Raw genomic sequence first — 57,671 nt, forward strand, 5'->3', positions numbered from 1 at the left:
AAAGTTATGTATACATCATATCCCGATATTTTTTAAGGAACTACGGTCGGGGGAAACAGGAAGCATGTATACAGGCGAGAGGATAAACGGTCTGCACATTAAGACACTTTGAAATAACTTGGGAAGCACTGAATAAAAAGGCTTAAATTGGTTAAAAGTCTGTTGTATTTTTTCAGTGTGGGAGCGATGGTGAGTAGCGCATATAAAACAATTAAACTTGAGGTACTTTAGTTCAAGATGAATTGTGGAAATTGTAATTCCCGACCTAAATAATATTTAATTATTAGTGATGTTTTAAACATTAGTAATTTTTAAAAACACTCTGTTTTTTAGGTCGGTTGGATAAAATGAGATAGCTAGCTTAAAGCGAATCCTAAAACATTTCGATTTTTTTTCAGTCGGGATGCTCATTGCGAAAACTTGAGTCGGCACATGCGTGAGCATGTTGGACAATATGTAGAAAAGAAAGGTTAATGAAACACTGGTCATGTTTCTCAGTCGGGGATTGGTCTCTCTGACTAGGCCGAGATTGGTACAGTGTAAGTATTCTGAAGTTTGGTCACTGATGAAAATATATTTATACGGGTTTGCCTGAGACCTAAATCGGGATAATGCTACACCAGCATGAAAAAATCGTGGCTTGTCCTTCCAGATTAGACAAGCATAAAACTATTGCCTAGCAGTAGAAATATGAAATGGAATATGGCCTCAGTCGGCATGAAAAAATTGAACCGCCAGTACAGGCGTAATCATCTGCTCAACAAAGAGTGTTAACAAATGAAATTAGGCTCGATCCCTTAGGGACGAGCCTTGTCTTTGAAAGAAGCTAATAATTTAAATTCGCTGTTCTTTGTGTTAATGATATTTTAATCGAAGAAGCTATATCAGCTTGTTAAGTTATTCATAAAATTATTTTTATTTTTTAGTTTGTTAGTAGTATGTTGTAAAATAGGCTAATCGCTTAATTAAAACCTAAATGTGAATAAATCATAAAAAAGGAAAATAAATGTCTAGATGTACAGCTCCTGTTCGAGGCCATAGTTCTGCTGCAGCTGCTGCGGCTTGCCCAGCATGTCGTAACAGATATGGTTCTCGTTCTCGTAGTTATTCTTACTCATCATCATATAGTTCTGGTAGTTCTTATAATGGGTCTAGTAGCACCTATAGTGATTCTAGTAGAGCTGGGGGCAGTGGGAGTTCAAAAAGTGTTTCAAAACCTCGCTGGGCTAAAACAGGCTCCTCTCTTGTATATACGACAAATGAAGTAACATCCCTAACACCTGTCAGAGAGGTAATCGAGAAAAAAGCTTCTGAGCAGCCTGACCTTCGTGATGTGTTTTTATGCCATGCATGGGATGATCGTAAGGAATCTGCTAAACAACTACACGATTTTCTAGAGGCTGCTGGTGTAAAAGTTTGGTTTAGTGAAAAAGACCTTGGTTTGGGTGTTCCAATGATGAGAGCAATTGATAAAGGTTTGGCTAATTCTAAAGTTGGACTCGTTTTGGTAACACCAGCTTTGTTGTCGCGCTTACCTAAAGAAGGTGTAGCAGATAAAGAGCTTTCAACTCTTCTAGCTGGTAACCGTTTGATTCCAATTGTACATAATACAACGTACGAGGCACTTAGAGATGTCAGTCCAATGTTAGCTTCAAGAAGTGGTCTTGATACATCTGAAGATACGTTGGAGATAGTTGCGGAAAAAATAGCTGAACTTGTTGCACTCTAGTCAATAATTTATCGATAAATTCATTTTTTTGTATGGTGTTTTGTATGGTTTAATTTTTTTATTTAATTAAACTTATATTAATCAATATTTTAAATGTTTGGTTCAATTGACGCCACCCCACCAAATACCTAGCTTAATATGACTGAATATGAAGTTATATAAAGCGGAAAGGCTTAAATCTAAAGGGTTTAAGCCTTTTTTTATGCCTATAGATAACCCAATAGAACCACAGAATAGGGTGTCTTTAGATTGAGTGTTTTTTATGCGCTAGGTAAATGTATTCTCTTAAACAATGCTATTAGTCTTAATGAAGTTAATGGTTAAGCGAGAGGAATGCATACGGTTACATCTGACATTATAAAAACAGAGTAGGATTGACTTTAGTGTAATTAGCATCCTACTGCGTAGTTCAATTTTGGAGTGCTAAAAATTCCATTGATCTGCGGTTATGCCATAGTATATGGTATTAATTAGAATAAATTTTAATCTAAAAAATTGCGAGATCCGCCATAACACTTAGCCATAACGTAGCGGGCATGAATATAAAAGCCGAGAGACTGTACTTGGTGAAGTAAAACATTTTCTGCGACCAGACATAAGGACAACAACTATGAAGTCGAGTCAGGATGTCCTCATCAAGTGTTCTGCTGTCACCAAAGAATATGGGGTCGGTGAAGCCAAAGTGACCGCATTGCGAGGGATCAATCTTGAGGTCTATCGAGGGGAGTTACTGATTTTGGCTGGTCCTTCAGGTTGTGGAAAAACAACCCTGATTTCAATTATCGGGGGGATTTTGAAACGTGATGCAGGCACATGCAGCATACTCGGCAAAGACATGGAAGAGATGAACACGGCTGAGCGCGCACGTTTTCGCGGTACTTCTATTGGTTTTGTTTTTCAGACTTTTAACTTACTTCACTCATTGAGCATTGCTGAAAATGTTGCTGTGCCGCTATTAATCAGCGGAGAAGAGCGTAAGGTTGCCTTGCAACGTGCTCAGGTCGTGCTGGATCAGGTGGGACTTTCGGGACGCGAAGATGCACTTCCCAGTCAACTCAGTGGTGGACAGCAGCAGCGTGTCGCCATCGCGCGTGCACTTGTGCATGAGCCTAAAATTATTATTTGTGACGAACCAACGAGTAGTCTGGATCATGCCACGGGACATGCCATGATGCAGATCTTGCGCAATGTGGCGCAAGCGCCAGATCGTGCGTTGGTCGTCGTGACACATGACACGCGTATTTATGAGTTTGCTGACCGAATCGCACACATGGATGATGGCAAGATTGCTGATATAAGCATTCAAACCGAGGAGGCATAAGTACAATGATACGTAAATACTTGCTCCCCATACTCGCACTGATTGGTTTACTGCTTGCCGTGACGATGGTACTGATTGGCAATAGGCAATCCCCATCATCCGAACCAATCGTTCAGTCGCCAAAATCACCTTTCCCGAGCTATGTGGCTGGAGCAGGGATTATCGAGGCGAGTACTGGAAATATCGTTGTTGGCACGCCTGTGTCTGGTGTTGTGGTCGAGCTGTATGTGCATGAAGGCAGCCCAGTGCAGATTGGCGATAAGTTATTTAAGATTGATGATCGTGAACAGCAAGCACAACTGATACCAGCCTTAGCAAAAGTCTCAGAAATTGCAGCACGTTTGGCACAAGCCAAGAGCCAATTCGAGCTCGCGAACAGCTTATCGGATAAACGCGCGATCAGCGTCGAGGAGTTAAATAATCGGCGCTTTGCAGTCCAGCTTGCCGAAGCTGAACACTGGCATCAGCCCAAGCGCAGGTCAAGCAAATACAGATGGATATTGAACGCTATACTGTACGTGCATTAGTTCGCGGTCGGGTATTACAAAACAAGATTCGTATCGGTGCATTCTTAGAAGGTGGTGCGCCCATTGACTCTTCGATGTTGCTAGGCAATGATGATCGGCTATTTGTACGTGCAGATATTGATGAAAATGATGCATGGCGCATTCAGCCAGGTGCACAAGCCGTGGCATTTGTACGGGGTAATCCAGACTTACACACTGCTCTGAAATTTGAACGCGTGGATCCCTATGTGCTGCCCAAAACTTCATTGACGGGCGATAGCACCGAGCGGGTCGATACCCGTGCCTTGCAGGTCCTTTATAGCTTTGATCACACTACCTTGCCCATTTACGTTGGGCAGAGTCGATGTGTTTATTGAAACCCCAGCGAGTCCATCCTCAAATGGCAAACAGCCTCAAGCCGCATTAGCTGCAACTTCCACGAAGGTCTTGTGAGGATCCAGACCGTCTGCATGCATTAAAGGATTACCCAAATGTTACGTATAGCCTTAAAAATGCTGCTGGGTGATCGTGCCAAATATGTGGGTTTAATCTTTGGTATTACCTTTACCTCATTCTTGGTGACATTCGCGGCTTCCTACTTCGCTGGAATCATGACGCGCGGTTATGCCCCCATTTTTGAGAATGGCTCTGTAGATGTATGGGTGATGGATCCTGCTGTCACTTCAGTGGAGCAAACCACCAATATGTCCCTACAAGCATTGGCTAGAGTGCGCAGTGTAGCAGGGGTACAGTCAGCCGTACCGCTGATGTTTGCCACGGCAGATGTCCGCTTCCCAGATGGGCGCTATCAGCCTTTTCAAGTGATTGGTGTCGATGATGCAACATTGCTCGGCATGCCGAGCATCCAAAATAAAGTAATGCCTAGCTTGCTGAGAGTTCCTGATGCTGTGGTGATTGATGCTGGGGGGACCAGTGGGAAGTTGGAAACCGCAATGCAAATTTCTGAGCAACTGCCACAAGGTAAAATAGATTTTGATGCACCAACCCGTGAACTGACCACAGGCGATGAATTACTCCTGAATGATCATAGCGTACGGATTCTGGGGCAATCGCAAGGGCTGCCACGATTCCCACCGCGTCCGTTGCTCTATACGACATTTTCGAATGCAATTCGCATTTTGCCGCCAGAACGACGTCAACTGACCTTCGTACTGGTGACTGCAGTACCGAAAGTGCTTCCTGAGGACTTGGCAGTGCGCATTGAGTCGGCAACGGGGCTGCGTGCACGCACATCGACTGCGTTTAAATCCGATACGGTGCATTGTGTTTCTGCTGAATTCTGAGGATGTGGGGGACATCGGAGCAATGCTGACCTTGGCTATGTCTGTCGGCTTCGGTGTAACAGGCGTCATGCTCTATATGTTTACCAACGAAAACTTGCGGAATTATGCAGTACTCAGTGCGATGGGAGCCACACCGAAACTGCTTTTAAGCATGGTATTCGCTCAGGCGGGGCTGTGTGGACTTTTTGGAACGGGTCTTGGGCTGGGACTCTGTGCCATTATTGGGCAAATGGCAATAATGGCTGGTTATCCGTTTCGAATGATGTGGTTTACGCCAGTGCTGGGTGCCGTGACGGTTGTACTGGTTTGTGTGGTTGCCGCTGCACTGAGCATACGTCCTGTATTGAAGATGGAACCAAGCCAAGTATTTTCGGGACGTTGAGTTAGATTGTTAGGCTTCGTTAACTTGATAGATAGGGTAACAAAGATGATTGGATGGGATCTTTCGGATTAGATCAAGAAGAACTTTTAAACTCCTCAAACCATTTGCTAAGGCTGCAATCTATCCAGTACAGCATAAGCAATTAATTGAATAAAAGGTTTAGCCTTTCCTAAAATGAGCCATTGATCAAGAACTACGTAATAAGGTAAACGGTTTTGACGTAACTGACGTAACTGACGTAACTGACGTAACTGACGTAACTGACGTAAGTTATGTAACTTATATCAGATGTATGGTTTTCATAAGTTCTCAGTTGATGAATATCCGTGAAATCAGACCGTTACCATTAGTTAAAGCTTGAATGCTCATAAAAACATGTACTTTTACCAAACGCTCAATCGGATGTGATGCACGTGGGTGAATTCTGTCCTTTCTTTACTCAAAATATAATGTTCAGCAATCAAAGCTTCATTAAAAAATGGAGGAGATGCGCTTTCATATTAATTAAATTTATTAAATAGTTTTTTTTAAATTAACTTGATTTATTGCGAGTTGAGGAGGCTTATTTAAATGGGTATCGAGTCACGGCAAGCTTATTTAAGCTTGAATAATCATGTAAATTTAGAATAAAAATTTTATTTTTTGGCGAATGTCAATTTTTTTTACAAGCCTAAGGAACAGCATTATTGGCGATGAATCTTGGATTTTAGATCGTCACTATAAAGTTGAGTGTGTTTTTAAAAATAAATATAAATCAAGTGTGTAAGATGTTTAATTTGAATTTTGATGTTGCTTGGAATGAAGCATTTTCGTCAATTTATCTCACCCTAAAGAGACATTATTTCCTGAAAAAATGTTGGCTATCACTATTGTTTATTTAAAATATTTAGGATACATTTTGAAACATCTGGAAGGATGCTCATTCCTTAGGCAATTATTTGATGGCTATGCGTCGTATGTTTCATAACCATCAAACAATTGGAGAAACAGCCATGCTGCTGAAAAATAGTGAAAACAAAAAGTGTAAAATGCGGATCGTGATTGTTGGTGGTGGAGCGGGTGGACTAGAACTTGCGACACGCCTAGGGAATCGTTTAGGCAAAAAAAATAAAGCCGAGATTATCTTGGTGGATGCCACGCTCACACATATCTGGAAACCACTGTTACATGAAGTCGCTTCAGGTACCTTAAATTCACATGATGATGAATTGAACTACTTTGCACATGCCAAGAAGAATCATTTTGAGTTTTATTTGGGGAAAATGATCAATATTGATCGGACCCATAAAACCATTCAACTGGAAGAATTAAGTTCGCATCAGGGGGAAACAATCGCACCTAGTCGTGCGCTTGCCTATGATGTTTTGGTGGTTTCAGTCGGTTCAACCTCCAATGATTTTAATACCGAAGGCGCGAAAGAGCATTGCGTGTGTTTAGATTCACGTGCACAAGCCGATTACTTGCAAAAAGAATTTTTAAATCTCTATCTGCAAGCACAAGCCAATAGCTTAATTGAAAATGAAAAGCCGAGTCTGCTGAATATCGCCATTATTGGGGCAGGTGCTACGGGAGTGGAGTTAGCCGCTGAGTTGGATTTTGCCGCACATCAATTCTGCAAATATGGTTTGGATAGCATCAAACCCGACAACGTGCAGATTACCTTAATTGAGGCGGCGGATCGTGTCTTGCCCGCATTGAACGCCAAAATTTCCAGTCTGGCTGAGGAAGAGTTGCTCAACATGGGCATCCATGTACGCACCAACAGTCGAGTGAAGAAAATTGATGAAGCTCATATTTATTTTGATGATGGCACTCAGTTACCCGCGGACTTAAAGGTCTCGTCTGCGGGTATTAAAGCACCTGATTTCTTAAAGAATATTGCCGACTTGGAAACCAATCGCATCAATCAGCTGGTGGTGAAATCGACGTTGCAAACAACGCGTGATGAGTGCATTTTTGCGATGGGCGATTGTGCAAGCTATACCCCAGAGGGGAAGGAGCGTCCTTTGGCACCACGTGCGCAAGTAGCAAATCAACAGGCCATTTTTTTAGAAAAGGCATTATCGGCTTATGTCATGGGGCAAGCTTTGCCACAGTTCATTTTTAAAGACAAAGGATCCTTGGTGTCTTTAAGTGATCGCAACAGTGTGGGGCATGTCATGGGCAATATTAATATTGAAGGCTTTGTCGCGCGCATGATGTATATGTCACTGTATCGGTTTCATCAAATTGCTTTGCATGGGTTATTTAAAACAGGCATTTTGATGTTAAAAGATGTCTTGGCCAAGTCTTCTCGACCACAATTAAAAATGCACTGATTTCGATTAATGAAGTGTATTTTATTTGAAGAAGTAAAGTGTTTTAAAAACAGACTCAATCGCTAAGCAATTGGCGGTTGAGAGTCAAGAGAGGCTTAAACTGCAAGGGTTTAAGCTTTTTAGAGCTATTGTTATTCTAATTGATCCAACTGAATATCGACTATGAAAAGTATCGAAACGGATCAGAGGCTCAGGTTCCGCTAATAAACATGCAATCTTCCTTTCATTCAATTTTGACATTAAAAGCCTAAATTAGAGTTTTAGTGTCAAGTCAGAAAAAACAGAGCTGTGCAATATAAAAGCCATTCAAACGAACGAATAAAGAATTTGTGACAGAGGAATTGCTGATGAATACACGATCTACCATTATGGATACCAACAGTTTTCGTGCCGAACATGCGCATGCTCTAGATCCAGCAACCAGACAATTAACTGATCGACGCAGTAAAAATTTAGGTGAATCCTATCGACTGTTTTACCGAAATCCAGTGCATTTGGTCAAAGGTGAAGGGCAGTATTTATGGGATGCCGAGGGCAATAAATATCTTGATGCCTACAACAATGTTGCCAGTATAGGGCATTGCCATCCTGCTGTAATTGAAGCCGTGAATCAGCAAATGCAAATGTTGAATACGCATACCCGTTACTTACATGAACGCATTTTGGATTATACCGATGAGCTTTTGGCAACCGTGCCATCAGAAATCAATAAAGCCATGTATATGTGTACAGGTTCTGAAGCCAATGATTTGGCCATTCGGATTGCCCGCGAGTACACAGGCGGCACGGGTATTATTGTGTCGCAAGAAGCCTATCACGGTACCAGTGATTTAACCTCGGGCTGTTCGCCAGCGCTAGGGACAGGACAAACCTTGGCCGCGACCACGCGTTTGGTGGCTGCACCCGATCAATACCGTTTTACAGGGGAAGACTTGGGCGATTGGTTTGCACAAAAAATTCAGGAACAGATTGATGATCTGCGCGCCAACGGCATTCAGTTTGCAGGTTTCTTGGCAGATTCGATTTTTTCATCGGATGGGGTAATGCCAAATCCAGTCGGCTTTTTACAAAAAGCAGTCGATGTGGTGCATGCCAATGGCGGAATTTTTATTGCCGATGAAGTCCAGCCAGGCTTTGCCCGTACAGGCGATTCCTTCTGGGGCTTTGGTCGTCACGGTGTCGTGCCTGATATCATCACCACGGGTAAACCGATGGGCAATGGTATTCCGGTGTCGGGCTTGTTGGCTAAAGATGAAGTGTTGTCGGCATTCAGTCATAAAATTCCGTACTTCAATACCTTTGGGGGGAATCCCGTGGCTATGGCTGCGGCACAAGCCGTGCTGAAAACCATTCAGGAAGAAAACTTACAAGCGCATAGCCAGCGTTTAGGCGGTATGCTGTTGGCGGAACTGCGTAAGTTGATGGATCGACATGAATGTGTGGGAGATGTCCGCGGTGCAGGTTTATTTATTGGCTTTGAACTGGTACAAGACCGTGACAGTAAAAGCCCAGATAAAGCTTTGGCATTAGATTTAATTGAAGAATTGCGTAATACGCATCGAGTACTGACCTCGGTTGCAGGACCATATGGCAATGTCTTGAAACTCAGACCACCGTTGGTGTTCCAAGAGCAAGATATCGACTGGTTGGTGGGGGCGCTGGATCAGGCACTAAGCAAGTTGAAAAAGTAAAAGTACTTATTTCCCAAGCCAAATAAAAACCCACGATATTGTGGGTTTTTTACATCAGTTGTTTTAGTGCCGCAATTGGCGTGGGGTACAGCCAAACCAACGCTTGAAGGCACGCGAAAAGGCACTGACCTCGGAATAGCCCAATAAAAAAGCCACCTCTGAAATCGGTAAGTTCTTTTGTTTAATATAGTTATTTGCCAGCTCATAGCGGACTTGGTCAATCAGTTGGGTAAAGGTGATGTCATACGATTTAAGGCGTCGCGACAGGGTACAAGGACTGAGATTCAGCGCATAAGCAATTTTTTCTAGATTTGGTTCGCCTTGAATAAGATCTTGCTGAATGTGCGAACGTACTTGATTAATCAGGCTTTGCGAATGCGATTGGGTATTTAGAATTTTCAGGGTATCCAGCATCATGGTCAGCAACAGTGGATCGGACTGTGGCATGCGGGTTTTTAAGTCTGACTTGGCAAACAGAATGGAATTATACGGCTGATCAAAAAACACAGGCGCATTAAATAATTTACTGTGTTCTTGCCAAAATTCAGGACGTGGATGTTCAAAGTGAATTTCACGTGGTGAATAATGTGCACCCAGTACTTCACGAATCACATTCATAAACATGCCGATGGTCAGCTCGGCATCTTGTCGGCGCGACAGAATCGCACCATGCTGAACCTGATAATCAAAACGATAGGCATCATGAACTTCAACCACACGGCATAAGGTGTCTTTTTGATGCAAATGAAAATGCGAGGTCATGTTTTTCAGCGCATCTTCCAAAGAGGCTGAACATAAACCGATATAACCAATCAACCCCAAGGCTTTGGGATGAAATTGCTGTCCATAATGCAATCCAAAATTATCACAGTGCGACAGTTTGGCGGATTGCTCCAGCACTTCACAATAATTGGTGAGTTGTAGGCTTAAGGTGGGGCTAAGCAGCAATTCGGGGTTAATACCGCTGATCCCAAAAATACGATCAACATCGGCACCTTTGTGCAGAATAAAGTCACTCAGTCCAGATGCGGCGGCAGACAAAATGCCTTGATTGCTGATTTCATGTTGTTGGGCAGAGAGAGGATTAAATTGAATCACGCATAGCCTCTTTGAATTAGGCGGAGAACATTCCTGAATTAAGCAAGAGCTATGCCATGCGTGGTTAGATTGTACGATGATTGCAAGACAGCTTACGTTTTCTATACACCTGCGGGTAATTGATGATTTAAGTACTTTTTACATAGTCTGACGGTTTCATTCGACCATTGATTGCCCAAGCTTTTTGTCATATCGGTCGAAGCATGTGAGCCAACCCATGCCATTAACTGGATGCGGCGTTGCATAATGAAGGTCGGAATAAGCGCATATTCTTCCGCGCTGATGTGCCCGACTTTTTCATAACCATTCAACCATTTTTCGACCCAAGCGGGTGCAGCCGCATAGTGCTCATTAAAACTGATGGCTGCCGCCAAATCATGCATAAACCAGCTCATGCCGCAGTCATCAAAATCAATCACCCCAACTTTCTGATCGTTCAGCAACAGATTAGTCAAACGGAGGTCGGCATGAATCAAACCATAACGATCGGGTGTTTTTCCAAACTGCGCCAATTCTGTGGCAATACGCTCAATCGCCTCATCAATAATCACATGATCTTGGCGGTTTAAATGTGTGGCATGCCGCCAGTCGCCCCAATGTCCATTAGCATGCAGCATGCTTTCATGATCCCAAACAATGCGCTGGAAATGCTCGGGTTTTTGCCAGCGTTTACTCTGCGCATGGAGTTGTGCGGTAATTTCTCCCAACTGCTTAAAGTCGTGCGGATCGACATTGTCTGCAGTGGGCATCATTCCTTGCACCCAATGAAATAAAACCGCATGTCGGCAAATTTCAGGCGTTAAATATAAACTTTGTACCTTTTGTCCTTGCAGATCGGGAATTGCTATTGGTACGGCGATGCCAGAAGTATGCAGTGCATTCAGCCATGCCAGTTCACTTTCAATCTGTTGTTTAGAATGATAATTGGGACGATGAATACGCAGCGCATATTGTTGTTGAGCTGTTTTCACCACAAAAGTGGCATTTTCGGATTGGCACAGTAATTTGATTTCTCCGTGATATTCCGAAGGGTAGGCTTGCATCGCTTTTTGGGCAATGAGGTAGAGTTGTTGAATGCTTAAATATTCGTTTTGTTCAGCGGTCATCATGTACTCCTTCAGTTCTCATATCTCGTTCTTGAACCATGACTTTGAGCTGATCTTATAAAAGAAAAAAAAGGGCAACTTGACTTCAAGCGACTTTGCTCATGATTTATTGTCAAGTTTAAAGCCGATATTTCACCGATATTAAGGCAACAGAATTGGTGAATAGGTGATCGGAAATCATGAAAGAAGAACTGACATTAACTGCGGATGGTGTGGCAGAGAACACCGAATATTTTGCACAACGACAATTAAAAAAAGGTGCCGTGGGCTGGTTGCTTTTGGTTGGATTGGGCGTGTCTTATGTTATTTCAGGCGATTTTGCAGGCTGGAATTTTGGTATTGCACAAGGCGGCTGGGGTGGACTGTTTATAGCCACGCTGGTGGTGGCCTTCATGTATTTGTGCATGAGTTTATCCATGTCGGAAATGTCGACCATGTTACCCACGGCAGGTGGGGGCTACAGCTTTGCTCGGGTTGCCTTCGGCCCGTTTGGGGGCTATTTAACAGGTACCGCAATTTTAATTGAATACGCCGTGGCACCTGCTGCAATTGCGGTGTTTATTGGCAACTATTGCGAAGCGCTGTTCGGCATAGGCGGTTGGGTGGTGTATTTGCTCTGTTACATTTTCTTTATGGGTATTCATTTAAAAGGTGCAGGTGAAGCCCTGAAAATCATGTTCGGAATTACTGCAATTGCCAGTGTGGCATTGCTGGTATTTATTGTGGCGATGCTACCGCATTTTAATGCGAGCAATTTATTTAATATTCCAGTCGCCCATCAAGCTGCGGGTGCCAGTGCATTTTTACCCTTTGGCTATATGGGAATTTGGGCGGCTGTACCCTTTGCAATCTGGTTTTTTCTGGCCGTAGAAGGGGTGCCTTTGGCAGCAGAAGAAGCCAAGGATCCTGTAAAGTCCTTGCCTCGAGGTTTAATCGGTTCCATGCTGATTCTGGCTGCCTTTGCCTTGCTGATTCTATTCTTAAGTGCAGGGGCGATGGGTGCAGATCAAATTAAAGATTCAGGCGCACCGCTGGTGGATGCACTGGTAGCGGTATATGGTCAAAATGCTTGGGTGGCAGGTTTTGTCAATTTTGTCGGATTGGCAGGCTTGGTTGCCAGTTTCTTTTCGATTATTTATGCCTATTCGCGCCAAGTATTTGCCTTGTCTCGGGCGGGTTATCTGCCTTCAGCCTTATCACTGACCAATAAAAATCATGCACCGACATGGGCAATTGTGATTCCTGGGGTGATTGGTTTTATTCTGTCTTTGACAGGTGAAGGGGATTTACTGATTTTGATGGCGGTGTTTGGTGCGACCATTTCCTATGTGTTGATGATGTTGTCACATATTAAATTGCGGATTTCACGTCCTGAATTACCACGTCCTTATAAAACCCCTGGTGGAATGATTACTTCGAGTATTGCGCTAGTGTTGGCGTGTATTGCAGTTGTGGCAGGCTTAATGGTCGATCCAAAAGTCTGGCTGATGGCTGCACTGATTTATGCCATATTTATTGTTTATTATCTGGTCTATAGCCGTCATCATTTGATTGCAGGAACACCTGAGCAAGAGTTTGCATCAATTCAGCAACAGGACTAATGCAGCATCCTTTTATCTAAATGCAAAAAAAAGAGCAAGGATTTGCTCTCTTTATTTTTAAAGCTTATTTACAACTGAAATTTTCAGCCAATTCACTATCGCCCTGACCGTTATAGCGGGCAATCAGCGGGTATGGACAAAGCGGGCGAGTACGGGTTGCCGACCAGTCTGTCGGCAGTTCAGTATTTTGACCACCTAGGTTGCCTTCACCGCGTGCGGCCGCAATAATTTGGTCAGGGGCTTGACCATATTCCACCCAATTCACCAAGGCCGTTAGGGCATCAAACTGGTCGGTGGCAATCCCTCCGCGAGAGTGATTCATACCCGGCACACGGAAGAAACGGGCAAAACTCGGGGCATTGCCTGAAGCATTATTTTGATATTTTTGCAGTAATTTATCGTACCAGTTTTGGGTATCATCGACTGAAAAGACGCCATCAGCTGTGCCTTGAACCACAATCATTTTGCCGCCATGTTGCTGCAGTTTGTCCAGATTCAATTCATCAGGTGGAATCATGAAGGACATGGCACTTTCGGTATAGGTTTCATTGGTGGCGGACAATTTTGCATAGTCCGTGTCGAAATTAAAATTAAAGGCAAATTGACGGGAATTCAGCATCATGTCTGGATTGGGTGGAACCTGAAAAATAATCCCGACCGCGACAGGATCACGTGCCGTACCAACGGAAGATTCAAATTTCCAACTGGCCCAGTTACTGCCGATCAGCCCCGGATCAAACGGTTGCGTGGCATATAATGCTTCGCCTGTTGAATTGACTGGACCACGATAGATATTGGCCAGCACATCAATTTGCGCTGAAGATAAACAACTGCCATCCCGTGTGCCAGTACAGATCGGAACATCGCTATGAATATCAAATGCTGTACGACAGGCTTCGACATCTTGGACTAAACCATCTGCCACACCATCCAGCCCATCACATTGATCCAGAATGGCTTGAGCAAGCACTTTTCGTTCAGGCAATGTCAGCGCAGTGCTTAAATCATTTTCATCGGTCGCAACGCGACGTAATTGTTGTGCGGTATACAGTTGTGCTGCCGCCGCGTGTGGCAAGTGAAACCCGGGGGTACTGGCAAGAATACCATCGTACTGATCTCCCAAACGGGTGGCTGCCATCATGGCATGCCGTCCACCATTTGAGGTTCCACCCGCATAAGAACGGTCGGGCAGTTTGCCATATGCGGCTTGAATCAGACTTTTCGCCATTGGTGTGAGTTTGGTGATAGCACCATAACCATAGTCTATGCGAGCTTGAGGATCTAAACCAAACAATGGATTCTGTGCCGAATTGTGTCCCGCATCTGAGGAAATCACCGCAAAACCATCATGCAGTGCATTGGTGAGTGGTCCGCCACTGCCGACCTGACCTGTTGCGGTCACAATATTGCCATCGGTTCCGCCATTGCCCTGATACAGGAAGCGCCCATTCCAATCGATCGGGAGTCGCATTTCAAAGCCAATTTGATAGGTTTGTCCATCTACAGGGCTAACCCGTTGATGCATATAACCCGTAATCAGACAGTGTGCCGCAATGTCTTGCCCTGCCACTTTAAACGTACCCGCGGCTTGTAAGCTTGCAGAAGTAATCGTGGTTTGCTCATATTGGAAACCGGTTAAATCTGTGCAGGCACCTTTTAAATTGGTACCCACAGCAGGTGTGAGTTGCGGAACACTGACCGTGGTTTGGCTTGTGGCAGTGTTGTCATTTTCCCCATCGCCACAGGCAGCAAGGGTGGTACATAACATCAGATAGCTGAGTTGTTTCAGCCATTTTTTTTGTTTTAAGATTGTTTGCATTATTGAAGTTCCATATCAATGCATGTTGGATATTAAGGATGGAGCACCATGAAATTTGCAGTGCTTCGTGCAATCATTTTTTGGTTTTGCCATGCTTCACTCTCTAGGCAAAGTATGGCTTTGCCTTGTTTGGTAAAACGGCATTTGGTGAGTACCGTGCCGACTTGGCAGGGGCGTAGGAAATCCATGGTCAGGTTAATGGTGGTTGCAGGGGTTTCATGATTTGCAAGATACGCAAACAGTCCCATCACATCATCCAGCATGGCGCAGACCATGCCACCTTCTACGCTGCCGCGCGGATTGGTAAAGCTATCTAGCGCCACATAACTGATTTCCAGTTCAGTCTGGTCGGCATTCCATTGAATATTGTGTCCGCCCAGCAGATGATGGATGGGAGGTAAGTTGACTAAAGGGCTGAGGGTCATAAAGAAAGATCCGTTTTTCAAACAATGACTAAAAGATGGGTGCGGCAAAGTGGCTTATTGCAGCGTATAAGCATCGTAAATCACGGCTTTGCCTAGACGCATGGCACTTCCAACGGCAACGGTTTGATTCAGCCACGCATATTTCGGTGCGCTGGTTTCAAATTGCATGGTGATTTTGAAATAGTATGTGTTCGGGTCGACATCTTTGCCTTGCGCCAGTTGCTTTAAAACCTCGCTGGAACCATGTCGATAGCCCTTGGTTTGTAAATAAATTAATGCACCATCGTCAGTTTCGAGCAGGTAGCGGGTGTCAATAATCGCAAGTCCCTGACTATCCACAATTTGCCAATCGGCACCATTATTTAAAATACGACCCTTAAGCTGTTTGCCTTGGAAAGTGCCTCCTGTAATCGGAATAATTCGGCGTTTTCCCCCATCGCTGGTGGTGCCCAGTTCCCAAACAGGTGCATTTAAATCCACACTAAATTGCGCCAGCGGTTCCAGATGCGGTGCTGGTGGATGGTATTGCGTTTCAGCATAACTCTGGCTGAATAGGCTCAAGCCAAAGCAAAGTCCAAGTATTTTTTTCATTAGAATGTTCTCGCAATAAAAAGAGGTTCTGACAGCAGCAGAACCTCGCTAGGCATTATTTAAATTTCCACATGTAGTCGATATTGATGCGGGTTTCGTTGGATGGTTTGATGTTGGCGGTCGAGAGCATGTTGTTGTCATACATCGCGTAGCGGGCGCGCAAACCGAGATTTTTTAAAGGTCCATTTTGTACGGTATAACCAATGTCAAAATCGGTTTCATGTTCTTTTAAATTTGTTCCACCCAAATTTGGTGCATAAATATTATCGCCTGTGGTGTAACGGGTCATGAAACGTAAACCCGGCACATAATTTTTAAAATCATATTCATAGCGGAAGCTGTAAACATGCTCTTTGGGATTTAAAAATTCCGCTGGCCACGTGTCAATCAGTAGCCCTGTTTCACCACCGGTTAAATAGGGAAATGCGGTATCGCCGTTATGATGGAAGGTTGCCAAAATAAATTTATGATTTTGATGCTTCAGTTCAAAATACCCATGAATCAGGTCGTTATCCACTAAACCTGCTTTGGCTTGCCCATCTTCACGGCTACGGTAATAGCGTAGTTGTGAGCTAAAGTTGTTGCTGTCATTAAATTTGTGATTATAGGTTATCCCAAACATGGACTGGTTATATAGGTCTTCTACATCCATATAAAAACTGGTCAGCTTGGTGCTTGGAATGAGCTGGTAATTGCCCCCGAGATAATAAAGTTGATCGGTATCGGCACTTTTAAAGCGTCCATTGACCGCTGAAATGCGCATATTTTCCCAGTTGGTCGAATCGCGTTGATTGACCTGATCGATATACGCCGATTGGAAATCTAGATTCGTAATATCTTTCGACTCTAAGGAAATACCCCGATAGGTTTGCGGTAACAGGCGCGCGGGCGATGCGACCAAAACAGGATTCATGGGACGGAGCGTACCGACTTTTAACTCGGTTTTACTGATTTTAGATTTGCCTGTCCCTCCAATCTGTCCATAACTATCCGCCGGTTCGTTGGTGACAGGATCACGCGGTAAGTTGCCCGTGCCAGCATAATCGGCACTGGCATCCAGTTTAAAGCCTGCGGTGGCTAAAATGTCCAGACCAAAACCGATCGTTCCTTCGGTATAGCCTGAATTGGCTCTGAAAATAAGACCCTGTGTCCAATCTTTCATGGCTGGATATTTGGAGACTTCCTGATAGTCACGATCAAAATAAAAATTTCGCGTGGTTAAGTCGACCGTACTGTTATCAATAAAGCTGCCCGCAAATACTGAACTGGAAAGCATAAGGGTAGAGTACATCCATAATTTAGACTGCATTGCATTTCTTCCTGAAATATCATTGTTGTTTTACATGCAGACCTCGCACTGAGGTCTGTTCTTGATTTCTTGCTAAAAGAATTATTTTCCGAGCATTTCCCGCGCCACGATTTCTTTCATAATTTCATTGGTGCCGCCGTAAATTTTCTGCACGCGAGCATCGACAAAGAAACGAGAAATCGGATATTCCTGCATGTAACCGTAGCCGCCAAACAGTTGCAGTAATTGATCAATCACTTCACATTGGGTATCGGTGATGAAGCATTTCAAGGCAGCAACATGAGTCACGGTGAGTTCATCTCGGCTATATTGCTCGGCACATTGATCGACAAAAGCCTGTGCAGCTTTGGCTTTAATTTGGGTATTGGCAAGTACAAAGCGCGTGTTCTGCATTTGGCTTAAGGGTTGTCCAAAGGCTTTGCGTTCCTGCACATAATCTTTGGTTAGTTCGATAGCACCCAAAATAGAACCCAGTGCCATCATGGAAATACTTAAACGCTCACGTGGCAGTTCCTGCATCAGGTAGGCAAAGCCTTTGCCTTCTTCCCCGAGTCGTTGCGTTTTCGGCACTTTGACCTGATCAAAAAATAATTCGGCAGTGTCTTGGGCATGTAAGCCAATCTTTTTCAGTGATCTGCCTTTTTCGACCCCAGCTAAAGTAGCATCGATCAGTAACAGGGAAATGCCTTTGGCGCGCGCTTCAGGATCGGTTTTGGTGACCAGTACAATCAGGTCGGCATGAATACCGTTGGAAATAAAGGTTTTAGAACCATCCACCAGATAATGGTCATCGTTCAAAATGGCTTGGGTGCGTATGGCTTGTAAGTCTGAACCAGCATTGGCTTCAGTCATGGCAATTGCAGTCACCACTTCGCCAGACACCATTTTCGGCAACCAATGTTTTTTCTGCTCTTCACTGCCGATGTTTTGAATATACGGGGAGACCAGTTCATTTTGCCCGCCAATGGCAACCGCTAAAGAGGTAAAACCGGCTTGTGCGGTTTCTTGTACCAGCATCAGAGAATAGTGTACAGGGGCACCATAGCCGCCATATTCCTCAGGCACATCTACACATAAAAAGCCGTTTTCGCCTAGCTGATTCCACAGTTTTCTAGGGATCAGACCATCTTCTTCCCATTGCTCATAATGCGGTGCGACAAATTCTTTCAGGAAGCGGCGATAGTTATCGCGAAACAGTTCAAATTCAGTATCTTGCTGCATACTTAACCTTTTTTTGGCAAAAGTAGGGGTAAAGCCCAAAATAAATTGAGCTTTTTTACTGTTATTTCAGTGGTTTAGTTATTTAAGGTCGGAATCCGAATAATCAGGGAATTCTCGGTTTGCTTTTGATATAACTCGGCAATTTTCTCCGCGCGTCGCTTTAGAATATTGCTTTGATTGAGATTACCTTTATCGGTCACTTCACCTGCATCCAATTGCGGTGGTTCAGTTTGCAGATACAGCATCGAAACACGATTGGAACTTCCTGTCGCATCCTTGTTGTAGTGCATCAAAAATTGACGGAACCATTGCTGAACTTTTGGATGTTTCAAGATTTCTGCAGCACTATGCTCGGATAAAGCAAGTCCTGCATAATCGGCGCAGGCATCCAGTTTTGGAAAAATCAGGAAGCCAATCGCATTCAGGTTGGAACCGGTAATGCACACATCCTGAATCAGTAAATTGCCTTGAATCAGCACTTTATTGCGTAAAGTCCCGACATTGACGAAGGTGCCTGTATTGAGCTTAAAGTCTTCGGCAATACGCCCGTCATACATCAGCCCTTGAGTAGGATCCTGATCATCCACCAAACGCACGGCATCGCCCGTGTGGATAAAGCCTTCTTCATCAAACACAGAACTGTGTTGGTCCGCATTTAAACGCCAGTAGCCTTTCATGACGTGTTTGCCACGGACACAGAATTCCAGTTTGTCGCCATATGGCACCAGCTTGATTTCACAACCGGGTGCTGGGTAACCAATAAAGCCTGCCATCACGCGTGGACCTGTGGTAAACGCGCAAGAAGGTGCCGTTTCGGTCATGCCGAGACCGCTCATAATGCGAATTTTTTCACCACAATGTTGCTGCGCGATACGGTCTAAACGGTTCCAGCCTGCTTCGGACAAGGCGGCTCCTGCAAAAAACAGCACTTTGACTTTTGCAAAGAAACGATCACGCAGTTCGGCATCTTTTTCGAGGGCGTCGGTGAGTTCTTCCCAACCTTTCGGTACATTCAAATACACCGTCGGTGAAATTTCTTTTAAGTTGCGAATGGTTTCATCAAACTTACCAGCGACAGGTTTGCCATCATCAATGTAAATGGTGCCACCGTTATATAGAGCAATCCCGACATTGTGACTGCCACCAAAGGTATGATGCCAAGATAACCAATCCAGCAAGACTGGCGGTGTTTCTTCAAACTCAGGGAAAGTTTGGAGCAACATCTGCTGATTTACAGTCAACATTAAATGGGTAGTGGGAACTGCTTTTGGTAGTTTGGTTGAACCCGAAGTAAATAAAAACTTGGCAATCTGGTGTTCATCTAAACTTTGATAATGCTCCTGCACATTGCTCACAGGCGTATCTAAAAGTTCTTGAAAGGCAGTACAACTATGATCGCCAATAATGCCTTTATTGGTCACAATTTCAATGTGAGCAGGGGCACAAGCTGCAACGGCTTTGGCAAAAGCACGACCGTCATTGGCATAGACCATGCCCGGGGTCAGCACATCAAAAACATGCTTTAACTTGCCGAAATCTTGTGAAATCAGTGAATAGGCAGGGGAAATGGCCGAGAAAGGAACCCCTGCCAACATTGCGCCCATGGATAAGGTTAAATGTTCCAGATCATTGCCCGATAAAATCACTAAAGGGTGTTGTTCACTGAGATTGCGATTATGCAAGGCTTGGGCAATATGCCAAGCCCGCTGCAGCACTTCAGCATAATTGAGCTTGACCCATTCACCTTGCGTATTTCGTTTTGCTGCAAAAATATGCTCAGGTTTGGTTTGTGCAAAATGAATTAGGCGGTCAGTCAATTTTTGCGGATAGCTGTTTAGTTGTTCTTTCGGATGCAGATACAAAACCTGATCTTTGTAGACGTAATCAATATCATGACGCCCAAGTTTTACCAGTCGTTCGCGATCTTGTGATTGAGTGGCATTCATTTGCATTGTTTTTCACTCCATGGAAAGCGCATCACTGCGCTTTTATATTTTTTGCATCATGCAATTTATATTTTATTTCTACGCCAGTCCAAGCCTTAAATTGGATAATGGCGAGGCTGGGTCTGTATGGTAATCCAACGTAATTCGGTAAACTCTGCAATCGAAGCTTTGCTACCAAAGCGACCATAACCACTGGCTTTGGTTCCGCCAAATGGCATTTGCGCCTCATCATGCACCGTGGCACCGTTAATATGGCAAATACCCGAATCAATCTGTTTGGCAACATCCAGCGCTTGCGCGATATTTTGACTAAATACAGCGGCAGATAAGCCATATTCACTGTCATTGGCAAGAGCAACGCCTTCTTCAAGGCTGCCAAAACGTTGCACCGTACACACAGGACCAAAAGATTCTTCACGATACAATGCCATGTCAGGTTGAATATTCAGCACCAAAGTCGGCTGCATGGTGGTTGCTTCAATGTGAATTCCCAAAGGCAAGTCGGCACCTTTGCTTTGCGCATCTTCCAGTAAATGTTGAATACGCTGTGCAGCACGAGCACTTTCTAAAAACCCAAGCGCATATTGTTGTGTGCTTGGATTGCCCGCACGAATCGTACGGGTTTTTTCAATCAGTTTCTGAATGAATTGATCGGCAATGCCATCCTGTACCAACACACGTTCGGTCGACATACAGATTTGACCTTGGTTAAAGAAGGCACCGAAGGCAACGGCATTCACTGCTTCATCCACATCGGCTTCATTCAACACCACCACAGGGGCTTTACCACCGAGTTCCAACAGCACAGGTTTTAAATACTTTGACGCGGTTTCGGCAATAATTTTTCCGACTTTGGTGGAACCAGTAAAATTAATGCGTTTTACGGCAGGATGGGAAATTAAACGTTCGACAATTTGTGGAGCATCTTCAGCGGCATGGGTAATTACATTCACCACGCCATCCCCCAAGCCAGCTTCATGCAGCACTTGCCCAATTAAGCGCTGCGTTGCAGGACAGGCTTCAGAGGCTTTCAGTACTACGGTATTGCCGCAAGCCAGTGGCATGGCTAAGGCACGTGTAGGCAAAATAATCGGGGCATTCCATGGAGCAATACCAACCACGACCCCGCAAGGGACGCGAATGCCCATCGCCATATTACCCGGCACATCGGAAGGTATCAGGCTACCATCCATTTGTGTGGTCATGGCTGCTGCTTCACGCAACATATTGGCTGCCAAATGGACATTGAACCCATACCATGTTGCAGTCGAACCCGTTTCACGCATACCAATTTGAATAAATTGCTCAGTTTTCTGATCCATCAAGTCCGCGGCTTTAAGCAGACGTAAGCGGCGTTCAGTCGGAGATAGCTTCGACCAAACTTGAAATGCCTGAGCCGCAGATTCAATGGCACGATCGACATCTTCCAGCGTTGCCGCAGCAGCAATACTGGCAACTTGACCATCAATCGGGCTGATCCGTTCAAAAGTAGCCTGATTGGATGCAGCAACAGCTTGACCGTGGATCAGTAACGGTGTCAGTTCCAGTTTTTTAATCGCGCTGGTGGCACTGCCAAATGTAGATTCATTGCTCTGATCTACAGATTCATCATGTCTAAGTGACTGTACATTGTGCATGGGTTGTATCCTTACATAACCATTTAGAAAAGAGAAAGTTAACCAGTACGCTTGTAGCTTTGTAAACCAGGTTTAATCGATTTCTCATCTAAAAATTGTTTCAGACCTTCTTGGCGTCCACCTTCAGTATCACGATGGATACATTGATCTAGCTTGGCATATAAATAGTCTTCGTTCTGATCCCAAGTCAGTTCGCGGCAACGTTTGAACCCATTTTTCGCAGTACGTAACACCACTGGGTTTTTCTCAAGCAGAATATTTGCCAGTTCTGTCACTTCAGCTTTCAATTCTGCTAAAGGCACACTTTTGTTGACCAAGCCCATGTTTTCGGCTTCTTTACCACCGAAGGTTTTACCGGTCATGATGTAATACAGCGACGTGCGATGACCAACGGTATCTGCCATGGCTTTGCTGACCAAGTTGCCCGGCGGAATGCCCCAGTTAATTTCTGAGAGACCAAAGGTTGCTTCATCTGCGGCAATCGCCAAATCACATGCCACTAAAGGTGAGAAGCCGCCACCAAAACACCAGCCGTTGACCATGGCAATGGTCGGTTTGGAATACATGCGCAGCAATTGCCACTGCCAACGGCATGAATCACGACGAATACGTTCTTGGAAAATTTCAGGTTGAGTATCCACTTCACGGAAATACTCTTTTAAATCCATGCCCGCAGTCCATGAATCACCAGCACCCGTCAGCACCACTACGCGCGCATCTTGATCCAGTTCGATGGTTTCCAGTACATCAATCATTTCACGATTCAATGTCGGGCTCATGGCATTTTTCTTTTCTGGGCGGTTGAATGTTACCCATGCAATTCCATTTTCAACTTTAACATCAACAGTTTCCCAACGTTTTTCATATGTCATGTGCTTACTCCTTGAATGACAGTTTGTTTGTTCTGTATTCAACATAATATCAGTTAAACTTATATTCAAGTGTTTTTTGAAAAATTTCTAATAAATTTTATAAAGTAATGAAAAAATATATAAATTAAATATTTTTTAAAATTATATTGAAAATTACTATTGATTTTTTAATCAGTCTAACTGATATTTTATTGGGTGTTCAGTGAACAGCACAAAACAACAAAATCGAATGGAAATAACTGTGAAAAAAGGATTGAACTATGGAAAAAGTGTTACATCCGTCAGGAAAGGCGAAAATCACTTTATTGCTGTGTTTTGCCATCGCCATCTTTGAGGGTTTCGATCTTCAATCCATGGGGGTTGCAGCACCACGCATGCGCGCAGAGTTTATGTTGGATAATGCACAAATGGCCTTGGCGTTTAGTGCGGCAATTTTAGGTACCTTGCCGGGTGCCATTATTGGAGGAAGACTGGCAGATATCATTGGTCGTAAAAAAGTTTTAATTTTTAGCATCTTATTGTTCGGTGTCATGTCGCTCATGACGGCCTACGCTGGAAACTATGACTTGCTGCTGTTCATTCGCTTCCTGACCGGTCTGGGAATGGGCGGTGCCTTGCCCATGATGATTACTTTGGCATCGGAAGCGGTTTCCTCTGACCGTAAAGGTACTGCGGTGAGTGTGATGTATAGCGGTATTCCATTTGGAGGGTTATTAACTTCGGTGGTGGCCATGATGTTGGCAGGCGATGCAGAGTGGCGTCATATTTTTTATGTCGGCGGTATTGCACCGATTTTATTAATTCCGTTGTTGTTAAAATTCTTGCCTGAATCTAGCGATTATTTACATGGGAAAACCCAAGGTCAACAAACTACACCTTTTATGGAAGTACTGTTTGCCAAAGACCGTCGTATGTCGACCATTCAGATTTGGATCAGCTTTTTCTGTACCCTTGTGGTGCTGTATTTCTTGTTGAACTGGTTGCCGCTGTTGATGGGGGCTCAAGGGCTTTCCAAACTAGAGGCGAACTATATTCAAATGGGTTACAACGTGGGCGGCATGTTTGGTTCAATCTTGATGGGCATGATGCTCGATAAAATGCGCATGAGTTTCGTAATTAAATTTATCTATTTGGGTATTTTGGTTTCACTGTGCTGTTTGTCGTTTTCACCGACGGTGGCGTTACTGGCTTTATCTGCAGTGGGTTGTGGCTTGTTTATTGTGGGTGGACAGTCGGCATTGTATGGTCTGGCAGCGATGTACTATCCAACCGAAATGCGCGGCACGGGTGTAGGTGCAGCGGTGGCGATTGGACGTATCGGCTCATTTGCAGGTCCACTTTTGGCAGGTTTTTTACTGTCGATTGGTAAAAGTGCCACGATTGTGATTGGCTCAAGTATTCCTGTAATTTTGATTGCGGCAATTTCTGCCTTACTGCTTGTCAGAAAACCTAAACAGCCTGTACAGTTAATGCAAAGTTCCACAGCACCTTAAACGGTCTAGACCGAAAGAAGTATGAGATTTTACGCTCATGCTTCTTTCATTTTTTGATTTTGATAATGAAAGATGAGTGCATATAAGTTCAATGGCTAAACTAGAAGATGGACCACGATTAAGCTATACCATTGCCCGTTTGGATCGCGTGGTGAGTCAATATTTAACTGAACATTTAAAAGATTATGAGATTACTTTGCCACAATTTACCGCGCTGTCGGTATTGGCATCCAAAAGTAATTTATCCAATGCTAAATTGGCAGAACGCTCATTTATCAAGCCGCAGTCTGCCAATAAAATTTTGCAAGATTTACTCAGCAACGGCTGGATTGAGAAAAAGCCAGATCCCACTCATGGACGTCGTATTCTCGTGACCGTGACCGAAAGCGGTTTAGTCAAATTGGCGGAATGCAATAAAATTGTAGAAGCTTTGGAGCAGAAAATGTTGCAGGGCATAGATATGAATTTGGCTTATCTGATTCGTAACAACCTCGACATCATGGTCAATAATCTTAAATAAACACTCGCTAGATAATGTTGAATTGTGAGGAAAGATCACGATTAGCAATAAATGCAGCGGCGGGTACACATTCGTGACCAGAAAGCTATTGTCACCAGCGGAATGAAGTTGTTAGCATGGCTTGAAAGTTTTGCATAAAGTGTGGCTAGGATGTCTTCAGGACAACAAGTTTTAATTAAACTAAGAAAAATGATTATTGCTGGGGAACTTGAAGGTGGTAGTCGTATCGCTGAAATTCCGACAGCAGAATTACTGGGGGTCTCGCGCCAGCCTGTGCGTATGGCTTTTCGCCTGTTAGAACAAGAAGGGCTGTTGATTAAGAACCCAACCCGTGGTTATACCGTTCGTGAAATTTCAAATGAACTGGTGAATGATGCGCTGGAAGTACGCGGAGTACTGGAAGGCTTAGCGGCAAAAACTTTGGCAGAACAAGGTTTATCGGCAGAGCAGCAGCAAACCTTAAAAAACTGTATCGAACAAATTGAACAGCTTTTTGCGGAACATACCGAATTTGGTGATGAAGAATTAGAACGTTATCATGAGTTTAATGTGATTTTTCATGACACCATCATTCAGGGTGCTCAAAACATCGCCTTAATTCAGGCTTTGGCAAAAAACAATCAATTGCCTATGGCTTCTGTGCAAGCCATCACCTATGACCAGTCTCGTGCCTTATCGGAATATCGACGTTTGCATTATGCGCATATGCAACATTGCTCAATTTATGAAGCATTGCTGCAACGCCAATCGGGGCGTGCTGAAACCTTAATGCGCGAACACAGTAGTGTCGCGTTGTTGGGTGAAACCGTTAAAAATATATTGACCGCTACAGCTTAAAATTTTCCCACCCTATATATTTCGGGTGGGGATCTACTTTTATAACTCAATCACCAGATGTTTGGACTTCGAGCGTGAGCAGCACGGAGTGAATTGATTATTCAAAGCACGTTCTGCATCAGTCATAAACATATCGCGATGATCTGGGGTGCCTGAAACCACACGGGTAATACAGGTGCCGCAAATGCCTTGTTCACAAGATACAGGCACATCAAAACCATGGGCTAACAGGGCTTGCGTCACGCTCTGTTCAGTGTGAACGTCAATTCGACGTCCTGTACCTGCAATTTCAACGGTAAAGGCTTCATCATTTTCCTGCTTGCTTTGCTGTGCCACAAAATGCTCTTGATGCAGTTGCTCTGGCTGCCAAGCTGCAGTTTCCGCAGACTGCATCACAAATTGCATAAAGCCTGTAGGGCCGCAGACATAAAGATGCTTTTTCTCATGTGGATGCTGTAAAACAGTTTGCATATCACATTGCGTTGCGTCTTGATCCTGAATATGGAAATGCACTTGCTCGGCAAAATGCGTGGTCAAATTGCCATAAAAAGCGATCATTTCATGGGTGCGCACAAAATAATGCAATTCAAAAGGAATATTCTGCGCCTTTAAGCGATATGCCATGGCAAGAATAGGGGTAACGCCAATCCCACCTGCAAATAACAGGGCTGTTTTCGTGTTTTCATGCAGGGTAAATAAATTACGTGGTTGCCCAATACTTAACACATCACCTTCACGATAGTCCGTATGCATGCAACGGGAACCACCGCGTGAATTTTCATCGTGGAGTACCCCAATCACATAACGATGTTGTTCACTGGAACAATTGGACAGCGAGTATTGACGGGTTAATCCATTTTTTAAATGCACATCAATATGCGACCCAGCCTCAAAGCGCGGCAAAGCCGAGCCTGAGCTGGAAACCAGTTCAAATGCACGAATGGAAGGGGTGAGTTGATGAATCTTATTTATAATCACGTCCATGTTTTTATCCTTAAATCACATGAATATTTGGAAATTTGACCACTTCAATTGGGGTTGCAGCCAGTCTTTCTTCACTCAGTAAGCGATCAATAATTTTGCGTGATTGCACACCGCCAGCATCAATATTCAGCATTAACAATTTGCGCTGTGGATTATTCAGAATGTTTTGTTGCTGTTGCTCCAGCATTTCCAAATCTTCAGTAAAGATTTTGCCTTGTCCTTCACGAATTTGATCGGTAAGTTCGCTGTTTTCAGGTTGGAAGTTACGTGCCATGCCCCAGAAATACCAATGGGATGTTTCTGTTTCGGGAGTGATGAAATCCACCACGATTGAAGAGACTTTCTTTTCCTTGGGTGCGTCATAGCCTCCATGTCCAGCATGAGCAACACCCACTTCAATATGTACATTACTTGGTGCAAAGAAATGACAACGCTGCCAACGGTCTACAGGCACATCATCCGCTAAGTGATTGCCACGCAGTGCCATTTGCCAAAACGGAGGAGCGATGACATTTTCCATATAACGTTCGGTAATGACATGATCGCCATCGACTTTGGTGGTCGGTAAGGCTTCATCAATTTCTTTTTGACCGATACTGCTGGAATGCACATAGGTCTCATGAGTCAAGTCCATGAGATTATCAATCATCAGGCGATAATCACAATGAATGTGGAATAAGCCACCGCCATAACTCCACTCAGGGTGATCTGCCCATTCTAATACAGGAAGTTTAGATTCATCTGCTTGATCTTTTTCACCTGGCCAGACCCAAATAAAGCCAAATTTTTCCACTACAGCATAGGCTTTATTACATGGGAATCCCTGCACACGTTGTGCTGGCATAGAAATGGTTTTTCCTTCACAGCCCATCACCAGTCCGTGATAACCACAGACTAAATTGCCATCTTCAACATAACCGAGAGAAAGAGGTGCACCACGATGTGGACAAAAGTCTTCCACAGCGGCAACTTTATTTTCTTTGCCACGATAAAAAACAATTTTTTCACCGCAGATGGTACGACCGAGGGGTTTATCTTGGACTTCTTCTGGACGACATGCTACATACCAAGCATTTTTGATGAACATTGTGATGACTCCTTGTCAATTATTGGATCCAATTTATGTCTATTTATTCAATTTGTCAAATGCGATGAGGATGCTTTTATATGATTTATATATGTGAAATAGTAGTTTTTAATTGGTTGATATTGTTCTGTAGGATTTTAATTGTGGATCCATTTATAAAGAAATTAAAACGTTTTATGAGTAATTTAGTGGATCCAAATTTAATTTTAAATAATTTTTTTATTGGATGTTTTATGTTAAGTATATGATATTAAATAGTATATATGGCTTTATTTATTGTTGAAATAAAAATCAGAGCAAATTAGTTGATTTTATGGATCCAATTATGCAGTATAGAAAAAGAGCAGGATGCTTCACAAAAATGATCTGTGTACAGGGTCACTTTAATTCTTAATTATCCCTTCTAGGCAATTATGGATATGGATATGCATAATCACCCAATGATGTGTTCTCACATGGTCGTGTGTATTTCCGTTCCTAATTGGGAGATACACAATGGAAAGAAATGTTTTAGACGAAATTAACAATAATAAAATGAGCCGTTACCAATGGTTCGTCATTTTGATTTGTATATTTCTGAATGTGATTGATGGCTTTGATGTCATGGTGATGGCATTTACTGCACCCTCTGTCTCTGCTGAATGGGCGTTATCGGGTGCACAAATCGGAATACTTCTCAGTGCTGGACTCTTTGGTATGGCAGCAGGTTCCATTTTTTTAGCACCTTTAGCAGATAAAATTGGTCGCCGTTTCTTAATTCTGATTTGTTTAATTATTGCAGGATTGAGCATGTCAGCCTGTGGAATTGTACAAAATCATACGATGCTGGCTGCGCTACGTTTTATTACTGGCATTGGGGTTGGCGGAATCTTGGCGAGTAGTAATGTACTGGCGAGTGAATATGCCAATGCACGTTGGAGAAGTCTGGCAGTCAGTTTGATGTCAACAGGTTATGGTATTGGAGCAACTTTAGGTGGCGTGCTTACCTTTGTTTTAATTGAACATCTTGGCTGGCGTTCTGTCTTTTTAGCAGGTGGTATCACTACGCTCATCATGTTTGCTTTTGCATTATGGTTACTCCCAGAGTCATTGGATTATTTGCTGGCAAAAAAGCCAGTACGAGCGCTGGAAAATACCAATATTATTCTGCAACGTATGCAGTTGAAGCATTTACAAACGCTGCCGCAGTATATGCAAGTTGAACAGCATAAGAGCAGTGATGTTGCGAAACTGTTCCGTGGTCATCAAGGTTTTCAAACTTTGTGTTTATGGTTTGCGTTTTTCTTGGTGATGTTTGGTTTTTACTTTGTGATGAGCTGGACTCCTAAAATTTTAATTGCGATGGGTATGTCGCGAGATCAAGGCGTCAGTACAGGCATTTTAATCAGTATTGGTGGAATTTTTGGTGCTGCAATTATTGGGCTTCTTGCTTCACGGATTAAGATTTTTCATGCCCTTAGTTTGTTCTTGGGCTTAACAGCACTCTGTATTTTCCTGTTTGTAGCGGTTTCATCTCAAGTGAGCATTGCGCTGATGGTTGGTTTGCTACTGGGTACACTCATTAACGGCTGCGTTGCAGGTCTTTATTCAATTTCACCGACCATTTACGAGGCGGATATCAGAAGTCGCGGTGTAGGTTATGCGATTGGATTTGGCCGTATTGGTGCCATTTTATCTCCAACGATTGCAGGTTTATTTTTAGATCAAGGAATGACACCTCAGCATCTTTATGCGTACTACGGCATTGTCTTTATCTTGGCAATTTTCCTGATATTAATCTTGGGTAAAGCGGTGTATCGACATCAACAAGCTCAAAATTATTCACTGAATACATCGATCTAACCATCTGTTTTAAAATTAAAAGTTGAGATAAAAATGAAAAAGACATCTTTATGGATGGGGATCTGCTTGTGCCCAATTTTTGTGAACATGGCACATGCGCAGTTCATTGCAGATAGTCAGGCTGAAATTACATTGCGCAACTTCTATTTTGATCGGGATTATAAAAATGATCCTTATCCCTATACTGCTGCTCGAGACTGGGCTCAGGGTCTGATATTTAAGGGACAATCAGGTTATACCGATGGGGCTATTGGATTTGGTGTAGATGTGCTTGCGATGGCTGGTTTTAATTTATTGGGCAGCACGGCAGATGATTATGCGCGGACTGGTCTTTTGCCTGTCAATACCGATAATTCTAGGGATGATTATTATGGAAAAATTGGTGTAACGGGCAAAGCTCGCTTAAGTAAAAATGAACTTTTTGTTGGAGATCTGGTTCCTCAGTTACCCACCATTTTCTCTTCACCAGCACGATTATTCCCACAAACTTATCGTGGTGTAAGATTGGTTTCGACTGAAATTCCAAAACTGCAATTGGAAGGATTTTATATGGATAAAGTCCGCCAACGTGATTCGATTCGCTATACCGACGTTGGTATTGATAATATCAACCGTCGTTTTGAACGTGCTGCAACAACCGATGATTTCTATACACTGGGGGGAGCATATCAGTTCAATAATGCCTATCGCGTGCGGTTGTACCATGCCGAACTACAAGATATTTACCAACAGCAATTTCTAGGAATAAATGGCAAACAGCCTATTTCAGATCAGTATAATTTCTTAACGGATGTACGTTTTTTTAATAGCTATGATTCGGGAAGTGAGAAAATTGGTACTGTAGATAATCGTCATTTAAGTGGGTTATTGGGTCTCAATACGCAAGGGCATACACTCTCTATTGGTTATATGCAGTCCTTTGGTGATACCGGCCTACCATTTTTATCGGGTGCTGAAAGTCCTGTCGTTCTCGATTTTATGAGTTCGGATTACTCCAATAAAGATGAAAAAGTGATTTCTTTACGTTATGACTATGACTTTAAAAATGTCCGTTTAGGTGAAACATCTTTATATGGTTTACGCTTTATGACGCGTTATGCCAAAGGCGATGATATTGATTTATTAACATATGGTGATCGACGCTTTGAAGAGGAATCTTTAGAGTTTGAATTGGGTTATCGTGTACCTGAAGGTAGTTTAAAGGGCTTGGGACTTCGAACCCGTTTTTCTCATTATCGCAATGATATGCCAACCAATATGACCTTCCATTCAGCGAATGAAACACGGATTAATGTGGATTATAGTTTTAAATTTTAAAGAAGTACTTTGAAGCATTCAGCCATCAACTTTGATGGCTGAATTGCGTGATAACTCAAGATTAAAGTAGATGAAAATTCAATTAACTTTGCGCCTTGGCTAAATAATTCGCCATTTCTTCTTCAGGTACCATGCCACCTCCTGTGCCCCAAACAAAATGATGGGCATTTTGCAATTGTTGTGTAGTGAAATGATGCATCGCTGCATATTCTGGATGTCGAGTAATTAACACAGGGCCTAACATACCGGCTAAGGCAGAGGGTTCCAGTTTCAGATGTTCAGTTTGATTAAGTAGACTGAGTAATTGATACAGGGTTTGGTCATCCAACGTGTAAAGCCCGTCGAGGAGTCGTTGCATAGCACGTCCGACAAATCCCGAAGCACGACCGACCGCGAGTCCATCCGCAGCGGTAACGTTATCAATCCCAATCTCCTGCACGGAAATTTGATCATGTAAACCTGTAGCAATACCCAATAACATACACGGGGAATGGGTGGGTTCAGCAAAGAAGCAATGTACATGGTCGCCAAAAGCCATTTTCAATCCAAACGCGACCCCACCAGGACCACCGCCAACTCCACAAGGCAAGTATACGAACAGGGGGTGCTCTTGATCGACCTGAATCTGGCGGTGTTGCAATTGCTGTTTTAAACGTTCGCCTGCAACGGCATAGCCTAAAAACAGTGCCTTGGAATTTTCATCATCAATAAAGTGGCAGTTCGGATCTGTAAGCGCTGCTTTACGACCTGCTTCAACCGCCACACCATAATCTTCCTGATATTCGACCACGGTCACGCCGTGCGCACGTAATTTATCTTTTTTCCATTGGCGTGCATCTGCAGACATATGCACAGTCACTTGAAAGCCCAGTTGCGCACTCATAATGCCGATAGAGAGTCCGAGATTCCCCGTAGAGCCGACCGCAATACTGTATTGACTAAAAAACTGCTTAAACTCAGGCAGATTGAGTTTGGCATAGTCATCTTCGAGGTTGAGTAAACCTGCATCCAGCGCCAGTTTTTCTGCAAAACACAGCACCTCATAAATACCGCCACGCGCTTTAATTGAACCTGAAATCGGTAAATGGCTATCTTTTTTTAGCCAGAGTGTGCCCTGAATCTTTTGTCCGAATTGAGCTTCAAGTTGCTGTTGCATGTGGGGAATTGCGGCAAGTTCAGATTCAATAATGCCATGGGTTGCTGCTGTTTCTGGAAATGCAGCCATGAGATAAGGCGCAAAGCGTGCCAAACGGTCACGTGCAGCATCAATATCTGTCTGATTCAGCCCAACAAAGGGCAATCCTTCTGTCAAAGTGGTGAAATTGGGATTGAACCACATGGTTTCTTTGAGTTCGATTAATGCCTTGACGATGGGATGTTGTTCACACAATTGCTGGATTTGCTCAGGATTCATATTGGGCACTCATTCAGGTATTTACTGGCTTGCAACGCAGAAATATTCCATTTGCAGAAAACTTATTTTGATTATTTGAATGGATTTACTGAGCTTGGTCAAATGATGATATTTAGATTTAACATTAGAAAAATTCATCTGAAATGAGAAAAACATCTTATAAATATTCATAAGGATGAGATAAATTAATCTTAGATTTATGATTCATATCATTTTGCTGGCTGATAAAAAATGGAATCCCGTGGAGAACGTACACATGGCAAAGAGCAGTTTAACGGGTTTTCAACTCTCCAAATTGTATACCTTCGAAGTCGCAGCTCGACATCAGTCCTTTGCCTTGGCAGCAGATGAATTATGTCTGACTCCAAGTGCAGTCAGCCATCAAATCAACCAGCTTGAAAAAGAACTGCAACTGCAGCTTTTTTTAAGATTGCATCGCAAGGTCGAGCTAACGTCTGAAGGTCAGCGTCTTTTTATTGCATTGCAGTCCTCACTGGAACATTTGAATCATGAACTGAATGCCATTCAAAATCAGGCTTTGGCAGGCTCACTCACCATTTATGCACGTCCTTCAATTACGCAGTGTTGGCTGATTCCCAGATTGCAGGATTTTATGCAGCAATATCCGTTGATTGAGTTGTCGATTTTGACGGGCAATGACACGGTTAATTTTCAGCGTACAGGCATTGATCTGGCACTTTATTTTGATCATCAACCTGCCGCCAATTTGAATAATCAGTATTTGATGGATGAGCAGATTATCCCTGTATGTAGTCCAGCCTATGCGAAAAAGATGAATTTGATCGGTCATGTGCCGCAGCTACAAGATTGTACTTTACTGCATGACAGCCAAGCATGGAACAACGGAACGGGCACCGAAGAGTGGCAGAGCTGGGCACATCATTTCGGGGTAGACCTAGATACCTCGAAGGGCATGCAGTTTGATCGTTCTGATCTGGCAGTTTTGGCAGCCAAACAGCATTTGGGTATTTGCATGGGCAGAAAAAGACTGGTTCAATCAGAGCTTGAACGAGGCGAGTTAATCACTCCATTTCCTGAAATGCTAATGGCGTGTGAGCAACATTATTATCTTGCCTCCGCACAAGGTCGCCTATTACCGAAAGTCGAGGTTTTTGTGACTTGGTTAAAAGCGCAGGCTTGATCTTCTCAGCAATATACGCGCATAGTGAAAATAATTTTGTAAACATAAAAAGCCTGAATTTGGTCAAATATTCTGTGAATCGATCTCTTATAAAGCTCCTCAAAAATTAGATAGTGATTTAAGAAATGAATTAAATCTATCATTATGATTTTTAATAATATTAATTATAAATTTGAAATTGAATATTTAAAGTATTTTCAATCACCACATCATGCATCTGTAGCATGAATGCTGCTGCGTGATTTTCTTTGCAGATTGTCAATTTATGTCACAAAGTGCCGTTATGTTCAGGTCGGCACTGGTCAAAAAAGTGATTTTTTTATACTATACGGCAAACTTTATAATTACGACATTCACTTTATATTTATTAAAAACATTATGTTGAATCATATTTATGCTGCTTTTGAACAGCTGGGATTCACTACACACAAACGTGTATTGCATATCCAGTTTGCTAATGCGCTGCTGAATCAGCAGGTCTATTTACAGCGAATAGACGGAACACATGGCTTAAACCAAGGCTTAACGGCCAGTTTAATTTGCCTGTCGACACATGCATTTATTCCCCTAAAACAGTTTATTGGCTGTCAGGTCGCGATTGACCATGTGACAGACACAGGACAACTGAGCCGCATTACAGGCATCATTACCCAAGCTCAAGCGGGGGCAAGCGATGGTGCACTGACCGTATATCGCCTGAAACTTGAAGACCCGACCAGCTTATGGAAACAACGCTGTAACAGTCGTGTGTTCATGAATAAAAGTGTGGTAGATGTGGTCAACATTCTGTTCCAAGAGTGGCAACAAAAAAGTCCGCTGTTTGCCGCCAGTTTGAGTCTTGATTTAGCAGGATTGAGTCGAAATTACGACATTCGTCCCTTCATCATGCAAAACAATGAAACTGATTATGACTTTCTGACACGGTTACTTAGAAGCGAAGGGATTAATTGGCTGATTGATGAAGCGCAAGCATTGCTTGCTCAGATGCATCAACCCATTCAAGCACAAAAGCTACGCCTAATTGATGATAACCAGCACTACCAAGCTCTGCCACGACGCAGTGTCCGCTTTCACCAGAGCAGCGCCGTACAAACCGCAGACAGCATTACCCATTGGCAGGCTCAGCGCCAGTTACAACCAACAGCGGTACACGTGCAACGCTGGCAAGCCGATGCACTGACCCAAGATGATGGTGCAGGCAGTGTGCAAAGCAAACATCAGCAAAGTGAACAGTATGATGTTGCGAGTTTGGGGCTAGAGCAGGCATGGCATTTTTCCCCTGCGTGGATGCAAGACCTGAAGGGAGAAGATGGTGCGACGGCATCGGGTAATCAGCAACTGGAGCAATTTAACCAGCAGCTTTCCGACTATTACAATGCACAAGCCAAGCATTTTTGTGCACAGTCTACGGTTCGTGATGCCCATGTAGGTTACTGGTTTGAACTGCAAGGTCATCCTGAAATTAATCTGCACAGTGGTGCAGACAAAGAATTTCTTATTACCGAAAAAACTTTTTATAGCCAGAACAACCTACCTAAAGATCTGAACCAGCAGCTAGAGCAACTCCTGCAACAAAGTCACTGGCAATTCAGCTCTGTACTGGGCAACAGCGGCAGTGAGCAGCGCCAAGGCAATTTACTTAGCTTACAACGTCGGCAGATTAAGACTGTTCCCGCCTATCATCCTGAGCAGCATCGTCCATCGGCACACCCGCAACGCGCTCAGGTGGTTGGGCCGAATGGTGAAGAAATCCATGTCGATGAATGGGGGCGTATTAAAGTCCGCTTTCTATTCACAAGAAATGAAGACCATGCACATGATGGCGGTGCGGGCAGCAATGATAACGATACTGATTCTGCTTGGGTTGATGTACTGACCCCATGGGCGGGTGAAGGTTATGGGGCACGTTTCCTGCCGCGGATTGGGGAAATTGTAGTCATTGACTTTTTTCAAGGAGACATAGACCGTCCTTTTGTAGTGGGACGTCTTCATGAAGCGCAACGCCATCCAACAAAATTTGATGATGCTGGGCAATTGCCTGATACCAAAAAACTGGCAGGCATTAAATCTAAAGAATATCAGGGACAGGGTTTTAACCAGCTACGCTTTGATGACACCACGGGGCAAATTAGTGCCCAGTTGCAAAGCAGTCATGCGGCCAGTCAACTTAATTTAGGTAAACTGAGTCATCCCAAAGCCACCGAAGAAAGTGAAGATCGTGGCGAAGGGTTTGAGTTACGTACAGACCAATGGGGCGCATTAAGAGCAGGTGAAGGGCTGCTGCTTTCTACATACAAACAAGATCAAGCCCAAGGCGAACATCTGGATGCACAAGTTGCTAAACAACAGTTGGAAGGTAACCAGAGTAATGCCAAAGCACTGAGTGAAGTTGCCAAAAACCAGCAAACTGATGAGATTGAATCGATTGAACAACTCAAAGAGTTTGCAGACCAGATTCAAGCGCAGATTGCAAAATTTGAAAAGGCGCTATTACTTTTAAACTCGCCAGATGGGATTGGTTTAAGCACCAATGCAGACATTCATGTCTCGGCTGATGGGCAAATTAACCAGTTTGCAGGCGACAGCATCAATTTCACTACGCAAAAAAATCTGATTACGCATGTCAGTGGTAAAGCAAGCTTATTTGCAGCACAGGGTGGCATTAAACAAGTTGCGGCCAAAGGAAAGTTTGAAATGCAGGCTCAGGGTGATGCCTTAAGTATTTTAGCCAAACAAAATATTCAGGTTGTTTCTACAGAAGATCGCATTGAAATTACCAGTCCGAAAGAGATTGTAATTACGGCAGGTGGTTCGCAACTTAAAATTGATGGTTCGGGAGTTTTTCCAACCACCAGTGGCAAGTTTGAGGTGAAGGCGGGGCAGCATGTGTTTATGGGAGGGGAAAAGGTCGAAGTCCCTAAAATACAATTAGAAAATAAACCATGTTATTTAACGTTTGAAATTGTCGATTTGGATGGAAAACCTGCGAACAATGTCGAATATATTGCTTTTAAAGCAGATGGTAGTCACCAGATAGGGCGAACCGATGCATCTGGTAAAACTCAAAAATTTCAAACTGATGGTTCAGAACAGGTTTCAATCCATATTTCTGATAAAAATGCATCAAAATATAAGTTAGTTACGGAAAGTTAGAACGTAATGGATAGATATAACACATTAGAATTTAGCATTATTTTCTATAACCAGAGAAATAAGGGGCTAGGAAATGTAAAATATAAATTGGTTTTTATTTCCACTTCAGGAAATCAACAAATATTTGCAGATATTACCAATGATAAGGGACGCACTAAACCAATTTTATTGACTCAAAATGGAAAACTGCAAGTTTTTGTAGAAGGTTATGAGACAATTTTTAGTCAAAAAAAACTGATCAAGCCGAAGCTTGCCTCAGGTGATAATATTATTGAAATAAAAGAAAAAAATTAGAACAAAATTTAAAGTTTATCACCAAGCAGCAATATGATATAAAACAACAAGTTGCAAAAAAAAATCTTGAGGAACTGAAGAAAATTGCCGCAATCAATAGTAAGTCTAAAATAGGTAATTTTTATAATTATTCTAAAATTACTCCCCCAATTTCACCAACAGTGAAAAAGAATTTAGAAGAAAGTCAAAATTTATCTTATGAAGAATATAAAAAGAGAAATACACATCTGATTAAGAAATCAGAATATTTGAAGTTTAAAACATATGTGATGTATCGATTTGTCGATAACAAAGGAAATGGTATTCCGATTAGTGACTACCAAATATTTGGTCAGGGTAAAAACGAACCTATCGTTAATATGAAGCCAGCTAAAGTGGATGGAAAAGGCTTTACTCAACTAGCAGAGACTCATTTAAAAACCCAAGTTAAGTATCGCTTAGGAAGTACAGTCAGAGAGAGTGAATGGTTCGAACCGATTACTTGTGTTGATAAACAATTAATTAATAAAATTATTTTTCCACTTACCACAGGTATAACCAATCCTGATCCAAATAATAAGGTAGGCTTGGGCGCATCACAAAAGCCCCCTATCGTTATTAATCCTCACACTAATGAAGTATTGGTTTTACCGCCCGCTGTTTATGCTGAATTTGATCGAAAAACGCAAATATTGTCAGAGGCAGTAAAAAAGGTTCATCAATCTAATGCTGAACTCACGCGAGCGATTCAGGATAGAAAACTTGAAGAAATTAAAGAGCTAGAAAGTCGGCTAAATATCAATCAAGAAAAAGCAATTGAAAAAATTAATGGTGAGTTTCAGCAGTATGGCGAACTTAAAGAAGTTTGGGTGGTTGAAAGCACAGGCAAAGTCAACCAAAGTGCATCAAAATATAATTTAAAAAGACGTTATCTTAAAGTCACTGAATATGAAGAGCTAAAACGACAACGTCGTAATAATGAAATAAGAGCAGATATTGTTGATCCTCATGCGACGCAATACACACCACAACGTCATGCTCAGATTCAAAGTAGTTTTGAGAAACTAGGTCAGCAGTTATTAACTGCTAAAGGAAGTATCGGTAGTGAAGAAAAAGCTGTTTATAACTTGATTGGTGGTCTTGGTGGAGAGATTGCAAAAGAATATAAAGACAGCCGAGATATTAATGTCAGTACTGAAGCACAGTGGATGCGGATGGTTGCAGGTGCTAGTGGTGAAGGAATGATTAGCGCCTCGTCTAAAGGTGTGACCATGAAACTTGGTGGAGATGCATCAACCAAATGGACACTTTTTGAAGGGGTAAAAGAATGGCGTAAGTTTTTTCCATGTGAGTCTGGATGGAAACTTGAATATGACAATTATGATTTAGGAACCATTCGTTTTTTGATTGGAGCAGAACTAGCAGGATTTTCTGGAGCAAATTTAGGCATTTCAGGTAACTTATCTGTCGATATTACCCATCAGGGAACCACGCAAATGCTGAAAGCTATGGTACGTAAACCAGAACGCTCAATGTCACAAATGTTTGACCGTCAGGGAAAACCCATGTTCCAACCTGCGCAAGGTAGCTTGAACATGATTGCTGCAAATCAGGAAAATGCAAAGAATCAGGCAAATGCAGGAATTAAGGCATTTGCAGGGGCACAAGTGCAAGGGAAATTGAAGGGTGGAATAGAATGGTTTAAACCCAATAATGACAAAAGTGGTGAGGGAGAGTTTGTGTCGATCGCCTCTGTAGCTGGTGGCGGTGGTGTCAGTATGGGAGCGGGTGCCGAAGGTCAATTCCAGATTGGTTACGATGAAGGTTCTGGTAATTTTAAAATACTGGTTGCTGCGCACTTGTGTTGGGGTGTTGGTGCAAAAGGAGTCGCTGAATTTACGGTTGGTTCAGAACACATCCTAGATTATTTAGGATTTATTAAATTACAATTATTACAAGCTGGGTTCAGGAATTTAGTTTTTATTTATTCAAATGCATTTACAATAATGTCTCAGGTTTTGGCATTCTGTATAGGCAATAATCATCCTTTAACAAAAAATATAGAAAAGGTATCAAATCAATTTAATATTTGGATTGAGAGTTTGGATATAGATCAAGGGCGTTTAAAAACAGCCAATAATATTAATTCAGCCCAAGGGCGTGATGAGTTAATTTATGCAACACCTGAAACAAAAGGAATTCTTTTATATGCGGTTACACATTGGAGTGATCGTACAGCCCCAATTTTTGATATCTATGTGTCCTTTAGTGAGCGTGAAGTGCAATTTTTTCCTGCGCGAAAAACTGCAGTGATTAATATTTTAAAGACTTGTGTAACAACTGCCGAATGGCAAAATACCATTCAACATATTCATCCTCAAGGTGAAAAATTGAATGTTTCACAATTTGGTAAAGTTGAAGGTGATCTAATTCGGTTTTTAAACTATGGTGATGACGATAAAAATGCTGAAGATATTATCCGTTGTATCAATAGTGGAATTGAGTATGAAGGACAGAACATTAATCAATGGCTTAAAGATTATCTAAAATACCGTAAAGGGGCGAAGGCTGTAACTGGGATTTCATGGAATTATATGTTAGTACAAAGCCAAGATGATAATCGCTTTAGGCTGTTTGAGCTGCAGCAAGGCATACAGATGGGGTTTGAAGAACAGTCATTAATGGCAAGTAATTTAAAAATCTTAGCACCTTTTGAGCAGAATGAATTAAAACCAACCGTGTATCATGTTTAATATGATACACGACTAATAATTAAGGATTAGCAGCACAACGTACTGAGTTATTAAAATTAAAATCGAAATAATATTTTTGGTCTTTAGAGTCTTTTACTAATTCCGGATCCGCTACAGGATCAATTGCATGTCGTTGCATGGTTTTTCCACCAAATACTCGTAATGATTGACCATCACTTGGTGGAAAACTTCGTACAACCTTTAAAGTTCCTGAGGTTGGACCCTGAGGGTTTTTCTCTGGAGATTTACTGTAATATTCAGGATCATACCAGTCGAGCATCCATTCATAATTATCAGTAACCATGTCATAAAAGCCTAAAGGGGTTGGTGGATATTTTTGTAATAAAGAGATATTTTTAGTTACTTTAAATGGTTTTTTAGATGCTTGTCTTAGCTCAAAACTCCACACATTACGCCCATTATCAATCTTGCCATTATCGGTCGCATAAAGAATATATTGTCCCCGATTACGCGCTGCATATTCCCATTGAGCCTCTGTGGGCAAGTCCATCTTTAAATTGAGTTGAGTGCCTAGCCATTGGCAATAATCACGAGCTTGCTGCCAATTAATACCTGCTGCAGAAGTCGAGATACGATATTTTTGCGTTATCTCATTAAACTCACCGATTGCTTTTTGCCCTGTAACCTCTGTATAAACATCAAAATCTGCATAGGTGGCTTTGGTTGCACTTAAATAAAAATCATCTAGAGTGACTTTATGCAACGGTTTACTATCACCATTGCCATCATATGGAAGTCCATCGATACTATGTTCAGGACCAAAATCACCCATTTTATAGGTACCACCTTTTACAAAAATTAGGTTTTTCTTAGTCTTCTCAAGCAGTTGTTGTAATTGCTTTTGTTGTTCAGGAGATAGATCAGTTTTCGTGATTGGACTCGAAGCTTTCTGATTTGCATTTGAAGTTGGTTTGGCACAAGCAGCTAATGAGACACTTGAGAGTAGAATGATTGCAAGTTTATGTTTAATCATCATTTTTAAAATTATAAAGTTAAAATACAGCGCGGATTTTAAGTTAGTTTGTTGGTATTGAAAAGAAACAATGTGTAAATCCAACCGTGTATCAGGCATAACCTGATACACGGTTAATGATTAAGGATTGGCAGCGCAACGTACGGAATTGTTTTGATTAAAATCAACAGTATATTTTTTTAATAATTCACTGTTCACCAACTTTGGATCTGCTACAGGATCGATCGCATGTCTACCCATGGTTTTACCTGTAAATGTTTTTAAAGGTTGTCCATCTGCGGGTGCGGAACTCCGTACTACTTTTAATGTCCCACTCTTTGGACCTTGAGGATTTTTCTCTGGAGATTTACTGTAATATTCAGGATCATACCAGTCGAGCATCCACTCATAATTATCAGTAATCATGTCATAAAAACCTAAAGGGGTTGGTGGATATTTTTGCAGTTCAGATATATTTTTATAAATTTTAAATTTATCTTGGTACTGTTGCCTCTGCTCAAAGCTCCACACATTACGTCCATTATCAATTTTTCCATTATCAGTTGCATAAAGAATATATTGTCCCCGATTCCGTGCTGCATATTCCCATTGAGCCTCTGTGGGTAAGTCCATTTTTAAATTGAGTTGCGTTCCAAGCCATTGGCAATAATTTCGTGCTTGCTGCCAATTAATACCTGCTGCTGAAGTAGGTATTCTCTCATCAATCGAGTATTCGTCAAAGTTTCCAACAGCTTTTTGCCCTGTAACTTCAGTATAAACATCAAAATCTGCATAGGTGGCTTTGGTGGCGCTTAAATAAAAGTCATCAAGGGTAACCTTATGTAAAGGTTTGCTATCTGCATGGCTATCATATGGAAGTCCATCGATACTATGTTCAGGACCAAAATCTCCCATTTTATAGGTGCCACCTTTTACAAAAATTAGGTTTTTCTTGGTTTTATCCAGTAATTGCTGCAACTGTTTTTGTTGGTCTGGTGAGAGGTTTGCTTTGGTGCTTGGAGTCGAAGCTTGCTGATTTACATTTGAAGTGGGTTTGGCACAAGCAGCTAATGAGATACTTGAGAGCAGAATGATTGCAAGTTTATGTTTAATCATCATTTTTAAAATTATAAAGTTAAAATACAGCGCGGATTTTAAGTTAGTTTGTTGGTATTGAAAAGAAACATTGTGTAAAATCAACCGTGTATCATGCATAGCATGTTACACGGCTAATGATTAAGGATTTGCAGCACAACGTACTGAGTTTTTTTGGTTATAATCAAAAGGATATTTTGATTTTGAAAAGTGCTCTACAAGTTTTGGATCCGCTACAGGATTAATGGCATGGCGTTGCATGGTTTTTCCACCAAATACTCTTAATGATTGACCATCACTTGGAGAAAAACTTCGTACAACCTTTAAAGTTCCAGTGGTTGGACCTTGAGGATTTTTCTCTGGAGATTTACTGTAATATTCAGGATCATACCAATCTAGCATCCATTCATAGTTATCAGTAACCATGTCATATAAACCTAAAGGAGTAGCAGGGTATTGCTGTAAAACTGCGATATCTTTGATAGATTTAAATTTCTTATTGGATGCTTTTCTTTGTTCAAAACTCCACACATTACGCCCATTATCAATCTTGCCATTATCGGTCGCATAAAGAATATATTGTCCCCGATTACGCGCTGCATATTCCCATTGAGCCTCTGTGGGTAAGTCCATCTTTAAATTGAGTTGAGTACCAAGCCATTGACAATAATCACGAGCTTGTTGCCAATTAATACCTGCTGCTGCAACAGAAACCCTTTCTTTTATAGAAATTTCATCAAAATTTCCAACGGCTTTTTGCCCTGTAACTTCTGTATAAACATCAAAATCTGCATAGGTGGCTTTGGTTGCACTTAAATAAAAATCATCTAGAGAGACTTTATGCAACGGTTTACTATCACCATTGCCATCATATGGAAATCCATCGATACTATGTTCAGGACCAAAATCACCCATTTTATAGGTACCACCTTTTACAAAAATCAGGTTTTTCTTGGTCTTCTCGAGCAGTTGTTGTAATCGCTTTTGTTGTTCAGGAGATAGGTCATTTTTCGTGATTGGACTCGAAGCTTTCTGATTTGCATTTGAAGTGGGTTTGGCACAAGCAGCTAATGAGATACTTGATAGCAGAATGATTGCAAGTTTATGTTTAATCATCATTTTTAAAATTATAAAGTTAAAATACAGCGCGGATTTTAAGTTAGTTCGCGAATGTTGAGTAGAAATATTGTGTTAAAATCAACATTATGCATTATTGAAAATGTTAAAAGGAAAAGATCTCTATCCAGAGGATTAATTTGAATAGAAATGATAAAACTTGAAGGTCGCATTCAGCGACTAGAAATTTATGACGATTCTTTAAGTGCATTTGGAAAGTCAGGCGATACTCAAATTACGACTTCAGCAATTCTATCAGACGTAGCTGAAAGTGTTTCATTGTCCGCACAGACGGTATTTCTCGCTTCGCATAGCCGTTTACATATCAAGTCAGTTGTTTTGGAAATAGGTGGTAAAATTTGTGTAGGTCAATTTCATCGTGCATTATTTAAACAAAATGAATATGTCATTTGTGTGGTGAGTCGTTTAGAAAATAATATTTATGAATTGTATTCGGTGCTAAGTCCTAAAACAGGCTTGCTGCATATGCAGGTTGGGATGGGGGCTTCACCCAAAACCCATAACACTTCAGTTATGAAAGGTGGATTGGTTTGGTATTCTATAACAATTATTATAACAAGTTTGATTGTTTTTTTGCACATGGGATAAACTTAAGTTCTTTATTAATTTTAGCTTTTTGTTTTATTCTATTTCATTTTATTTTTTATTATTAAAAATGCTTCAAATTCATTAAAGCATTTTTCAGAAAAGTCAGAACAGATTTTTGCTTTATATGGATTTAAAGATCCTCAAGAAGTCTTTTTATTACCCAGTCGTTATATGAGTGAAAAAGATCATTTGTTGCTTGAAGCTGTATTTGAGTATCGTAAAGTCATTCAAGAAGATCCCTACCCAAAAAATTATATAGAGTAAAAAGAAACGCAGAGTGAATAAGGTGAAGCATCATAATGCTGATTTTTATATAAATTTTTTGTTTTTGTAATATAAGGTATCCATGACATTGACTTCGCTTAGCTATGGTCAAAAAATAGACTTTTATAAGAATGATAATCTTGAATTTCATTCCATTTTATAGCTATGGCAGGTGTAGTGCAGAACGGAAGTTTGCATGACACAGCTCACCTCAACATCGGAGGATATGCCATGAATTTCCTTAAATTTTTAATCACCGCTGGATGTATTTCTTTATTGACCCCGATGGCTTTCGCAATGGAATCCCATGGAGGTTCAAGTATGGAAGCATCGATGCAAAGTTCATTTTCAGCTGATGATAAAAAAGCAATGATTAGTGCCATGAGTGCGGCACCGATTAATATCAGTGCAGAAGCGACCATTATTGCGATGGATGCAAAAGGTAAAATGCGGACCCTACGCAAAGGACAAAATAATTTTACCTGTATGCCAGATAACCCAGCCACTCCTGGACCAGACCCTATGTGTATGGATCCCGCCGCTTTAGCATGGGCAGAAGCTTGGATTGGGCACACTAAACCCGTTGAAGGTAAAGTGGGATTTATGTACATGCTCATGGGAGGGACTGATGCGAGCAATGTCGACCCTTATGCCACCAAGCCAAGCGCAAACAATCATTGGATACAAACTGGACCGCACGTCATGATCGTGGGTGCTTCACAAAGTTTTTATGATATGTATCCAAAAAGTGCGCAACCAGATACCACTGTCCCTTATATCATGTGGTCAGGTACGCCTTATCAACACCTGATGATTCCTGTGAAATAAGGGATTATCTGCTAATTTCAATTAGTCTTTTCATGGTGAGAAAAAAGCCACGCAATTGCCGTGGCGTTTTTGTGCCGAGCTGACTGGTGATGTTAGTTTAGTGACATTTTCTAGATCTAATATCAAACATTTACATGTCTGATCAGGACTTAAATTAAACCACGTAATTCATTCGCAGCATGCCTTAACAAAGGTAGCACCTGCTGAATCAGATAGTCCTCACTGGTGCGGTTGCTCTGCGACATACAGTTAATTGCAGCAATGGTTTGTCCTTGCGCATTTAACACGGGCACGGCAAGCGCAATAATGCCTAACTCATGTTCTTCTTTCGACAGACAATAGTCCGATAAAGCGACTTTTTCGAGTTCAGTAAAAAATTGATCTTTATGGGTAATCGTCAGTGGGGTTAAACGTTTCAGCCCGTATTTTTCCACCCAAGCTTGTTGTTCTTCTTTCGATAACGCCGCCAATAAAACTTTACCTGTCGAAGTAGCGTGTGCAGGCAAGCGATTGCCCAAATGCATGCCATAAGGATTGACGCGAAATTGGTCTTGTTGCGGCAAATAACTGCGGGCAATTGGCACCACTTCATGTTCATCCAGCACCACCATGGAAAAGGTTAAAGAAGTTTGTGCACAGAGTAAATTGAGTAAGGATTGTGCCACTTTGGGAAGATGTGCCGAACTTAAATAAGCACTGGAAAAACGCAACACTCGCGGGGTGAGCCAAAAATAGTGTTCATCGGTATCCAAATAGCCTAAAAATTTCAGGGTTTTTAAATGTCGTCTTGCCGCAGTCCGGCTGATGCCCGTGCGTTCAGCCACTTGGGTCACATTCAGGCGCTGTCGATCGACCCCGAAGGCCTCCAAAATATGCAAGCCTTTGGCTAAACCTGCAATGTAGTCGGCTTGCAATATCACATCTTTTGAATGTGGATGTATGACTTTGTTCTGCTCAGCTTCCATACGGCTTATCCTGAAAAATGAATTGCTTTTGTCCGATGTACGGACAACTCTAATGATATACGGTCAATTTCAATATGGCGATATAGCTCAAAAAAACATCCTAGCGTAATCTGAAATCAGAAACGAACAAGGATGAACAGCATGGAAATTGTAAAAACCAAAGTGGCGATTATTGGTTCAGGTCCCGCAGGATTACTCCTCGGGCAGTTGCTCTATAAAGCTGGGATTGAGCATGTCATTATTGAGCAGCGCAGTGCTGACTATGTGTCATCGCGTATCCGTGCAGGGATTTTGGAACAGGTTTCGGTAGATTTGTTGACCGAAGCAGGTGTCGATCAAAACCTTAAAGCCCACGGTTTACCGCATTCAGGCATTGAAATCCTGACCCAAGGGCAAAAGCATCGAGTGGATTTAGCTGCACTGACAGGCGGCAAGCAGGTGACTGTATATGGTCAGACCGAAGTCACTAAAGATTTAATGCATGCCCGTGAGCAAGCGGTTTTAAGCTCGTACTATGAAGCACAGAATGTGCAGATCGATGATTTTTATACGCAGCCGAAATTGACTTTTGAATATCAAAATCAGTCCTATCAAATAGAGTGTGACTTCATTGCAGGCTGTGATGGTTTTCATGGCGTGTGCCGTGCCAGTGTGCCTGAAGATAAAATTAAGACTTTTGAAAAAGTTTACCCTTTTGGCTGGTTAGGCGTGTTAGCTGATGTGCCACCTGTAGCAGAAGAATTGATTTATGTGCAGTCAGAACGAGGCTTTGCCCTATGTAGTATGCGTTCAGAAACTCGCAGCCGTTATTATTTACAAGTGCCATTGACCGATCATGTTGATAATTGGTCTGATGAACAGTTTTGGGATGAATTGAAAAATCGCCTAGACCCTGAAAGTCGAGAAAAACTCGTCACAGGCCCATCCATTGAGAAAAGTATTGCGCCACTGCGTAGCTTTGTGACCGAACCAATGCGTTTTGGCAAACTGTTCTTGGCAGGCGATGCCGCGCATATTGTTCCACCGACAGGTGCGAAGGGCTTGAATTTGGCGGCTTCAGATATAGCCTATTTATCCAGTGCCTTAATTCAGTATTATGTAGATGGCTCCGAGCAGGGCATCGATGAATATTCGGAAAAATGTTTGCAACGGGTCTGGAAAGCAGAACGTTTTTCTTGGTGGATGACCCATTTATTGCATCGTTTTGAAACCGAAAGCGAGTTTGATCATAAGATTAAACAAGCCGAATTAAGTTATATCCTCAGCTCAGAGGCAGGGCAAACGACATTGGCAGAGAATTATGTCGGTTTACCCTATGAAATTAAGCATTTAAGTGAGTTTCAGCAAGCCAGTTAATCAGTCTGTTACAGCATGAAAAAGAGAGCATTGGCTCTCTTTTTTATTTTAAACATCTGCAATTGAGTTTAACCATCCTGAGGATGTAGTGGGGTACTGAGCGTCAATTGATAAAAAGATGCATCTAACCAGCGGCCAAATTTAAATCCTGCCTGTTGAATAGTGCCTGAATGGGTAAAGCCCAGCTTTTGGTGTAATTGAATACTGGCGACATTTTCGGCATCAATACAGCCGACCATCACATGCAATTGTTGTTGTTGTGCTTTTTCGATCAATGCCTGCATCAGAATTTTACTGAGCCCACAACCGCGATGCTCTGGGTGAATATACACGCTGTGTTCAACAGTATATTTATAGGCAGGAAAGGCTCTAAAACTTCCCCAACTGGCAAAGCCCAGTAATTTCCCTGTGGCGTTGATGATGCCGAGCACAGGAAAATGCTGCTCCCGTTTGGTCGCAAACCATGTTTGCATACTTTGTAGTGTGCGTGGTTGATAGTCATAGAGGGCGGTGGAATTCAAAATCGCTTCATTCAAAATTTCTAAAATGGCAGCGGCATGCTCGGTTTCATTACAGTCAATCAGTTTAAATTCGGTTGCAGCGGCTTCACTTTGCGACATTGCAGGCTCCAAGCAGGGATAAGGGGAAGTATTTATGGGGTTTTGCCATCTTCAATCGCTAATACATAGCGACAAGGTGCTGAGTTTGGATTGCTAAAAATAATGGGACGGTCTACACAGATGGCAAGACAATCTCCCTGATGCAGTTGATAAATTTGTTCACCCAATTGAATCTGCAATTGCCCAATGATGATCCAGATTTGCTGCTGAATGGCATGATCACGTTGTGTGATGTCGTAGGTGATACGCGCTTGTGCAGGAAAAAGCACTTCGACCAGTTGTGCTGCAGTTTTCGAACCTTGAGGGGTGAGGCTACGCCGAATATAGCCAGATTCAGGATCTTGCCAAACCGGTTGCTCGGCATGGCGTAACAGTGGATCAAAGGATGCAGGGGATTCCACGCCACCGAATAAACTGGCAACAGAAACTCCCAGTCCATTCGCCAGTTTATCCAGTACCACCGCAGTCGGGTTGGCGGTGGCACGTTCAATCATGGAAATCATGGCGCGGCTGACATCACTGCGTGCGGCGAGTTCTTCCAAGGTATAACCACGTGCTAGACGCAGTTCACGAATACGCTGTGAAGTCTGTTGATGTATATCCATATCGGCATCTGATAAGAATTTAAATCCAGTATATTAGAAATAATTTAAGATACTAGATTTATGCCGAAAAATGACGCCAATCAATATCCTGAAGGTACAGTTTCGTAGATGTAAATAGAGATCAATCAACAGCAGATCACTGGCATTTATTGAAAAATCATCAGGAAGCGTGAATAAAGCTGAGATGGAATATGTTTGGTATCTTATTGCAAAATCAATAACTATTTGGACATCTATTCTTATTTCATCTGGATAATTTTTATCTTTTAGAAGTAAATGAGGCTACACAAACTGTGGAACATTGTTTAATAAGTAATTATGGAACATGATGAACTATTAAAAAATCCCAAGACATCTGTGTTGGGATCTATTTTGTTAATTAAGTCTTTGAATTATATGTTTAAAAAATTAAATTGCATATAACGTGCAATATGTTAATTTTAGATAAAATAAACATAATATCCAATAATCAAGATTAGAATTGTTTAAGATAACTGCTAATTATTTATTCAGATCTATATTTTGAAGGACGATATAAACCAATAACTTTTTAAATAGCTCCCAATCATTATCATCTTTAAACTTATTTTTTAATGTAGATAAGTTTAGACGTTTATACATCTCTTCCTCACATTTAAAATTCAATAGATCCTGTATAGTTGATACTAGTTCATGAGGTTGAATATGTTCTGGAAGGTCTTTATTTAACTGAAGTAATATAGCCTCTAATGATGATAATTTACTTGATTTTATAAATATTCCATTATCTTGATTACTCGGAGAATAACTATTAAACATATCTGTCTTCATATAGGGCTTATGATTGAACTATTAAAACAGATGTTTCCTCTAAATGTCTCCATTTTAAATAATGGCGATTATAAGAAATCAAAATGTTAGAACCCATTTAAAGTGTACAAATTAGATACGACTCTCTGTTCAATTGTTTGTGAGATCTGGTGTCTATTAGAATACGAATATGCACCTTATAAAGTAAGCGGGGGGAGAAGTGCTTTCTGCTCAATGATGGGTTGAAAATAAACGGATCAAAGGCATCTCATCGTGAGTAAATAAAAAAGCGAAAGGAGAACCTTTCGCTAGCATGGGGTTTGATCAATCTAAAGTGATTACGCGTGTTCGGCATCTTTTTCTATTTGAATACTGTCACGATAATATTGGCAGCCTTTGTACAGCAAGAATGTGCCGAGTACGCCCGCTACGGCATTTACAATCGAAATTGAATTACCCACCATCACGGTATTTTGGAAATATTTATCGGTAATTAAAGCAACCGCTGTGGTGCCAATACCTAAAGCAATCAAGTTTGAAACCAAAAGGAATTCGGCAGAGACTTGTGCACGTAACTGGTTTGGCGTGAGCATTTGCGTTGCTGCGGCAGACGCTGGAATTGGGAAAGTCGAAAAGAACATCGCCACAAAAATCAGCGCAAACGAAAGGTACATGTTATCTACTTGGGTAAACAAGACGCTTGGAATAATCAGGGCTGCACAGCCAATCATGCCGCTACGAATCGCTGCATCGCTATAGCCACGTTTAGAGAACCAGTCGATCAGCCAACCGCAGAATAAAGCTCCTGAAGTATTGGCAACCAAAATGATTATTCCGAGGATATAACCTGTTTGGCTGGCATCTAAACCATGATTACGCATATAGAACGCAGGTGCCCAACCAAGTAATGCATACAGCATCATGGTGTAAAAAGAGAAACCGATGAAATGACAGAAGAAGGTCTTTTTATGAGTTTTAATAAAGGCAATTGAGTTTTTGAAAGAGGCTTTTACCACTTGACCATCTTGACCAATTTTTAAACCCTTACGCTCAGGCTCGCGTACCGTCAAAATCATCAACAATGCTAATAATACCCCGGGTAAACCGACAATCATAAAGGTCAGTTGCCAAGTTTTAATTTCACCAATCAGTGGCAGAGTCACCAAGTTTACATTTTTAAGTAAACCAATCACGTACCCCCCAATCAGGAAGGCAAGCCCTGAACCAATGAATGCCCCAATCGCATACAGACCTAGCGCACGACCGAGTTTTTCTTTAGGAAATAGATCGGCAACAATGGAATAAAACGCTGGAGAGAGTGCGGCTTCACCTGCACCGACACCAAGGCGTGACAGGAACATTTGTAGAAAATTCTTGCTCAGACCACAAGCCGCCGTAGCAAAACTCCAGAAGGCGATCCCGATGGAAATAATTTTAATGCGTGATTTCTTGTCAGCAAGTGCGGCAATCGGCACGCCCATAAAGGCATAGAACAATGAAAATGCCAGACCTTGTAACAAGCTGAATTGGGTGTCGCTCAGCATCAGGTCATGTTTAATCGGTTCAATCATCAGGGATAAAATTTGACGATCTACAAAAGAAAGAATGTACGCCACCATACAGATGACCACCACATACCAGTGGTAGGCGCTGCTACGGCTTTTTGCCGTTGGCTCATGTGTAGGCGAATGTTCTGAAACTGGGTGGTGTTCAAAATTTTGTGCTTCAGGTTGAATCGTCCTTTCAACCAGTTCTATATCGATGGATTTATCGTTCATCACGCAACTTCCTGTGCTGACTGTTTGAGTTAATTTGATACTTTTATATTTATTTTTGTTTTTATTGTGTATCGTCTTATTTTTAATCTACGGGTTAAATGAGGCGGGGTCAATCACTTTGTGACAAAAAGATACATTTATTTTATATTATAAAAAAAAGAGAATCATATGATTCTCTTTTTTTATAGATCAATCTTAGGCCGCTCGTTCAACCAAGGTTAAAATGTCATAAGTCGCGACCAATTCGTTGCGCTGGTTTTTGACTTTAATGTCCCAAACCACCACACCATGCGGTTTTTGCTCTGGATCGCGTAAAGGCTTCGGTGTTTTTTGCTTACAAGTCAATTCAACCTGAATGGTATCGCCAATTTTTACAGGCTCTACAAAGCGCAGGTTGTCCATACCATAGTTGGCAATCACTGGACCCGCAGCAGCATCAACAAATAAGCCAGCAGCAGCAGAAACAATGAAGTAGCCATGTGCTACGCGGTCACCAAACAGAGAATCTGCCGCAGCAATTTTGTCCATATGTGCATAGAAGTGGTCGCCACTTAGGCAAGCAAAATTCACGATGTCAGCTTCAGTCACGGTACGACGAGCCGTAAGTAAACGCTCACCGACGCGAAGTTCATCAAAGTCTTTCTTGAATGGATGTACGCGGTCTTCAAACACTTGCGCACCCGCAGTCCAGCTATGACCGACTTGAGTCATCGCGTTCGGTGAACCTTGCAAAGCCGTACGTTGCATATAGTGTTTTACGGCACGTAAACCACCGAGTTCTTCACCACCACCCGCACGACCTGGACCACCATGCACCAAATACGGAAGTGGAGAACCATGTCCTGTACTTTCTTTCGCGCTTTCAGCATCTAGAATGTGTACACGGCCATGCCATGGTGCAATTTTGGTAATCAATGCTTCAATATTTTCATCTACATTGCGCACCACAGAAGCCACCAAGCTACCTTCACCACGTGCTACTAAATCTGCCAATTCAGCCAGATTTTGGTATGGCATCAGAGTAGAAACTGGACCAAAAGCTTCCACTTCGTGAATATGTTGAGCTTGAGTTGGTTGCTCACACACAAGCAAAGTTGGTGGGTAAAATGCACCTTTATCTACATTTTTTGCTTGAATCTCGAAATCTTGGCGTAAGTGGCTACCCAATACTACTTTGGCATCTTGGCTGAGTTGTTCCACTTTTTCAGCAACACTGAATTTTTGTTTTACGCTCGCCAAAGCACCCATGGTCACGCCTTCAATTTCAGGGTCACCCACCACCACTTTTTGTAGTTTTGCCACTAAACGTGTTTGTACTGTTTCAAGCAATGCCGCTGGAACAAAGGCACGACGGATCGCTGTACATTTTTGTCCTGCTTTGGTGGTCATTTCACGAAATACTTCACGCACAAATAAATCGATAGTTTCATCGTTGGCGTGTTCAGTCAAAATCGCACTGTTAACCGAATCCGCTTCCATACAGAATGGAATTGAATAGTGATTTAAGTGTGGATTTGCACGCAGGCTTTGACCTGTTGCTGCCGAACCTGTAAATGTAACGGTATCTTGGGGATTTAATTGTTCAATTAAATCATAAATTTGACCGCAGATGAGCTGTAGTGAACCTTCAGGTAGGAAACCACTTGTCAGAATGTCTTTCACCACTGCATGGGTCAGTTCTGCACCTTCAGTTGCAGGTTTCACAATACATGGCACACCTGCTAAAAGCGTTGGTGCAATTTTTTCTAACATGCCCCAGATCGGGAAGTTAAAGGCATCAATATGCAGTGCCACACCCGCTTTAGAGGTCAAAATATGTTTGGCACCGAAATTGCCGTGTTTAGACAATGGAATCCATGCATCTTCTACTAGCGCAGTTTCATCACTGAGTTCACGACGCACAAGGCTAGAGTAAGCAAATAATGTTCCAATCCCGCCTTCAACATCAATCCATGCATCTTTACGGGTACAGCCTGTTGCTTTGGCGAGTTCGTAATAGTGTTCTTTACGTTCTAGTAAATATTGCGCCACTTGTTTTAGGGCATTGGCACGTTGGTGGAAGGTCCAAGTTGCAATGGTTGCACCTTGCTTTTTCGCATAATCCACAACGGCTTTGGTATTGATGCCATGGCTACTGACTTGGTAAATCGCTTCGCCTGTAATGGCGTGATAAACCGTACGCAATTCCGCCTGCGAAGAATATTCCTGTCCATACACCAAAGAACTCAGGGTTTTAAGGGTCTGAGCTTGGTGCTCTTCAGTTGTATCGTGTTGCTCCACTGAGTTGTTTTCTAACTCTAGCATGGTAAAACTCCTTTTATGATACGTTTTAAAATGTTTTTTAGTTTTGATGTTTCATAATTTGGTATTAAAACGTGTAAAAGTCAATCGTAATTCGTATGTAAAAAAATCAAACCAAAAAATAATATTTAATAAAATGATTAAAAACAGTAACTTGAGTTTAAATTTGAATTTTAATTAAATGATACCTAAAAATTAATATTGATTTTATTTGTGTATCGTTTTAATTTAATTGTATCGACACTTGGGATAAGTGAGGGAAAAATGAATAACCAACAACAAGCTTTTGATCAGCGCATTGAAAAGGACATTTCAATTGAGCCAAAGGATTGGATGCCAGATGCCTACCGCAAAACCTTAATTCGCCAAATTGGTCAACACGGCCACTCTGAAGTTGTGGGCATGCTGCCAGAAGGCAACTGGATTACACGTGCACCATCGTTAAAACGTAAAGCAGTATTGTTGGCTAAAGTTCAAGATGAAGCAGGTCATGCCTTGTACCTTTACAGTGCCGCAGAAACTTTAGGTGCTGACCGTGATGACATGATGGATAAGCTCATTGCAGGTCGTATGAAATATTCATCGATTTTTAACTATCCAACTTTAACGTGGGCGGATGTTGCTGCGATTGGCTGGTTGGTGGATGGCGCTGCCATTGTGAATCAGGTTGCGCTTTGCCGTACCTCTTATGGTCCTTATGCGCGTGCCATGGTGCGTATCTGTAAAGAAGAAAGTTTCCACCAGCGCCAAGGCTTTGAAGCCATGATGCAATTGGCAAACGGCACTGAAGAACAAAAGCAAATGGCACAAGATGCAGTGAATCGTTTCTGGTGGCCAGCCCTGATGATGTTTGGTCCTAGTGATGATAATTCTCCAAACAGTGCACAAAGCATGCAATGGAAAATCAAATTATTCAGTAACGATGCTTTACGTCAAAAGTTTGTCGACAACACTGTGCCTCAAGTTTTGCAACTCGGTCTAACTGTTCCAGATCCAGACTTGAAATTCAATGAAGACACAGGTCATTACGAATTTGGTGAGGTGGATTGGAATGAATTCTTTGACGTGATTGCTGGTAAAGGTCCGTGTAACCACGAGCGTATTGAAGCACGTCGTAAGGCATGGGAAGGCGGTGCATGGGTACGTGAAACTGCCGCAGTGTATGCCAAGAAACAGCAAGAACAGCAGCAAGCACAGAAAGTTGCTTAATTCAGATCAGAGATGAAGGGAAACAAGGTCATGGATAACAAAAATAACTGGTCACTTTACGAAGTGTTCATTCGCAGCAAACAAGGTTTAAGTCATCGTCATGTGGGCAGCTTACGTGCATCGGATGATGAAGTGGCATTGCAAAATGCACGTGATGTGTATACACGTCGCAATGAAGGTATCAGCATTTGGGTGGTGAAATCTGAACTGATCACTTCTTCTCAACCAGATGAAAAACCAGAATTTTTTGATCCGTCTTTAGACAAGGTGTATCGCCACCCAACGTTTTACAACATTCCAGATGGCATTGAGCACATGTAAGTGAAGGGAGAAAAACGATGAGTACACAAGTTTTAGCAGAATTCCTGTTACATGTGGGCGATAGCCAACTAATCCTGTCACACCGTTTAGCAGAATGGTGCGGACATGCACCAGAGCTAGAGTTAGATATTGCCTTAGCCAATATTGGTCTAGATTTGTTGGGTCAGGCACGCACAGCTTTAAGTCTTGCAGGTCAGATTGAAGGTTTAGGTCGTGATGAAGACCAACTGGCGTATTTCAGAACCGAACGCGAATATCGCAATTTATTGTTGGCTGAACAGCCGAATGGTGATTTCGCCCAAACCATCGTGCGTCAATGGTTGATGGATCACTACCATGCCTTGTTATTGGCGGCACTCACCAACAGTAGCCATGCCGATGTGTCTGCATTTGCAATGAAATCTTTAAAAGAAGTGAAATACCACTTGCGCTTCTCGACTACATGGATGGAGCGTTTGAGCTTGGGCACAGCGGAAGCGCATGAGAAAACCCAGCAAGGTGTCAATCAGTTGTGGCGTTTCACCCAAGAATTGTTCCAACTCAGCGCTGCTGAAATGCAGTTGGTGAATACAGGTCTGATTCCAAATCTTGAAATTTTAAAAGATCAATGGTTGGAGACCGTGCAATCAGAATTGTCCCGTATGCAACTTAGTCTGCCAGAAACAGGTGCATACCGTAGTGGTGCAAAACAAGGACTGCACACAGAACACTTAGGTTACATTCTGGCAGAAATGCAATATATGCAACGTTCATATCCAAATATGGCTTGGTAAGACGAAATCACAGGGAGTGAGTCGTATGAATTTAATTCGACATGTCGCAGATGAATGCTGGAGTGTTTTGGCTGAGGTCTCTGATCCTGAAATTCCAGTTTTGTCAGTACTCGACTTAGGCATGATTCGTGGCGTTGAACTCAATGACCAGAATGAAATTGTCGTGCGACTCACGCCAACCTATAGCGGTTGCCCCGCAACAGATGTGTTAACGGCAGATATTACCCAAGCCTTTGCAGCCAAAGGTTTGACACCAGTAAAAGTGGTGGTGGATCTTTCTGAAGTTTGGACCACGGATTGGATGAGTGAAGCTGGCAAAGAAAAATTGCAGCAATATGGCATTGCACCGCCGCAGGGTAATTCTCACAGTTGTGGTACGCATGTCGCTTTGACCGATGGCATTCAATGTCCGCGTTGCCACAGTCAGCACACCAAATTATTAAGTGAATTTAGTTCGACAGCATGTAAAGCCTTATATCGTTGCCAAGACTGCTTAGAACCTTTCGATTATTTCAAGTGCATTTAATTAAAGACATTTGCAAAGAACCCATGTCTCACACATTGAAAAATCGAAAAGAAAGAGGGAATTTTAGATGAGCCAATTTGTACCATTAACGATTAAATCCATTCAGCCACAAACTGAACAGGCGATTTGCATTGCATTTGATTTGGCGCCTGAGCAGTACGCTGCATTTGAATATCAACCAGGACAACACTTAACTATTCGTCATATGACGGATGAAGGTGAATTGCGTCGTTGCTACTCCATTTGTAGTGATGTGGCAGAAGACATGAGCATTGCGATTAAGAAAATTGATCAGGGTCAATTTTCTACGTGGGCGAATGATCACTTAAAAGCAGGCGATGTACTTGAAGTGATGCCACCACAAGGTGTGTTCTTCCAGAAAGCTGCGAAAGTTGGTGGACAAAATTACCTTGGTTTTGCCGCAGGTAGTGGGATTACCCCAATCTTGTCGATTGTGAAATCGGTTCTCAACCGTCAAGCGGATGCGCAGTTCACGTTGGTCTATGGCAACCGTTCTTGGAAACAAACCATGTTTGCAGAACAAATCATGGATTTAAAAGATCGTTTTAAAGAGCGTTTGCAACTGATCAATATTTTTTCTCGTGAAATGAACGACAGTGAAATTTTTAATGGTCGTATTGATGCAGAAAAATTACAGCAATTATTCAAGGCTGAATTGATTAATGCCGACACGGATCATTGTTTTGCCTGTGGTCCAGAAGAAATGATGACGGCTGTGGAAACAGTGCTGCCAGAGTTTGGCATTGAGCGCAGCAAAATTCACACTGAACGCTTTAATACAGGCACAGCACCACGCGCAACGGCACAGCAAATCGAAAGCCGCAGTGAAGAAAAGGTCAACATCATTCTCGATGGTCGTGAACTGATCATTGAAGTGTCTAAACAAGATGACAGCATTTTAGATGCAGCACTGCGTGCAGGTGCGGACTTACCGTATGCATGTAAAGGCGGTGTCTGTGCAACCTGTAAATGTAAGGTGCTTGAAGGTCAGGTCGAAATGGCGATCAACTATAGCCTTGAACAAGATGAAGTTGAGAAAGGTTATGTGTTGAGCTGTCAGGCGTTGCCAACGTCAGCCAATGTTCGTTTGAGCTTTGACGAATAAGCCTGAATCTAGGAGCGGCAAGATGGAATACATTAAAACCAGTTCTCCAAAATCGGGCGTGGTACTGATTGAACTGAATCGACCTGAAAAACGCAATGCCTTAAACAATGCCACCTTGCAAGAAATTGCCGATTGTCTGCAACAGCTTGAAGCAGATACTGCGGTGAAAGTGGTGGTAATTACCGGTAATCCACAATGTTTTGCCGCAGGTGCCGACCTAAATGAATTGTCTAAGCTAGATGTGGTCAGTATTCAGCAAGACTTACGCCCACAGTTGTGGAAACGTATTGATGAGTTTTCAAAACCGCTGATTATGGCGATCAATGGCTATGCTTTTGGTGCAGGTTTTGAACTGGCATTGCATGGCGATATCGTACTTGCGGGTGAAAATGCACAATTTGCCTTGCCTGAAATTGGTTTAGGCATGTTGCCAGGTGCAGGTGGCACACAGCGTTTAGCTCGTTTGGTCGGACAGCAATTGACGATGCGTTGGGCGATGACAGGCGAAATGATTTCTGCGCAAACAGCGCTGCAACATGGCATTACCAGCCAAGTGTGCCCAGTCGGTTTAACCGTGCAATATGCGGTGGAATTGGCAGAAAAAATTGCCAAACAAGCGCCATTGGCGATTCGTGTGATTAAGCAATCTTTAAAATCGATTCATGAAGTGACCTTAAGCCAAGGCTTAAAGCTGGAACGTCAGCAT

Annotated in this window: 46 protein-coding genes and 2 pseudogenes (1 of these 48 running past the window's edge); 26 read left to right on the plus strand and 22 right to left on the minus strand. The window is 42.3% G+C overall.

Features of this window, described 5'->3' with window-relative positions; genetic code table 11:
• Positions 1–1,006 precede the first annotated feature (1,006 nt).
• The 8 genes from ACWQ4X_RS03055 (at position 1,007) to ACWQ4X_RS03090 (ending at position 9,251) form a co-directional block, all read left to right on the plus strand.
• Positions 1,007–1,729 (plus strand): toll/interleukin-1 receptor domain-containing protein, encoded by a 723-nt coding sequence (locus tag ACWQ4X_RS03055; protein WP_269521990.1) that lies wholly within the window; start codon positions 1,007–1,009, stop codon positions 1,727–1,729.
• Between the two features lie 610 nt (positions 1,730–2,339).
• Positions 2,340–3,050 (plus strand): ABC transporter ATP-binding protein, encoded by a 711-nt coding sequence (locus ACWQ4X_RS03060; RefSeq protein WP_457902677.1) that lies wholly within the window; start codon positions 2,340–2,342, stop codon positions 3,048–3,050.
• Between the two features lie 5 nt (positions 3,051–3,055).
• A complete protein-coding gene (locus ACWQ4X_RS03065) occupies positions 3,056–3,577 on the plus strand; it encodes an efflux RND transporter periplasmic adaptor subunit (RefSeq protein ID WP_457902678.1) in 522 nt (173 codons plus the stop codon).
• The gene (locus ACWQ4X_RS03070) at positions 3,544–3,933 is read left to right on the plus strand and encodes an HlyD family efflux transporter periplasmic adaptor subunit (protein ID WP_457902679.1); all 390 of its coding nucleotides are present in this window, start codon (positions 3,544–3,546) and stop codon (positions 3,931–3,933) included. Before ACWQ4X_RS03065 ends, ACWQ4X_RS03070 begins: the two co-directional genes overlap by 34 nt.
• Positions 3,934–4,047: 114 nt before the next feature.
• Positions 4,048–4,860 carry an ABC transporter permease gene (locus ACWQ4X_RS03075; RefSeq protein WP_457902680.1) on the plus strand — a complete coding sequence of 271 codons (813 nt, stop codon included), beginning with the start codon at positions 4,048–4,050 and terminating at the stop codon, positions 4,858–4,860.
• Positions 4,841–5,242, plus strand: a complete 402-nt coding sequence (locus tag ACWQ4X_RS03080) for an FtsX-like permease family protein (protein ID WP_457902681.1) — start codon at positions 4,841–4,843, stop codon at positions 5,240–5,242. The genes ACWQ4X_RS03075 and ACWQ4X_RS03080 overlap by 20 nt, the downstream gene beginning before the upstream one ends.
• A 1,028-nt stretch (positions 5,243–6,270) precedes the next feature.
• Positions 6,271–7,560, plus strand: coding sequence for an NAD(P)/FAD-dependent oxidoreductase (locus tag ACWQ4X_RS03085; RefSeq protein WP_457902811.1), 1,290 nt, complete (start codon positions 6,271–6,273; stop codon positions 7,558–7,560).
• A gap of 347 nt (positions 7,561–7,907) precedes the next feature.
• On the plus strand, positions 7,908–9,251 hold the full coding sequence (locus ACWQ4X_RS03090) for an aspartate aminotransferase family protein (protein ID WP_457902682.1): 1,344 nt from the start codon (positions 7,908–7,910) through the stop codon (positions 9,249–9,251).
• Between the two features lie 63 nt (positions 9,252–9,314).
• On the opposite strand, the gene qhpR is transcribed toward ACWQ4X_RS03090, so the two are convergent.
• On the minus strand, positions 9,315–10,349 hold the full coding sequence (gene qhpR / locus ACWQ4X_RS03095) for an AraC-like transcriptional regulator QhpR (protein ID WP_457902683.1): 1,035 nt from the start codon (positions 10,347–10,349) through the stop codon (positions 9,315–9,317).
• Between the two features lie 101 nt (positions 10,350–10,450).
• Complete coding sequence (locus ACWQ4X_RS03100) at positions 10,451–11,455, minus strand: phosphotransferase enzyme family protein (protein ID WP_457902684.1); 1,005 nt, start codon at positions 11,453–11,455, stop codon at positions 10,451–10,453.
• A 179-nt stretch (positions 11,456–11,634) separates the two neighbouring features.
• Between ACWQ4X_RS03100 and eat the strand changes: the two genes are divergently transcribed.
• Entirely contained in the window at positions 11,635–13,056 is a 1,422-nt protein-coding gene (eat, locus tag ACWQ4X_RS03105; protein ID WP_457902685.1) for an ethanolamine permease, read from the plus strand.
• A gap of 64 nt (positions 13,057–13,120) precedes the next feature.
• Here eat and ACWQ4X_RS03110 read toward each other — a convergent pair whose 3' ends face one another.
• The 8 genes from ACWQ4X_RS03110 to ACWQ4X_RS03145 all read right to left on the minus strand — a co-directional run bounded on the left by ACWQ4X_RS03110 (position 13,121) and on the right by ACWQ4X_RS03145 (position 22,876).
• The gene (locus tag ACWQ4X_RS03110; RefSeq protein WP_457902686.1) at positions 13,121–14,875 is read right to left on the minus strand and encodes a tannase/feruloyl esterase family alpha/beta hydrolase; all 1,755 of its coding nucleotides are present in this window, start codon (positions 14,873–14,875) and stop codon (positions 13,121–13,123) included.
• Positions 14,876–14,907: 32 nt separating this feature from the next.
• A complete protein-coding gene (locus ACWQ4X_RS03115) occupies positions 14,908–15,300 on the minus strand; it encodes a PaaI family thioesterase (protein ID WP_457902687.1) in 393 nt (130 codons plus the stop codon).
• Positions 15,301–15,354: 54 nt separating this feature from the next.
• Complete coding sequence (locus tag ACWQ4X_RS03120; RefSeq protein WP_161932261.1) at positions 15,355–15,891, minus strand: DUF3237 domain-containing protein; 537 nt, start codon at positions 15,889–15,891, stop codon at positions 15,355–15,357.
• 55 nt (positions 15,892–15,946) lie between these two features.
• Positions 15,947–17,200: an OprD family porin gene (locus tag ACWQ4X_RS03125; RefSeq protein ID WP_457902688.1), complete on the minus strand. Its 1,254-nt coding sequence runs from the start codon at positions 17,198–17,200 to the stop codon at positions 15,947–15,949.
• Positions 17,201–17,281: 81 nt separating this feature from the next.
• On the minus strand, positions 17,282–18,421 hold the full coding sequence (locus ACWQ4X_RS03130; RefSeq protein ID WP_457902689.1) for an acyl-CoA dehydrogenase family protein: 1,140 nt from the start codon (positions 18,419–18,421) through the stop codon (positions 17,282–17,284).
• Between the two features lie 74 nt (positions 18,422–18,495).
• Positions 18,496–20,373 carry a feruloyl-CoA synthase gene (locus ACWQ4X_RS03135; RefSeq protein ID WP_457902690.1) on the minus strand — a complete coding sequence of 626 codons (1,878 nt, stop codon included), beginning with the start codon at positions 20,371–20,373 and terminating at the stop codon, positions 18,496–18,498.
• Between the two features lie 89 nt (positions 20,374–20,462).
• Positions 20,463–22,004: an aldehyde dehydrogenase gene (locus ACWQ4X_RS03140; RefSeq protein WP_457902691.1), complete on the minus strand. Its 1,542-nt coding sequence runs from the start codon at positions 22,002–22,004 to the stop codon at positions 20,463–20,465.
• Positions 22,005–22,042: 38 nt separating this feature from the next.
• Positions 22,043–22,876, minus strand: a complete 834-nt coding sequence (locus ACWQ4X_RS03145) for a p-hydroxycinnamoyl CoA hydratase/lyase (protein WP_142767939.1) — start codon at positions 22,874–22,876, stop codon at positions 22,043–22,045.
• Between the two features lie 260 nt (positions 22,877–23,136).
• On the opposite strand from ACWQ4X_RS03145, the gene mhpT reads away from it, so the two are divergent.
• The 3 genes from mhpT to ACWQ4X_RS03160 all read left to right on the plus strand — a co-directional run bounded on the left by mhpT (position 23,137) and on the right by ACWQ4X_RS03160 (position 25,726).
• Positions 23,137–24,369, plus strand: coding sequence for a 3-(3-hydroxy-phenyl)propionate transporter MhpT (mhpT, locus tag ACWQ4X_RS03150; protein ID WP_457902692.1), 1,233 nt, complete (start codon positions 23,137–23,139; stop codon positions 24,367–24,369).
• Positions 24,370–24,460: 91 nt separating this feature from the next.
• On the plus strand, positions 24,461–24,889 hold the full coding sequence (locus ACWQ4X_RS03155) for a MarR family winged helix-turn-helix transcriptional regulator (protein ID WP_374530332.1): 429 nt from the start codon (positions 24,461–24,463) through the stop codon (positions 24,887–24,889).
• 150 nt (positions 24,890–25,039) lie between these two features.
• On the plus strand, positions 25,040–25,726 hold the full coding sequence (locus ACWQ4X_RS03160) for a GntR family transcriptional regulator (RefSeq protein WP_142767942.1): 687 nt from the start codon (positions 25,040–25,042) through the stop codon (positions 25,724–25,726).
• 39 nt (positions 25,727–25,765) lie between these two features.
• Here the strand turns inward: ACWQ4X_RS03160 and ACWQ4X_RS03165 are convergent, their stop codons facing one another.
• Together ACWQ4X_RS03165 and ACWQ4X_RS03170 are read right to left on the minus strand one after the other, a co-directional pair.
• Entirely contained in the window at positions 25,766–26,710 is a 945-nt protein-coding gene (locus ACWQ4X_RS03165; RefSeq protein ID WP_457902693.1) for a PDR/VanB family oxidoreductase, read from the minus strand.
• Positions 26,711–26,720: 10 nt separating this feature from the next.
• The gene (locus ACWQ4X_RS03170) at positions 26,721–27,797 is read right to left on the minus strand and encodes an aromatic ring-hydroxylating dioxygenase subunit alpha (protein ID WP_457902694.1); all 1,077 of its coding nucleotides are present in this window, start codon (positions 27,795–27,797) and stop codon (positions 26,721–26,723) included.
• Between the two features lie 495 nt (positions 27,798–28,292).
• Between ACWQ4X_RS03170 and ACWQ4X_RS03175 the strand changes: the two genes are divergently transcribed.
• The gene (locus tag ACWQ4X_RS03175) at positions 28,293–29,639 is read left to right on the plus strand and encodes an MFS transporter (protein WP_457902695.1); all 1,347 of its coding nucleotides are present in this window, start codon (positions 28,293–28,295) and stop codon (positions 29,637–29,639) included.
• Positions 29,640–29,672: 33 nt separating this feature from the next.
• Positions 29,673–30,956 (plus strand): OprD family outer membrane porin, encoded by a 1,284-nt coding sequence (locus tag ACWQ4X_RS03180; protein ID WP_457902696.1) that lies wholly within the window; start codon positions 29,673–29,675, stop codon positions 30,954–30,956.
• An 82-nt stretch (positions 30,957–31,038) separates the two neighbouring features.
• Here the strand turns inward: ACWQ4X_RS03180 and ACWQ4X_RS03185 are convergent, their stop codons facing one another.
• Complete coding sequence (locus tag ACWQ4X_RS03185; protein WP_457902697.1) at positions 31,039–32,370, minus strand: D-serine ammonia-lyase; 1,332 nt, start codon at positions 32,368–32,370, stop codon at positions 31,039–31,041.
• A gap of 256 nt (positions 32,371–32,626) precedes the next feature.
• On the opposite strand from ACWQ4X_RS03185, the gene dsdC reads away from it, so the two are divergent.
• The 3 genes and pseudogenes from dsdC to ACWQ4X_RS03200 all read left to right on the plus strand — a co-directional run bounded on the left by dsdC (position 32,627) and on the right by ACWQ4X_RS03200 (position 39,711).
• A complete protein-coding gene (dsdC, locus tag ACWQ4X_RS03190; protein WP_457902698.1) occupies positions 32,627–33,532 on the plus strand; it encodes a DNA-binding transcriptional regulator DsdC in 906 nt (301 codons plus the stop codon).
• Positions 33,533–33,910: 378 nt separating this feature from the next.
• A complete protein-coding gene (locus ACWQ4X_RS03195; protein ID WP_457902699.1) occupies positions 33,911–36,685 on the plus strand; it encodes a type VI secretion system Vgr family protein in 2,775 nt (924 codons plus the stop codon).
• Between the two features lie 6 nt (positions 36,686–36,691).
• Positions 36,692–39,711 (plus strand): annotated as a pseudogene (locus ACWQ4X_RS03200) (hypothetical protein).
• 19 nt (positions 39,712–39,730) lie between these two features.
• Here ACWQ4X_RS03200 and ACWQ4X_RS03205 read toward each other — a convergent pair.
• The 3 genes from ACWQ4X_RS03205 to ACWQ4X_RS03215 all read right to left on the minus strand — a co-directional run bounded on the left by ACWQ4X_RS03205 (position 39,731) and on the right by ACWQ4X_RS03215 (position 42,895).
• Positions 39,731–40,705 carry a formylglycine-generating enzyme family protein gene (locus tag ACWQ4X_RS03205; RefSeq protein ID WP_457902812.1) on the minus strand — a complete coding sequence of 325 codons (975 nt, stop codon included), beginning with the start codon at positions 40,703–40,705 and terminating at the stop codon, positions 39,731–39,733.
• Positions 40,706–40,825: 120 nt separating this feature from the next.
• Positions 40,826–41,800: a formylglycine-generating enzyme family protein gene (locus tag ACWQ4X_RS03210; RefSeq protein ID WP_457902813.1), complete on the minus strand. Its 975-nt coding sequence runs from the start codon at positions 41,798–41,800 to the stop codon at positions 40,826–40,828.
• A gap of 120 nt (positions 41,801–41,920) precedes the next feature.
• A complete protein-coding gene (locus ACWQ4X_RS03215) occupies positions 41,921–42,895 on the minus strand; it encodes a formylglycine-generating enzyme family protein (RefSeq protein WP_457902814.1) in 975 nt (324 codons plus the stop codon).
• A 150-nt stretch (positions 42,896–43,045) separates the two neighbouring features.
• Between ACWQ4X_RS03215 and ACWQ4X_RS03220 the strand changes: the two are divergent.
• Positions 43,046–43,768, plus strand: a pseudogene (locus ACWQ4X_RS03220) (putative type VI secretion system effector).
• Positions 43,769–43,999: 231 nt separating this feature from the next.
• Positions 44,000–44,596, plus strand: coding sequence for a hypothetical protein (locus ACWQ4X_RS03225; protein WP_457902700.1), 597 nt, complete (start codon positions 44,000–44,002; stop codon positions 44,594–44,596).
• Between the two features lie 149 nt (positions 44,597–44,745).
• On the opposite strand, the gene ACWQ4X_RS03230 is transcribed toward ACWQ4X_RS03225, so the two are convergent.
• Positions 44,746–45,561: an IclR family transcriptional regulator gene (locus ACWQ4X_RS03230; protein WP_457902701.1), complete on the minus strand. Its 816-nt coding sequence runs from the start codon at positions 45,559–45,561 to the stop codon at positions 44,746–44,748.
• Between the two features lie 141 nt (positions 45,562–45,702).
• Between ACWQ4X_RS03230 and pobA the strand changes: the two genes are divergently transcribed.
• Positions 45,703–46,917: a 4-hydroxybenzoate 3-monooxygenase gene (pobA, locus tag ACWQ4X_RS03235; protein ID WP_457902702.1), complete on the plus strand. Its 1,215-nt coding sequence runs from the start codon at positions 45,703–45,705 to the stop codon at positions 46,915–46,917.
• Positions 46,918–46,985: 68 nt separating this feature from the next.
• Here pobA and ACWQ4X_RS03240 read toward each other — a convergent pair whose 3' ends face one another.
• From ACWQ4X_RS03240 to paaZ, 5 genes are all read right to left on the minus strand, one after another.
• Positions 46,986–47,537, minus strand: a complete 552-nt coding sequence (locus ACWQ4X_RS03240) for an N-acetyltransferase family protein (protein WP_457902703.1) — start codon at positions 47,535–47,537, stop codon at positions 46,986–46,988.
• A 32-nt stretch (positions 47,538–47,569) separates the two neighbouring features.
• Complete coding sequence (locus ACWQ4X_RS03245) at positions 47,570–48,142, minus strand: helix-turn-helix domain-containing protein (RefSeq protein WP_457902704.1); 573 nt, start codon at positions 48,140–48,142, stop codon at positions 47,570–47,572.
• Between the two features lie 501 nt (positions 48,143–48,643).
• Positions 48,644–48,940: a hypothetical protein gene (locus ACWQ4X_RS03250; RefSeq protein WP_161933628.1), complete on the minus strand. Its 297-nt coding sequence runs from the start codon at positions 48,938–48,940 to the stop codon at positions 48,644–48,646.
• Between the two features lie 329 nt (positions 48,941–49,269).
• Positions 49,270–50,712: a spinster family MFS transporter gene (locus ACWQ4X_RS03255; RefSeq protein ID WP_457902705.1), complete on the minus strand. Its 1,443-nt coding sequence runs from the start codon at positions 50,710–50,712 to the stop codon at positions 49,270–49,272.
• 192 nt (positions 50,713–50,904) lie between these two features.
• Positions 50,905–53,013, minus strand: a complete 2,109-nt coding sequence (paaZ, locus tag ACWQ4X_RS03260) for a phenylacetic acid degradation bifunctional protein PaaZ (protein WP_457902706.1) — start codon at positions 53,011–53,013, stop codon at positions 50,905–50,907.
• A 261-nt stretch (positions 53,014–53,274) separates the two neighbouring features.
• On the opposite strand from paaZ, the gene paaA reads away from it, so the two are divergent.
• The 6 genes from paaA to ACWQ4X_RS03290 form a co-directional block, all read left to right on the plus strand.
• Positions 53,275–54,219 carry a 1,2-phenylacetyl-CoA epoxidase subunit PaaA gene (gene paaA / locus ACWQ4X_RS03265; protein ID WP_457902707.1) on the plus strand — a complete coding sequence of 315 codons (945 nt, stop codon included), beginning with the start codon at positions 53,275–53,277 and terminating at the stop codon, positions 54,217–54,219.
• Positions 54,220–54,249: 30 nt separating this feature from the next.
• Positions 54,250–54,540, plus strand: a complete 291-nt coding sequence (paaB, locus tag ACWQ4X_RS03270) for a 1,2-phenylacetyl-CoA epoxidase subunit PaaB (protein WP_016167097.1) — start codon at positions 54,250–54,252, stop codon at positions 54,538–54,540.
• A 17-nt stretch (positions 54,541–54,557) separates the two neighbouring features.
• Complete coding sequence (gene paaC / locus ACWQ4X_RS03275) at positions 54,558–55,313, plus strand: 1,2-phenylacetyl-CoA epoxidase subunit PaaC (RefSeq protein ID WP_457902708.1); 756 nt, start codon at positions 54,558–54,560, stop codon at positions 55,311–55,313.
• Positions 55,314–55,338: 25 nt separating this feature from the next.
• A complete protein-coding gene (gene paaD, locus ACWQ4X_RS03280) occupies positions 55,339–55,839 on the plus strand; it encodes a 1,2-phenylacetyl-CoA epoxidase subunit PaaD (protein WP_100242700.1) in 501 nt (166 codons plus the stop codon).
• Between the two features lie 67 nt (positions 55,840–55,906).
• A complete protein-coding gene (paaE, locus tag ACWQ4X_RS03285) occupies positions 55,907–56,965 on the plus strand; it encodes a 1,2-phenylacetyl-CoA epoxidase subunit PaaE (RefSeq protein WP_457902709.1) in 1,059 nt (352 codons plus the stop codon).
• Between the two features lie 22 nt (positions 56,966–56,987).
• A protein-coding gene (locus ACWQ4X_RS03290) for an enoyl-CoA hydratase-related protein (RefSeq protein ID WP_044738255.1) crosses the window boundary here: on the plus strand, positions 56,988–57,671 show its 5' portion. It continues 87 nt past the right edge of the window; 684 of the gene's 771 nt are visible here — the first part of the coding sequence; its start codon is at positions 56,988–56,990; its stop codon lies beyond the right edge, outside the window.

It is taken from the genome of Acinetobacter sp. NigerLNRRAM0016 (genome assembly GCF_054112845.1).

What these genes read in the sequence shown, in the direction of transcription:
- ACWQ4X_RS03055 (WP_269521990.1), top strand. Translation starts at nt 1,007, where the DNA reads ATGTCTAGATGTACAGCTCCTGTTCGAGGCCATAGTTCTGCTGCAGCT.
- ACWQ4X_RS03060 (WP_457902677.1), top strand. Translation starts at nt 2,340, where the DNA reads ATGAAGTCGAGTCAGGATGTCCTCATCAAGTGTTCTGCTGTCACCAAA.
- ACWQ4X_RS03065 (WP_457902678.1), top strand. Translation starts at nt 3,056, where the DNA reads ATGATACGTAAATACTTGCTCCCCATACTCGCACTGATTGGTTTACTG.
- ACWQ4X_RS03070 (WP_457902679.1), top strand. Translation starts at nt 3,544, where the DNA reads ATGGATATTGAACGCTATACTGTACGTGCATTAGTTCGCGGTCGGGTA.
- ACWQ4X_RS03075 (WP_457902680.1), top strand. Translation starts at nt 4,048, where the DNA reads ATGTTACGTATAGCCTTAAAAATGCTGCTGGGTGATCGTGCCAAATAT.
- ACWQ4X_RS03085 (WP_457902811.1), top strand. Translation starts at nt 6,271, where the DNA reads ATGCGGATCGTGATTGTTGGTGGTGGAGCGGGTGGACTAGAACTTGCG.
- ACWQ4X_RS03090 (WP_457902682.1), top strand. Translation starts at nt 7,908, where the DNA reads ATGAATACACGATCTACCATTATGGATACCAACAGTTTTCGTGCCGAA.
- ACWQ4X_RS03100 (WP_457902684.1), bottom strand. Translation starts at nt 11,455, where the DNA reads ATGACCGCTGAACAAAACGAATATTTAAGCATTCAACAACTCTACCTC.
- eat (WP_457902685.1), top strand. Translation starts at nt 11,635, where the DNA reads ATGAAAGAAGAACTGACATTAACTGCGGATGGTGTGGCAGAGAACACC.
- ACWQ4X_RS03110 (WP_457902686.1), bottom strand. Translation starts at nt 14,875, where the DNA reads ATGCAAACAATCTTAAAACAAAAAAAATGGCTGAAACAACTCAGCTAT.
- ACWQ4X_RS03115 (WP_457902687.1), bottom strand. Translation starts at nt 15,300, where the DNA reads ATGACCCTCAGCCCTTTAGTCAACTTACCTCCCATCCATCATCTGCTG.
- ACWQ4X_RS03120 (WP_161932261.1), bottom strand. Translation starts at nt 15,891, where the DNA reads ATGAAAAAAATACTTGGACTTTGCTTTGGCTTGAGCCTATTCAGCCAG.
- ACWQ4X_RS03125 (WP_457902688.1), bottom strand. Translation starts at nt 17,200, where the DNA reads ATGCAGTCTAAATTATGGATGTACTCTACCCTTATGCTTTCCAGTTCA.
- ACWQ4X_RS03130 (WP_457902689.1), bottom strand. Translation starts at nt 18,421, where the DNA reads ATGCAGCAAGATACTGAATTTGAACTGTTTCGCGATAACTATCGCCGC.
- ACWQ4X_RS03135 (WP_457902690.1), bottom strand. Translation starts at nt 20,373, where the DNA reads ATGCAAATGAATGCCACTCAATCACAAGATCGCGAACGACTGGTAAAA.
- ACWQ4X_RS03140 (WP_457902691.1), bottom strand. Translation starts at nt 22,004, where the DNA reads ATGCACAATGTACAGTCACTTAGACATGATGAATCTGTAGATCAGAGC.
- ACWQ4X_RS03145 (WP_142767939.1), bottom strand. Translation starts at nt 22,876, where the DNA reads ATGACATATGAAAAACGTTGGGAAACTGTTGATGTTAAAGTTGAAAAT.
- mhpT (WP_457902692.1), top strand. Translation starts at nt 23,137, where the DNA reads ATGGAAAAAGTGTTACATCCGTCAGGAAAGGCGAAAATCACTTTATTG.
- ACWQ4X_RS03155 (WP_374530332.1), top strand. Translation starts at nt 24,461, where the DNA reads ATGGCTAAACTAGAAGATGGACCACGATTAAGCTATACCATTGCCCGT.
- ACWQ4X_RS03160 (WP_142767942.1), top strand. Translation starts at nt 25,040, where the DNA reads ATGTCTTCAGGACAACAAGTTTTAATTAAACTAAGAAAAATGATTATT.
- ACWQ4X_RS03165 (WP_457902693.1), bottom strand. Translation starts at nt 26,710, where the DNA reads ATGGACGTGATTATAAATAAGATTCATCAACTCACCCCTTCCATTCGT.
- ACWQ4X_RS03170 (WP_457902694.1), bottom strand. Translation starts at nt 27,797, where the DNA reads ATGTTCATCAAAAATGCTTGGTATGTAGCATGTCGTCCAGAAGAAGTC.
- ACWQ4X_RS03175 (WP_457902695.1), top strand. Translation starts at nt 28,293, where the DNA reads ATGGAAAGAAATGTTTTAGACGAAATTAACAATAATAAAATGAGCCGT.
- ACWQ4X_RS03180 (WP_457902696.1), top strand. Translation starts at nt 29,673, where the DNA reads ATGAAAAAGACATCTTTATGGATGGGGATCTGCTTGTGCCCAATTTTT.
- ACWQ4X_RS03185 (WP_457902697.1), bottom strand. Translation starts at nt 32,370, where the DNA reads ATGAATCCTGAGCAAATCCAGCAATTGTGTGAACAACATCCCATCGTC.
- dsdC (WP_457902698.1), top strand. Translation starts at nt 32,627, where the DNA reads ATGGCAAAGAGCAGTTTAACGGGTTTTCAACTCTCCAAATTGTATACC.
- ACWQ4X_RS03195 (WP_457902699.1), top strand. Translation starts at nt 33,911, where the DNA reads ATGTTGAATCATATTTATGCTGCTTTTGAACAGCTGGGATTCACTACA.
- ACWQ4X_RS03205 (WP_457902812.1), bottom strand. Translation starts at nt 40,705, where the DNA reads ATGATTAAACATAAACTTGCAATCATTCTACTCTCAAGTGTCTCATTA.
- ACWQ4X_RS03210 (WP_457902813.1), bottom strand. Translation starts at nt 41,800, where the DNA reads ATGATTAAACATAAACTTGCAATCATTCTGCTCTCAAGTATCTCATTA.
- ACWQ4X_RS03215 (WP_457902814.1), bottom strand. Translation starts at nt 42,895, where the DNA reads ATGATTAAACATAAACTTGCAATCATTCTGCTATCAAGTATCTCATTA.
- ACWQ4X_RS03225 (WP_457902700.1), top strand. Translation starts at nt 44,000, where the DNA reads ATGAATTTCCTTAAATTTTTAATCACCGCTGGATGTATTTCTTTATTG.
- ACWQ4X_RS03230 (WP_457902701.1), bottom strand. Translation starts at nt 45,561, where the DNA reads ATGGAAGCTGAGCAGAACAAAGTCATACATCCACATTCAAAAGATGTG.
- pobA (WP_457902702.1), top strand. Translation starts at nt 45,703, where the DNA reads ATGGAAATTGTAAAAACCAAAGTGGCGATTATTGGTTCAGGTCCCGCA.
- ACWQ4X_RS03240 (WP_457902703.1), bottom strand. Translation starts at nt 47,537, where the DNA reads ATGTCGCAAAGTGAAGCCGCTGCAACCGAATTTAAACTGATTGACTGT.
- ACWQ4X_RS03245 (WP_457902704.1), bottom strand. Translation starts at nt 48,142, where the DNA reads ATGGATATACATCAACAGACTTCACAGCGTATTCGTGAACTGCGTCTA.
- ACWQ4X_RS03250 (WP_161933628.1), bottom strand. Translation starts at nt 48,940, where the DNA reads ATGTTTAATAGTTATTCTCCGAGTAATCAAGATAATGGAATATTTATA.
- paaZ (WP_457902706.1), bottom strand. Translation starts at nt 53,013, where the DNA reads ATGCTAGAGTTAGAAAACAACTCAGTGGAGCAACACGATACAACTGAA.
- paaA (WP_457902707.1), top strand. Translation starts at nt 53,275, where the DNA reads ATGAATAACCAACAACAAGCTTTTGATCAGCGCATTGAAAAGGACATT.
- paaB (WP_016167097.1), top strand. Translation starts at nt 54,250, where the DNA reads ATGGATAACAAAAATAACTGGTCACTTTACGAAGTGTTCATTCGCAGC.
- paaC (WP_457902708.1), top strand. Translation starts at nt 54,558, where the DNA reads ATGAGTACACAAGTTTTAGCAGAATTCCTGTTACATGTGGGCGATAGC.
- paaD (WP_100242700.1), top strand. Translation starts at nt 55,339, where the DNA reads ATGAATTTAATTCGACATGTCGCAGATGAATGCTGGAGTGTTTTGGCT.
- paaE (WP_457902709.1), top strand. Translation starts at nt 55,907, where the DNA reads ATGAGCCAATTTGTACCATTAACGATTAAATCCATTCAGCCACAAACT.